The sequence below is a fragment of the Sphaerisporangium sp. NPDC051011 genome, from assembly GCF_040653595.1.
Lineage (GTDB): Bacteria > Actinomycetota > Actinomycetes > Streptosporangiales > Streptosporangiaceae > Sphaerisporangium.
Genome location: NZ_JBFAGG010000012.1, coordinates 1 through 55,731, shown reverse-complemented (window position 1 = coordinate 55,731; position 55,731 = coordinate 1). Strand labels below are relative to the sequence as shown.

Genomic DNA, 55,731 nt, shown 5'->3' with positions numbered 1-55,731 from the left:
CTCCGACAGCGTCTTGGGCGGCTGGGCGCCCTTCATCAGCTTCTTGTTGTAGTAGAGGCCGTAGGTGTCGGCGAGCATGGGCATCACGCACCGCTTGCCGTCGTACTCGGTGTACTCGGCGATCACCTTGGGGAAGATCGACTCGTCGATCTTGGCCGCCGCGAGGTACGGCTCCAGGTTCTGGAACAGGCCCGTCTTGCAGAAGGTGGCCACGCTGTCGGTGGTGAAGGACAGCGCCACGTCCGGCGGATTGCCGCCGCGCACGGACTGGATGATCTGGTCGTCCTGGACCGCCTTGGTGGTGTTGACGGTGATCCAGGGGAACTTCTGCCTGAAGCCGGCCAGGGCGTCCTCGAACGCCTTGATCTCGTTGTCGGCGGAGAAGCCGTGCCACATGGTGATGGTCACCGGCTCCTTGTCAGGGGTGCTTCCCGCGGACGGCACGCCGGGCGCGCTCTCGGTTCCGGCCGTGCAGGCGGTCGACGCGAGTAGGGCCAGACCTGCCGCCGCGGCGAGCAGCAGAGGTGATTTCACGGAATTCCTCCTACGGGTGGTCGGTGATCAGGAGGTCGCACGAGGGGCGGCGGGAGCGCGCGGGTCCGGGGAATCCGGGGGAAGGCGGCAGGAGGGGTCAGGAGGGGTCGGGAAGGGCGGACGGGACGGTGGAGCTGAAGATCTCGTCGCGGGTCGTGGCGAGGGCGAGGCCGAGCGCACCGGTCAGCACGGGGTTGCCGTCGACGCTGGAGACCCGTACCGGCGGCCGGGGGAAGGTGAGCAGGTGCAGTTCCTGCTCGACCAGTTCGGCCAGGAGGTCGCCGCCGGCGAGCAGCATGCCGCCGGTGAGCACGACGATCTCGGGGTCGACCACGGCCGTGATGGGGGCGAGGCCCATGGCCAGGCGGGCGGCGACCTCGCGCAGCGCCTCCCGGGCGCGTTCCGCGCGGCCGCTTCCGACGGCGGCGTCGCGCACGGCGTTGCGGACGGCCTGGGCCGGCTCGGTGCCGCGGACGCCGTGCGAGCGCAGGAGCTTCAGCACGGCGGGGCCGCCGACGAGGGCCTGGAAGCCGTGGTCGCCGCGCTTGCCGGTCTCGCGGGAGGTCGGCGCGCCGACGGTGGGCATGTAGCCGACCTCGCCGGCACCGCCGGTCGCGCCGCGGTGCAGCCGGCCGCCGAGCACGAGCGCGGCTCCTATGCCCGCGTCCGCCCACAGCAGGATGAAGTCGGCGTGGCCGCGGGCGATGCCGTGGGCCTGCTCGGTCAGCGCGACGAGGTTCACGTCGTTCTCGATGTCGACCGGCACGCCGAGCCCGTCGCGCAGGGTTCCGACGAGGTCGGGGATGTGCCAGCCGGGGATGTGGGCGGCGTAGCCGAGGCGGGCGGTCGCGGGGTTGACGGCGCCCTGGATGCCGATCACGATGCGATGGAGGGCGGCGGGGTCGATGCCGGCCTGCAGGCACGCCCCGTTGACGGAGGCGCGCACCCGTTCGACGACGTTGCCGGCGCTACGGCCGGGGGTGGGCAGGATATGGTCGGCCAGGACGGCGCCGGTGATGTCGGCGGCGCGGGCGGCGATGCGCGCGGGCGTCACGTCCAGTGCGACGACGTGCGCGGCGACGGGGTTGATCCGGTACAGCTCGGCCGTGCGCCCGGGAAGTCCTTCGCGGATGCCGTCCAGCACGACGAGGCCGGCCTCCTGGAGGCGTATGAGCAGCTGCGAGGCCGTGGGTTTGGACAGGCCGGTGAGGACGCCGAGCTCGGGGCGGGTCAGGGGCCCGCGTTCCAGCAGCACCTGCAGCGCGGCGCGGTCGTTGATCGCGCGCAGCAGGCTGGGCGTTCCCGGCTGCGAATTCGTGTTCATACCGCCCAATACTCCTCACCACACGGACAGTCCCCGGCGCAAGTTAGGAAAGGTTACTAACTCACTAGGACCGTACCGCCACGCCCCCGACCAGGGTCAATAGGCTCTACCAAGCTGTGACCAGGTTGTTGACGCGCTCCCCGGGCTGAAGCCCGGGGATTCCGCCTGTGCCGCGCATGCTCACGCGGCGGCACGTCGGTGGCTTCCTGCTTCCTTGACCGTGCCCTTCTCACCGCGCCGGGGCGCGGGGGCGGGGGTCTTACGGGTCTCCACAGGCGTTTTGGGTCTCCGCTTCCCGCCCATCTCAGGCACGGGTTTCCGTCCAGCGGCGACCTGCCGCCTCCCGGCGGCCAATATGTTACGTGCGGCGTTGACGTCCCGGTCGTGGACCGCCCCGCACAGGCAGGTCCACTCCCGGACGTGCAATGGCATCTTGCCGGCGATGGCCCCGCAGTCCGAGCACAGCTTGGAGGAGGGGAACCACCGGTCGATCCGATGAAAGACCCGCCTGTACAGGGCGGCTTTGTACTCCAGCATGCCGACGAACGCCGACCAGCCCGCGTCATGCACGCTCTTGGCCAGCCGGGTGCGCGCCAGTCCCCCCACGGCCAGGTCTTCCACGATCACCGCTTGGTTCTCGCGGATGATCTTTGTGGAGAGCTGGTGGTGGAACTCGCGGCGCGCGTCGGCGACCTTGGCGTGCTGCCGGGCGACCTTCCGCCGGGCCTTGGCCCGGTTGCTCGACCCTTCAGCCTTGCGGGACAGCGCTTGCTGGAGCTTCTTGAGTTTCTTCTCCGCGCGGCGAAGGAAACGCGGGGCGTCTATTTTCCGCCCGTCGGACAGGACCGCGAAGTGCCCCAGTCCCAGATCGATCCCTGTCTCGGACTCGACCGGCGCAAGGGGCCGCTGTTCGACGTCGACGACGAACGAGGCGAAGTACCGTCCGGCCGCGTCCTGGACCACCGTCACGCTGGACGGTCCGGCGGGCAGGGAGCGGGACCAGCGGACGTCCACGTCCCCGATCTTCGGCAGGCGCAACCTCCCGCCCGTGGTGATGGAGAACCGGGCGTTCCTGGTGAAGCGGATCGCCTGCCGGTTGTCCTTGCGGGACCGGAACCGGGGCGGGCCCACCTTCGGCCCCTTCCGCTTCCCGCTGATCGAGTCGAAGAAGTTCCGGAACGCCTGGTTCAGGTCCGCCAGCGCCTGCTGCAACACCACAGCCGACACCTCACCCAGCCAGCAGCGCTCCGGCGTCTTCTTCGCCTCGGAAATGACCCGCTTGGACAACTCCCCGTCCGAAACGTACGGCAGCCCGGCCGCATGGGCGTCCGTCCGTGCGCGCAGACCGTCGTTGAACACCACCCGCGCGCACCCGAACGCCCGCGCCAGCGCGACGCGCTGACCAGCGGTCGGGTAGAGGCGGAAGTCGTACCTGAGCTGCACGGCGCCAAGAGTAACCTGGTACCGGACCGAACGAATGAGTGTTCGAGAAATCCGCGACACCTGGGGCGCCTACTTCACTGGTAAGCCGGCCACCGCCGAACGTCACCGCGAACCCCGCGGCCCTGGTCTGCCACCCGCCCGGCGGATCGAACGGCACAACCAGCTCGACTCCGCCGGGTAACGCCGATCGGCCGTTGGCGGCGGATCGGCTTTCCCTGCCCCGCTACGCGGGACAGTCCGCTTCACCCCGGGCCCGAAGGCCGGAGCACTGCGGACGAACTCGGTAGCACCTCGCTGATGTGCGGCGATCATCGGCCAGAGGGCCCCGACCCCGGTGAAGGGCGTGCGCGAGGGTGAACGGAGCGCGATCGGGGGATCAGACGGGGAATGGAGAAAAGGGCCCGTACAAGAGAAAAGCCGCCTCGGAGGGCGGCGACGAAAACCCGAGCGCGAGGGCCGATCTGCTATTCTGAGCCCTTGTTATCACAATGGACACAAATAGCAACATACGCCCGGAGTTTCACATTACTATCAATGATAATGAAGCAGGGACTACCCGTCAAATCGAGCTCGCCAGGGAGCAGCGTTACGTCGCCGGCCTGTACGAGCGGCTCGACCTGCTCCGGGCGCGCACACGAAAGCAGCTCGACGGCGTGCTCGCCCAGGGCGGCGGAGGAACCCACCAGAACCGCTCCGAGCGCGACACCTTCGCCGTCATGTACTCCGAGCGCCTCGCGCGGCTGTGGGCCGTCGAGAACGGCCTGTGCTTCGGCCGCCTCGACCTGGCCGAGGAGAAACCCCTCTACATAGGCCGCCTCGGCCTGTCGGACGACGAGCAGACCCGGCTTCTCATCGACTGGCGCGCCCCCGTCGCCCAGCCGTTCTACCGGGCGACCCCGGCCGAGCCCATGGGCGTCACCCGCAGGCGCCACCTGCAGACCCGGGGACGGCGCGTCATCGGCGTCGACGACGACCTGCTCGACCTCGACCGGCTCAGCGACGACGACCGGGCCACCCTCAACGGAGAGGCCGCCCTGCTGGCCTCCCTGGGCGAGAAGCGCACCGGGCGCATGCGCGACATCGTCGCCACCATCCAGGCCGAGCAGGACCGCGTGATCCGCTCCGACCTGAACGGCGTCCTGGTCGTGCAGGGCGGGCCCGGCACCGGCAAGACCGTCGTGGCCCTGCACCGCGCCGCCTACCTTCTCTACACCCACCGCGAGCGGCTGGCCCGCCGCGGCGTGCTCATCGTCGGCCCGAACCTCACCTTCCTGCGCTACATCGAGCAGGTCCTGCCCTCGCTCGGTGAGACCGACGTCCTGCTGTCCACCGTCGGCGAGCTGTTCCCCGGCGTCACCGCGACCGACCGCGAGCCCGACGACATCGCCGCCGTCAAGGGCGACGCCCGCATGGCCCAGGTGATCGCCCGCGCCGTCCAGGACCGCCAGCGGATGCCCCGCAGGCCCATCGACATCGACCTCGGCCGGTACACCCTGCGCCTCGACCAGCGCGTCTGCGAGACGGCGCGAAGCCGCGCGCTGCGCAGCAGGCGCCCGCACAACCAGGCAAGGTCGGTCTTCGTCCGCCAGGTCCTCGGCGCGCTCGCCAAGCAGGCCGCCAAGGTGCTCGGCCGGGGCATGCTCGACGAGTCCGACCTCGCCGACCTGCGCGAGGAACTGCGCACCGAGCCCGCCGTCAAGTCCGCGCTCAACCGCCTGTGGCCCTACCTCACGCCGCAGCAGCTCCTGCTCGGCCTGTACGGCTCCCGTGAGCGCATGGAGTACGCCGGGCTCGGCACGGCCGAGCGCGACCTGCTGTTCCGCGCGCCGCGCCCGGGCCGGGTCCAGTGGACCGAGGCGGACGTGCCGCTGCTGGACGAGGCCGCCGAACTGCTCGGCGACATCGACCCGATGGTGGTGCGCGCCGCCGCGATGCAGGCCGAGGAGGAGCTCGCCGCCGCCCGCCGCGCCGAGGAGGCCGAGCGCGACGCCGAGCTGACCTACGCCCGCGAGGTCCTCGAACTGACCGGCATGTCGGACATCCTGGACGCCGAGCGGTTCGCCGCCCGGCACCGCGACGACGAGATCCACCTCACGACCGCCGAGCGTGCCGCCGCCGACCGCACCTGGGCCTACGGGCACATCATCGTCGACGAGGCGCAGGAGCTGTCGCCCATGGCCTGGCGCATGCTCATGCGCCACAGCCCCAACCGCTCGATGACCATCGTCGGGGACATCGCCCAGACCGGGTCGGCCGCCGGCGCCACCTCCTGGAAGCAGGTCCTGGACCCGTACGCCGCCGGCCGCTGGCGCGCGGAGACGCTGAGCGTCAACTACCGCACCCCGGTCGAGCTGATGGCCGTGGCCGCCGACGTCCTCACACTGGTCGGGCCCTCCCTGCGGGCGCCGGATTCGGTGCGCGAGACCGGCACCCGGCCGTGGTCGCGCCGCGTCGGCGACCTCGGCGAGCTCGGGCCGATCGTCTCGGGGGAGGTCGTCGAGGGCGGGCGCCTGGTCGTGATCGTCCCCGCCGGCCGGGCCGCCGAGCTCGGGGAGGCCGTCACCTCCTCGGTGCCCGAAGCGGTGGCCGGGCAGGGCGCGGACGCGCTGGAGGCCCCCGTCGCCGTCCTGACCGTCGCCGAGGCCAAGGGGCTGGAGTTCGACGCGGTGATCGTCGCCGAGCCCGGGGAGATCCTCGCCGAGTCCCGGCACGGCGCCGGTGATCTGTACGTCGCCCTCACCCGCGCCACCCAGCGGCTCGGCGTCGTCCACACCGGCCCGCTGCCCGGGATCCTCTCCCGCTGCGAGCCCGTCCCGGCCCCCTGACCGCCGTGGCGTGCGCCCGATGGTCGCGCCGCCCCGGGCGGATGGTGTAGGCAGGTCGGGCAACGAAACGCACGGACGTTCAGGTGGTGATCTTTTGACCCGCGACACGCGGCGCGTCCTGGTGACCGGCGCGGCGGGCAGGCTGGGGCGCCCGACGCTCGACCTGCTCGCCGGGCACGGGGTCCCGGTGACCGCGCTCGACCTCCACGACCCCGGTGACCTCCCCGCCGACCGAGTGGTCACCGGCGAGGCCGGCGACTTTGAGACCGTCAGGGCCGCCATGGACGGCGTGGACACCGTGATCCACCTGGCCGCCATCCCGGCCCCGACCCTCGGCACGCCGGAGGAGGTGTTCCTGGGCAACACCCGGGCCACCTTCGCCGTCTTCCAGGAGGCCGCCAGGGCCGGTGTGCGGCGGGTCGTGTTCGCCAGCAGCCTCTCGGTCCTCGGCCTGCCGTTCTCGCCGCGCGCGCTGCACCCCGCCTACGTGCCGATCGACGAGGCGCTGCCCCTGCAGGTGGAGGACCCGTACGCGCTGTCCAAGCAGACCGACGAGGCCATCGCCGTCATGATGGCCCGCCGTCACGGCGTCGACTCGGTCGCCATGCGCTTCCCGCTGCTCGGCGGCCCCGGCGACAAGCTGCCCGACCGCGCGGCCATGTACGCGCGGGACCCCGCCGAGGGGGCCCGCGAGCTGTGGTCCTACCTGGACCTCAGGGACGCCGCCCGGGCCAACCGGCTCGCGGCGACGCGCCCGCTGACCGGCGCGAACGTCGTCTTCCTCGCCGCGCCGACCACCCTGTGCGCGCTGCCCACCGAGGAACTGCTCGACCGCTACCACCCGGGGGCCGAACGGCGGGCGCCGCTGCCCGGGCGCGCCGTCCCCATCGACCTGAGCGCCGCCTCCCGGCTGCTGGGCTTCCAGGCCGAGCACCTGTACCCCGTCGAGGCCCACACCGGTGAGGTGACACCATGATCGCCCGTGAGGACGCGGCCCCGGCGCCGCGCGAGGCCGTCGTGATGCCGCAGACCCAGGCTCCCTGGCCGGCCCGCGACCGCCTGCGGATCACCGGCGTGCGGGCGATCGTCACCGCGCCCGAGGGCGTCCCGCTGGTCGTGGTCCGCGTCGACACCAGCGACCCCGGGCTGTACGGCCTCGGCTGCGCCACCTTCACCCAGCGTTTCCACTCCGTCGTCACCACCGTCGAGCGGCACGTCGCCCCGATGCTGATCGGCCGCCACCCGGCCGACATCGAGGACATCACCCGCATGGTGCACCTCACGTCCTACTGGCGGGGCGGCCCGGTGCTCAACAGCGCGCTGTCCGGCGTCGACCAGGCGTTGTGGGACATCGCGGGCAAACGCGCGGGCATGCCGGTCTACGAACTGCTCGGCGGGCGGGTGCGCGCGGCGGCGGCGCTGTACCTGCACGCGGGCGGCGCGACTCTCTCCGAGACCCTAGGCCAGGCCCGCGAGATCATCGCCGCCGGGTTCCGGCACGTGCGCGTCCAGGTCGGGCAGCCGGGACTCGGCAGCTACGGCGCGCCGGGCAGGGGCGGCGCCTACCCCAGCCACCCCAACCCCGACGGATGGGACGTCCTGCACTACCTGCGCACCACGCCGGACGTCCTGGCCACGGCCCGGGCCGAGCTGGGCGACGAGATCGAACTGCTGCACGACGTCCACCACCGGCTCACCGTCAAGCAGGCCATCGGCATGGCCCGCGCCCTGGAGCCCGCCCGGCTGTTCTTCCTGGAGGACCCGATCCCGCTGGAGCTGTACGACCGGCTCCCCGAGCTGCGGGAGGCGGCCCCCATGCCGATCGCCGTGGGGGAGCAGGTCGCCTCGGTCCCCGACGCGGCCCGGCTGGTCACCGGCGGCGGCGTGGACATCCTGCGGTGCCACGTCTCGGCCGTCGGCGGGCTCACCCCCGCCCGCAAGCTCGTGGCGCTGTGCGAGCTCACCGGGGTCGGCACGGCCTGGCACGCGCCCGCCGACGTCTCGCCGGTCGGCGCGGCGGCCAACGTGGCGCTGGACGTCACCTCGCCCGCGTTCGCGATCCAGGAGGGGCACATCTACAACGACGCCACCCTGGAGGTCTTCCCCGGCACGCTCGTCCCGCGCGGCGGTCATCTGTACCCCAACGACGCGCCGGGCTGGGGCATCGGCCTGGACGAGACCGCCGCGGCCGCCTTCCCGCCGTCCACCCACCTGTTCGAGCGGTGGGCCGCCGGCGTGCGGCGCCCGGACGGAGGCATCGAGGCCCCCTGACGGTGTGCCGGGCTCGTCCGGAGATCACGAGGTGCATGCGCATGAGCTGCATAAACACCCCCATCGGCGCACATGGCGGCACTCACGTCTCCTGTCCTAGCTGCGAAAACTTAGGTTTCCGCTGATCGGGACACGGTTGACATCTGAGCTGAGGTCGGTAGTTTGCTGGACAGTCCAGCACGGGACTACCGGTTGGCCGTCTTCAGACATCGTCGGATTCTGCGTCATGACGGAGCACGACTCCGTCTGCTCAGCCAGGCGCAGCGCTGGCGTTCCGTCGAGTCGGGGCACCCCAGCCGGGTGGGGGGTTGGACCCGGGAGGGGCCTGGACACCCAGTAGACAACGGAACTCCGCGCTCGCCGCCGACGGGACGGATCCGGTCCGAAGGGTCGTCCGGGCCCTCTTCCCGTCCCGTGCCGCAACGCAGCGTGGTTCCTGGGCGTGACCCGTGCCCAGGGATCACCATGCGCGATCCTCCGCCGCGCCGCCCCTGCGGTTGGAGCGGTGCCCGCCGGGCGATAGCGTTCGGGGGTCACCGAAGGATCCGCGAGAAGAGACACCGCACCTGTGGCCCAGCGAACGGTGCAGCAGCACGAACGGACGCCGGCCGTCGCCGGCGGCCCGCCGCCCCCGCGCGTCCTGGCGCGGATCGCCGCCTCCCTCGCCGGGGGAGTCCTCCTTTACCTCGCCTTTCCGCCGATCGGGCTGTGGTTCCTCGCCCCGATCGGCATCGCGTCCCTCACGCTGGCGGTGCGCGGCCTCCCCGCGCGCCGGGCCGCGTGGGTCGGTTACCTCGGCGCCGTCGCGTTCCTGCTGCCCACGCTGGCGTGGGTGCGGCCGATCGGTGACGACGCGTGGCTGGCGCTGGTGGCGATCGAGAGCCTGTTCTGGGGGGCTCTGGCCGCCGGCGCGGCCCTGGTCACGCGGCTGCGCGGCTGGCCGCTGTGGGTCGCCGCCCTGTGGATCGCCCAGGAATGGCTGCGCGGCCGGTTCCCCGTCGGCGGGTTCCCCTGGGCACGCGTCGCGTTCAGCCAGGGCGACACGCCCTTCACCCCGTACGCGGCCCTGGGCGGCGCCCCGCTGGTGACCTTCGCGGTCGTGCTGTGCGGCACGCTGCTCGCGGCCCTGCTCACCGCCCTTGCCCCGCGCCTGCCCGCCCTCGCGCGGCGCGCGCGCCCGGCCGGGGGGACGCCGCCCTGGCCGGCCGCCTGCCTGTCGGCGGGCGTGGTCGCGCTGCCCTTGGTGGGGTCCGCGGTGGGGTACGCGCTCCCGCGGCAGCAGGGCGCGCCATCCGGCACCGTGCGCGTCGGCGTGATCCAAGGCGACGTGCCGGGCCGGGGCATGGGCTTCCTCGGCGACCAGCCCGCCGTCGTCCTGCGCAACCACGCGGACGAGACCCACGAGCTGGCCCGGGCCGTGCGCGAGGGCAGGATCGCCAGGCCGGACATCGTGATCTGGCCGGAGAATTCCACCGACATCGACCCCTACCGCGACGCCTACGCCCGCGAGGTGATCGACGCGGCCGTGCGCGACATCGGGGTCCCGGTGCTGGTCGGCGCGGTGGTGCGCCACCCCGACGGCGAGCACCGCATGACCCGGGGCATCGTCTGGGATCCGGCGAGCGGCCCCGGGGCGTTCTACGACAAGCGCAGGCTCGTCCCGTTCGGAGAGTTCGTCCCCTTCAAGGATCTGCTGTCCAAGTTCATCGCGCGCGTCAACCTCGTGGGCCTGCAGTCGCTGGCCGGCACCCGCGACGGCGACCTGAAGATGGGCCCGGTGACGGTGGGCGCGGTGGAGTGCTACGAGGTCGCCTTCGATGACACCGTCCGCTCGACCGTGCTCACAGGGGCCACGCCGATCGTCGTGCAGACCAACAACGCGACCTACGCCCTGACCAACCTGCCGCCGCAGCAGCTCGCCATGTCACAGCTCCGCGCCGTCGAGCACGCCCGCCCGGTGGTCATCGCCGCCACGACCGGCATATCCGCCTACATCGACCCGGCCGGCCGGGTGCGCTGGCGCACCGCCGAGCGCGTCAAGGACATGGCCGTGATCACCGTGCCGCTCCAGACCGGCCGCACCCTCGCCACGCGGGTGGGCGCGCTGCCGGAATGGGTACTGTCGCTCATCGGGGCCGGCGCCGTGGCCCTCGCCCTCGCGCGGCGGCGCGCCCCGGGCGCGGAAGGCGGACAGGGCACACGAGGCCCACAGGACCCGGAGGAACCGGAAGAAGAGGACAGGTGATGGAGGAGCGCACCCTCGGACGGGTGCTCGTCATCGTCCCCACCTACAACGAGCGCGAGAACCTTCCGATGATCGCGGCGCGGCTGCGGGCCGCCGTGCCGGACGTCCACCTCCTGGTCGCCGACGACAACAGCCCCGACGGCACGGGCGACGTCGCCGACGAGCTGGCCGCCGCCGACGATCATGTCCACGTCCTGCACCGCCCCGGCAAGCAGGGGCTCGGCGCCGCCTACATCGCCGGGTTCCGGTGGGGGCTGGCCGAGGGCTACGACGTCATGGTCGAGATGGACGCCGACGGATCCCACCGGCCCGAGGAGCTCCCCAAGCTGCTGGAGGCCCTGGCGGGCGGCGCCGACCTGGTGATCGGGTCGCGCTGGGTGCCCGGCGGCGAGACGGTCAACTGGCCGGTCGGCCGCGAGTTGCTGTCCCGGGGCGCCAACACCTACGCCCGCCTGATGCTCGGCGTGCCCGTGCGCGACACCACGGCGGGCTTCCGGGCCTACCGCGCCTCGGCGCTGGAGAAGATCGGGCTCGACGACGTGCGGTCGGAGGGCTACTGCTTCCAGGTGGACCTGACCCTGCGCACCGTGCGGGGCGGCTTACGCGTGGCCGAGGTGCCGATCACCTTCGTCGAGCGGACGGCCGGGGCTAGCAAGATGAGCCGCGCGATCGTCGCCGAGGCGTTGTGGCGGGTCACCGTGTGGGGCGTCTCCGGCCTGCCGGGCCGTGTCCGCGGGACGCGCTGACCCCGCTGGCCCTCGCCGGTGCGGGCCCGTCCGGGCGGCGCGGGGAACCATCCCGGCCGTTTCGGGCGTTGTACGTCCCGAGGTGCACGAGGTGCCCCGAGATGATGGTGGAGCCATGCTGCGTGTCGCGTTGTTCATCGCGTTCCTGGTCGTGCCGGTGCTGGAGATCTGGGCGCTCATCCAGATCGGCGAGGTCATCGGCGGCTGGCAGACGGTCGGCCTGCTGATCCTCGACAGCATTCTCGGGGCGTGGCTGGTGCGGCGGGAGGGCCGCCGCGCGTGGCGGGCGCTGAACCAGGCCCTGCAGTCCGGCCGCATGCCCGACCGTGAGCTCGCCGACGGCGCGTTGTTGGTCACGGGCGGCGCGCTGCTGCTCGCCCCGGGCTTCCTGACCGACGTCGCCGGGTTCGCCCTCGTCCTGCCGTTCACCCGCCCGGCGGCGCGCCGGGCGCTGGCCTGGTTCCTGGGGCGGCGGGTGCGGGCGATGGCGGCGAGGTCGCCGTACGGCGCGGTGTTCGGGGGCGGGGGATTCGGGGGCCCGGGGCCCGACGGGGCCGCGCACGGCTCGTCCCGGGTCGTCCGCGGGCAGGTCTTGGAGGAGGAGGGCGCGGACGGCCGGGCATGAGCACGGGCGGGCTCGAGAGCCATGAGTACGGCCGGGAAGGAAAGGCCGGACATGACGAACGGCGCCCCCGGTCACCCGTGCGGGTGAACCGGAGACGCCGTGCCGGCCTCTATCGTGCCTGTTTCGAGAGGTCAGGCGCTCCTGCGCCGCTGTGCCCGGAGGATCGCCAGGCGCTCGTTGAGCACCTCTTCGAGGTCTTCGATCGTGCGGCGCTCCAGCAGCATGTCCCAGTGGGTGCGCGGCGGCTTGGCCTTCTTCTGCTGGGGCTGCTCGGCGTCGACTCTCAGGGCCGTGGCGCCGCAGTTGCGGCACTCCCAGGTCGCCGGGATCTCCGCCTCGGCGGCAAGGGGAACGTCGAAGTGATGGCCCTTCGGGCAGGTGTAAGGCACCTCCTGACGCGGGGCCAGATCGGTGTTGCGGTCGTTCTCGTAGCTGGTGGCTCCGAGCCGGGTTCCGCGAAGTGCACGCTCGCCCATATTTCAATGCCTCCTGAGGGCCCCGTTCTGAGGGGTGGGTCTCCACGGCTTACAACGCTTGATACCGTGGATGGATTCCCACCCTGGGGGTGATCCAATCGCGCTTTCCGTATGCCGCAAAGGTGATCTTTCGGCATCTCCCCGACGGCGGCGCCCCCAGGCGGGCCGGCGCTAGAGGTGCGCGGGCGCCTCGTTGCCCGCCTCGCGCACGGCCCTCGGCAGGTTGACGGCCACCAGCAGCGCGAATCCCAGCACGAAGAAGATCATCAGCGACAGGATCGCCACGCGGTAGCTGTCGGTGATCTGCAGGGCCACCGTCAGCGTGAGCGATCCGAGCAGGGCCGACCCCTTGTCGCTCACCTCGAACAGGCTGAAGTACTCCGCCTCCCGGCCCGGGGGGATCACCAGCGAGTACAGCGACCGCGACAGCGCCTGCGTCCCGCCGAGGACGATCGCGATCAGGAAGGCGATGGCGTAGAACTGCACGGCCGCGCCCTTCTCCAGGAAGTACGCGACGCCGACGACGCCCGTCCACACCACCAGGCTGGCCAGCACCGTGCGCTTGGTGCCGAACCGCGAGCCGAGCCATCCGAGCAGCAGGGCCCCGCCGAACGCCACGAACTGCACCATGAGGATCGCGGTGATCTGCACGTCCTTGCCCAGATCGAGCTCCTGGTCGGCGTAGGTCGCCGAGAACGAGATCACCGTCTGCACGCCGTCGTTGTAGATCAGGTAGGCGAGCAGGAAGTGCAGCGTGCGCGGGTAGTGGCGCAGCCCGGCGACGGTGCGGCCGAGCTGGCGGAAGCTGCCGCCGACGGCCTGGGCCACCGTGGCGTCGTGGCCCTCCACCGGGCGGTTGCGCAGGCGCAGCATCGGGATCACCGTGAACAGGGCCCACCACAGGCCCGCCGAGGCCAGGCTGATGCGCACCGCGAGGCCCTCCTCGATGCCACTGCGCTGGTACAGGTACAGGTTCACGGCCAGCAGCAGGAACCCGCCGAGGTACCCGAACCCCCAGCCGCGCGAGGACACGGCGTCGCGCTCGTCGGCTCCGGCGATCTGCGGCAGGAACGAGTTGTAGACGACCATGGCCGCGCCGAACGCCACGTTGGCCGTCACGAACAGCGCCCCGCCGAGCACGTAGGCGTCGCCCGCGACGAAGTAGAAGCAGAGCGTCGCCGCCGCGCCGAGGTAGGCGAACAGGCCCAGCAGCTCCTTCTTGCGGCCCGTGTGGTCGGCCAGCGCCCCGGCGACCGGCATGACGATGATCTGCAGGACCACCGAGATGGTCACGATCGCCGAGAAGTACGCCTTGGCGCGCATGTCGAAGCCGAGGAAGGCGACGAAGCCGTTCTCGCCGCCCGCAGCCTTCTCGGCCAGCGCGGTGAGGTACGGGCCGAGGAAGACCGTGATCACCGTGGTCTGGAACCCCGAGTTGGCGAAGTCGTACCAGTACCAGCCCCACTGCTCGCGCTTGCGCGCCTTCGGGGTGTCCTCGGCGACGATGGACGTGGTCATCGGGGGTCTCCTGGCCTCGAAACGGGGGTGAGGGGGGCCGGTGGAAGGCGTCAGGCCCGCGCGGCGGGCCGCCGGGGGTGCCACTGGCCCCGGGCGCCGAGGACGTCCCTCAGGCCCGAGATGTTGTCGGTCATGATGCCGTCCACCCCGAGGTCCAGCAGGCTCTCCATCTGGCGGGGCTCGTCGACCGTCCACACGTGCACCTGCATGCCGAGCGCGTGGGCGGTGCGCACCAGGGCGCGCGTCGTCACCCGCATGCCGCGAAAGCCCACCGGCACCTGCGCGCAGGGGACGCCGAGCCGGGCCAGCCCGCCGAGCAGGCGGCCGTACCCCGAGCCCATGGCCGCGGCGCGCAGCCTGGCGACCCCACGCGGGCCGAGCGCCGAGCAGACCGGGCGGCCCACCGCCATGCGCGCCCTGGCCAGGCGCATGTCCGAGAACGACGTCAGGCACACCCGGTCGTAGGCGTCGGTGCGGCGGATCGCCTCGGCGAGCGGGCCGATCGCCGGGGCCTCCTTGACGTCGACGTTGACCCGCACGTCGGGCCAGGTGCCGAGCACGTCCTCCAGCAGGGGGATCTCCTCGACGCCGCCGATGCGCGCCCGGCGCACCTCGCGGTAGGGCAGCGCGGCCAGGCGGCCGTGGCGGTCGGTCACGCGGTCCAGAGTGTGGTCGTGGAAGGCGAGCAGCACGCCGTCGGACGTGGCGTGGGCGTCGGTCTCCAGGTAGGTGTACCCCAGATCGACGGCCCGGGAGAACGCGGCCATGGTGTTCTCGCGGCCCTCGGCGGCCCCGCCGCGGTGGGCGAAGGCGAGCGGGCCCGGGTGGTCCAAGAACGGGAAGCGGCGCTGCACGACCAGGAGTATCCCCTGTGTAAGGCTGTCAGGTCAGCGTACCGAATGAACATTTGGGTTACGAACGGACACGAAACGTGCGGGGCGGCGGGCCCGGCGGGAGGCTCAGCCGGCGGACGGGGCCCCGGCGGCGGCCCATTCCTGGCGGCGGGCCTCGGCGAGCACGATGGCCCCGGCGACGCCGACGTTGAAGGAGCCCACCCGGCCGACCTGCGGGATGTAGACGACCTCGTCGACGGCCGCGAGCACGGCGGGGGAGCAGCCGTGGTCCTCGCTGCCGAGCACCAGGCACACGTCCCGGTCCAGGCGGGCCTGGTGCAGGGGCACGGCGTCCTCGGTCAGCTCGACGGCGATCAGGGTGTAGCCGTCGTCCTTGGCGGCCCGCACGGCCTCCAGGGCGGGGACGGCCTCGTGCCAGGAGACCAGCCTGTCGGTGCCGAGCGCGGTCTTCTGCACCTTGGGGTTGGTGGGCGGGGTGGCGTTGCCGGCCAGCCACAGCTCGTCGGCGCCGAACGCCGCGGCGGTGCGGAACAGCGAGCCGACGTTGTACGGGCCCGTCACCGACTCCAGGATCAGCGAGAGCCGGTTCGCGGTGCCGCGCCGGTAGGAGCGGTTGAGCCGCTTGACGTCGGTGGGGCGCAACTGCCTGCGGGTGCCTGCGCTCATCGGGCGTTCATCGCTCCTCGTCGGTCGCGGTGTCGGTGGTGGTGTCGGTGGTGTCGGTGGTGTCGGTGGTGGCGCCGGTCGCGGGGCCGGTGGCGGCGTCGCGGGGGCCCGGCCGGGCGTCGACCTTGAGCACGCGGTAGGCCGACCGGGACGCCACCCGCGTGACCGGGTGGCCCTGGTCGCCGAGCCAGCGCTGCAGGGAGTCGGAGCCCAGGTGCTTTTGCACGACCAGGTAGGCCGAGCCGCCGGGGATCAGCCGGTCGAGCCAGCGGGTCAGCATGGCGTGCAGGGCGGGCTTGCCGATGCGGATCGCCGGGTTGGACCAGATGGCCGAGAACCGCACCTGCGGCGGCACCTCGTCCACGTGCACCGACCTTACTTTGTCAAGGCCGGCGGCCCGGGCGTTGCGCGCGCACAGCTCCACCGAGCGCCGGTTGACGTCCACCGCCCACACGGTCGCCTCCGGGGCGCGCGAGGCCATGGTCAGCGCGATCGGCCCGTACCCGCAGCCGAGGTCGAGCAGGTCGCCGCGGGCGGGCGGTGGCGGGACCGTCTCCAGCAGCACGCGCGTGCCCGGGTCGAGACGGCCGGGGGAGAAGACGCCGCTGTCGGTGGCCAGGCGCAGATGCAGGTCGGGCAGGACGACCTCGACCGTGCCCGGCCGGGCGGCCGCGCCGGGCCGCTCCTCGAAGTAATGTGCCCCCGTGGACTTGGACGTCACGTGCAGAGACGTTACCAACCGCGGGGGCCTGGTCGATCCCGCGGCGCCGGCGGGCCCGCGCGCCGGTCAGGGCAGGCGCGTCCCGAGCAGCATCGCGGCCCCGGCGACGAGCAGGCCGGCGAACACGCCCGCGATGGTGAAGTACTGGCCGATCTCCTTGTTGACCACCCGGTAGCCCAGCGAGGTGCCGATCTGGCTGTAGACGTCCCGCAGCTCGTCCCCGGACTCGGCGCTGTAGGCGCGCCCGCTGGTGCCGTCGGCCAGGGACTGCAGGGTGGCCTTGTTCACCGGCACCTGCACGTCGCGGCCGTCGATGGCGACCGTGCCGTCCGGGGTGCCGTAGGCGATGGTGGAGACGGGCACGTGGGCCGTCACGGCGGCCTGGACGGCCTCGTTGACCGACCGGCCGGAGGTGTTGTCGCCGTCGGACAGCAGCACGATCGCCGCGGGCGGCGGGTCGGTGACGGCGCGCTGGTCGAAGGAGCGGACCGAGTCCAGCGAGTTGAACACCGCCTCGCCGATGGCCGTGCCGGGGCGCGTGGTGAGGTTGCCGATCCCGGTGATCACCGCCTGGTGGTCGGTCGTGGGCGAGATGACCACCACGGCCGAGCGGGCGAAGGACACCAGGCCCACGTTGAACCGCTCGGGCAGGTCTTTGACGAACTGCTGCGCCGCCTGCTTGGCGGCCACCAGGCGGGTGGGGGTGACGTCGGCGGCCTCCATGGACAGGGAGATGTCGACGGCGACGATGATCGTCGCGCGGTCCCTGGGCACGCGCGTGGCGTCCGCCGGGCGGGCCGCGCCCAGCACCAGCAGGCTCATCATCACCAGGAACAGCGCGGCGGGCACGTGGCGGCGCCAGCCGGGCCGCTCGGGGGCGACCAGGCTCAGCAGGGCGAGGTTGGTGAACCGGACGGCGTACCGGCGCCGGGCGAGCTGCGTGAGCACGTACGCCCCCGCCATGAGGGCCACCGCCGCGAACAGCCACAGCCAGCCGGGAGACAGAAAGATCACGCGCCTGCCCTCCTGACGGCGTGCCGCCCGGCCAGGTGCGCGGTGCGGCGGTATCTCAGGACGTACTGGACGATGTCGTACACCCAGTCGCGGTCGGTGCGCAGCACCAGGTGACCGGCCCCGCAGCGGCGCAGCGCGCGCCGGGTGGCCTCGCGGTGGGCGTGGGCGGCCTCGGCGTAGGCGCGGCGGACCTTCGCGGTGAGGTGGACGTCGCGCGTCCGCCCGGTCTCGGGGTCGGTGAGCACGACCAGGCCGACGTCGGGGAGCTCGAGCTCGCGGGGGTCGATGACCTCCACGGCGAGCACCTGGTGGCGGGCGGCGAGCCGGCGCAGGGGCCGCTCCCACGGGCGCTCGGTGGCGACGTCGCCGCCCTCGCCGAGCTCCAGGAAGTCCGACACGACCACGCGCAGGCCCCGTTTGCGGTGCGCCCTGCCGAGCCCCTCCACGGCCTCGGCCAGCGTCGTCGCGGGAAGGGGGGACGGCGTGCCGCGCGGGGCGTCCATCAGCGTCTGGAGCAGGGCGTACATCGCGGCGCGGCCGGTCCGCGCCGGCAGGCGGTGGACGTGCCCGTCGTGCAGGACGTGCGCGCCGAACCGGTCGCCGACCCGGCTGCTGAGGAAGCCCAGCGCCCCCACGGCGGCGACGACCAGGTCGCGCTTCTCCATCGCGGCGGTGCCGAAGTCCATGCTGGGCGACATGTCGGCCAGGGCCCAGGTCTCCAGCTCCCGGTCGGCCACCAGGTCGCGGACGTGCGGGACCGTCGTGCGGGCGGTGACCGCCCAGTCCATGCGCCGCACGTCGTCCTCCCCCGGGACGTACACGCGGCTGTCGCCGAGCTCGCTGCCCGCGCCCGGCAGCAGGCCCTGGTGCTGGCCGTGCAGCAGGCCGTCCAGGCGGCGCACGACGGTCAGCTCCAGGCGCCGCAGGGCGTGCTCGGGGTCGCGTCCCGATTCGCCGGGCGGCCGGGCGTCCTCGGATGCCTGCGGGGCCGTCACCGCTGGGCCTGGTTCCAGACGACGAGCGGGGGCGGCACGGCCGAGAGGATCTGCCGGACGACGGACTCGGGGTCGACGCCGTCGGCCAGGGCGTCGAAGGTGAGCATCAGGCGGTGCCCCATGACGTCCGCGGCGACGTCGCGCACGTCGTCGGGCAGCAGGTAGTCGCGCCCGCGCAGCAGGGCCAGCGCGCGCCCGGCGGCGACCAGGCCGAGGGTGGCGCGGGGGCTGACGCCGACCTCGATCGCCTCGGCCAGCTCGCGCAGCCCGTACTCGGCGGGGGCGCGCGTCGCCATGACCAGGCGGACGACGTAGTCGGCGACGAGCTGATGGACCGACACCTGGTCGGCCAGCTTCTGCAGGGACATCAGCCGCGACGGGTCGAGCACCCGGCCGGGCAGCGGCGGGGAGACGCTCATGCGGTGGAGGATCTCCAGCTCCTCGGTCGCGGTCGGGTGCGGGACCCGCACCCGGAACAGGAACCGGTCGCGCTGGACCTCCGGCAGCGGGTAGACGCCCTCGGACTCGACGGGGTTCTGGGTGGCGAGCACGATGAACGGCCGGGGCAGCGGGTGGGTGCGCCCGGCCAGCGTGACCTGCCGCTCGGCCATGACCTCCAGCAGCGCCGACTGCACCTTGGCCGGGGCCCGGTTGACCTCGTCGGCCAGCAGGAAGTTGACGAACACGGGGCCGAGCTCGACGTCGAAGCTCTCGCTGGAGGGGTGGTACACGCGGGTGCCGACGATGTCGCTCGGCACCAGGTCGGGTGTGAACTGGATGCGGGCGAAGGTGCCGCCGACCACCGTGGCCAGGGTCGAGGCCGCGAGGGTCTTGGCGACGCCGGGCACGCCCTCCAGAAGGCAGTGACCGCGGGCCAGCAGCGCCACCAGCAGCCTCTCGATCATGTGCTCCTGGCCGACGATCACGCGCCGGACCTCCGCGATGGACTGCTGGAGCAGACGGAGGTCCGCGTCGGCGCCGTCGTCCGGTCCGGATCCGTCACTGCGTTCTTCCGCAACGGTCATGCGGCCATTCCATCAAACACGGCCCAAAGGTGCACGGCACCGTCACGGTGAGCCGGGTGTCTTGGTGTGCTTTCATGTCAACCGTGGCCACTCCGCTGCAGTACGGTGACCCGCCCCGGCTGGGGGCGTACGTCGTGCAGGCGCGGCTGCAGGCCCTGCCCACCGGGTTCGTCTACCTCGGGCAGGACTCCGACGGCCGCGTGGCGTCGATCGCGCTGCTGACCCGCGGCGCCGCGCTGGACGCCGCGGCGCGCGAGCGGTTCCTCATGGCGGTACGCCAGGCCTCGCCCGCGCGGGGCGGCGTGCGCGGCTGGCTGGGCCGTGCCCGCGGCCGGGGGTCCGCGGGCGCGCCCCGGGTGATCGCGATGGACGGCGGCGCCGCGCCGTGGGTGGCCGTGCCGTACGTCCCCGGCGGCCCGGGCGCGGCGTGGTTCCTGGAGTCGGTGCTGGTCACCGGCACGCTGATCGGCGAGACGCACGGGCCCGACTTCGTGCCGTACTGGCTGGGCGACCGCGCGCCGGCGCTGCCGGTGCCGCCGCCGCCCGCGCCGCCGCCGACCGAGACCCGGCGGGCGGTGGTGGTCGCGCTGTCGGCGCTGGTCGCGCTGCTGACGCTGAGCGGGGCCATCCTCTGGCTGATGCTCGGCCGCCAGGACGAGACCATGCCGCCCTCCCGGCCGCTGCCGAACACCTACTTCCAGCCCACGCCGCCGCCGGTGCCCTCGCCGAACGACACCCTCAAGCCGTGGCCCTCCCCGTCCCCGGACGATTCCGGCACGACGCCCCCGGAGCCCGGCGAGCCGCAGCAGGACATCTGACCGCACCCCGCTCCTCGGACGCGCGGTCCGTCACATGGCGAACGCCGGTACCCGCCGGTTCATCGACCTCGGCACCGGCCTGCCCACCCAGGAGAGCGTCCACCACGTGGCGCAGCGGGTGGACGCCGGCCGGCGGTCTCCGGCCGCTCCGTCCCGGGACCGTCTCGCGGTCCCGGGAGGTCCGCCCCTACCGGCGGGCCGCGCGGGCGTCGCGCACGGCTGGGGCCGCCAGGGCCACGAACACGGCGAGGACCGCCGGGATCGCCAGGGCGCGCGGCAGCCCGATCGCCTCGGAGGCGCCGCCGATCAGCACGGGCCCGGTGAGCAGGCCCGCGTACCCGAGGCCGGCCACCCGGGCGAGCGCACGTCCCGCCCGCGCGGGGTCGCGGTTGCCCGCGGCCGAGAACACCTGGGGCACGATGCAGGAGAGACCGGCGCCGAAGCAGCCGAACCCGATGATCCCGGCCACGGGATGGCCCACGAGCAGCGCCGCCGCGAAGCCGGTGCCGGCGAGCAGCCCGCAGGAGCGCACCAGCGCGACCGGGCCGAACCGCGCCGCGAGCCGGTCCCCGGCCAGCCGCCCGGCGGTCATCATGATCGAGAAGGTCGCGTAGGCCGCGGCGGCGAGGCCCGCGGAGCTGCCGAGGTCCTCGCGCAGGTAGACCGAGCCCCAGTCGGCGGAGGCGCCCTCGCCGACCATGCAGCAGAACGCGAGCAGGCCGAGGAACAGCACGCTCAGCGCTCCGCTGCCGGCCCGTGCCTTCCCGGCCGTCCCCGGCGTTCCAGACGGGCCGGGTACGGCGGCGAGCGGGGTCTCGGCGGCCGTGGCGGTCTCCGGTGATTCCGCGGGTCCGGGTGGCGCGACGGGGCCGGGCGGCGCGTCCTGACCGGCCTCGGCGGCGCGCACGGCGGGCATGGCGCGCAGGATCGGGCGGGACCAGATGGCGGCCAGGACCGCGAGCAGGGCGGCGGTGGCGGCGAACGTCGGCCACGGTCCCACGCCCGCGTGGGCGAACAGGCCGCCGATCGCCGCGCCCGTGAACCCGCCGACGCTGAAGACGGCGTGGAAGGAGGACATCAGCGGCCGTCTCCAGGCGCGCTCGACCTCGACGGCGACCGCGTTCATCGCGATGTCCACCATGCCGTGCACGACGCCGAACAAGGCGAGCGAGGCCGCCAGGCCGATCAGATTCGGCATGAGGGCCGGCGGCAGCAGCACCGCCGCCTGGGCGAAGGCGAGCGGCACCATCACGTTCGCGCCGCCGTGGCGGTCGACCAGCCGTCCGATGACCTGCATGCCGGCGAGCGCGCCGGCGGCGACGGCCAGCAGGGCCAGGCTGAGCTGCCCGTCCCCGAGCGCGAGCCGTTCCTTGATGGCGGGGATGCGCGCGGTCCACACGCCGAGGGCGACGCCCGGGATCGCGAAGGTGACGTACACGGCCAGGCGGGCGCGGCGCAGCGCGGCGTCGGCGTCGGACCGGGCGCCGGTGAGGGTTCGTGTCACGGCGTTCACGCGGCGACGCGGACGGTCACGCCGGCGGCGGTGAGGGCGTCGTGCTGGTCGCGGGGGATCCCGGAGTCGGTGACGAGCACGTCGAGGCGGGAGGCGGGGCAGACGGCGGCGAACGCGGTCTGGCGGAACTTGGTGGAGTCGGCGACGGCGATGACGCGCCGCGCGGAGCCGATCGCGGCCTGCTTGACCGCGACCTCGGCGAGGTCGTGGGCGGTCATCCCGTGCTCGGCGGACAGGCCGCAGCAGCCGATGACCGCGGTGTCGAAGCGCAGCCCGCCGATGGTGCCGACCGTGAGCGGCCCGGTGACGTTCAGCTCGCCGCGGCGGACCTCGCCGCCGGGCAGCACCAGCCGCACGCGGGGGGCGTCCGCTAGGGCCTGGATCGACTGCAGCGACAGTGGGAGCACGGTGACCCTGCGGTCGTGGAGGGCGCGGGCGACCTCCAGGGCCGTGGTGCCTCCGTCCAGCACGACCGCCTCGCCGTCGGCGATCAGTGCGGTCACCTCGGCGGCGATGCGGCGCTTGGCGTCGATCGACTCGTGCTCGCGCACGCCGAAGGGGGGCTCCTCGCCGCGCAGCAGCAGGCTCTGCGCCCCGCCGCGAACCCGCCGGGCGACCCCCTGCTGGGCCAGTTCGTCGAGGTCCCGCCGGATGGTCATCTCCGACACGCCGTGCTCGGCGGCGAGCTCGGCGACGGACACGCTGTCCGAGGTCATGAGGGTTTCCATGATGGCACGCAAACGATCCATGCGTTCATATGAACATCTGTCATGTGAGGTTGGCAAATCGTGGAGACTGTGGCCTATGCGTGCGAGCCGGCTGCTGTCCCTGCTGTTGCTCCTCCAGACGCGCGGCCGGATGACCGCCGCCGAGATCTCCCAGGAGCTGGAGGTGTCGATCCGCACGGTCTACCGGGACGTGGAGGCGCTGTCGTCGGCCGGCGTCCCCGTCTACGCCGACCGCGGGCCCGCCGGCGGCTACCGGTTGCTGGACGGGTACCGCACCCGGCTCAACGGGCTCAGCGCCGAGGAGGCGTCCTCGCTCTTCCTGGCGGGGCTGCCCGGGCCCGCCGCCGAGCTGGGCCTGGCGGACGTGGCCGCCGCCGCCGAGCTCAAGCTGCTGGCCGCGCTGCCGCCCGAGCCGCGCTCGCACGCCTCCCGCATGCGCGAGCGGTTCCTGCTCGACGTCCCCGGGTGGTACCGCGACGCCGACGACGTCCCGCTGCTGGGCCTGGTCGCCGACGCCGTCTGGGAGGGTCGCGAGATCCGCATGCTGTACCGCCGCTGGGGTCCCGCCGAGGTCACCCGGCAGGTCCGGCCGTACGGGCTGGTGTTGAAGGGCGGGTCCTGGTACATGATCGCCGCCCCGCAAGACGCCGGGCCGCGCACCTACCGGGTCTCGCGCATCATCTCCGCCGAGGCCCTGTCCGCCCGTTTCACCCGCCCCGAGGGCTTCGACCTGGCGGAGTTCTGGCAGGACTACTCCGAGGACTTCCGTGAGCGCATGTACCCGTACGAGGCCACCGTGCGCCTCGCCCCCGGCGCCGAGGAGATGCTGCGCTTCACGGCGGGCACGCGTCCCGTCGAGGCGGCCCTGGCGACGGCCGGGCCGCCGGGAGAGGACGGCTGGAGGGTGCTGCGGCTGCCGATCGAGTCGGTCCGGCACGCCCCCTGGTTGCTGCTGCGCATGGGCGCGAGCTTGGAGGTGCTCGGCCCGCCCGAGCTGCGCGAGCTCATGGTCTCGGCGATCCGGGAGATGGCCGCCCTGTACGAGGCGGGCTCACCGCGCGAGCCCGAGCCGCTGGACCACGGCCGCTGAGGCCGCCCGGCCCCGGCGCGCCGCCGTCGCGCCGGGGCCCGAGCGTGTCCGGGGTGAGCCCACGGTAGGCGCGAACCGTGCGGCTGAGAAGTGCCCGGCGGTGTCCAGAAGTGGTCGTTCACCCACAAGCCATGACAGGAGGGGCGCAGTCGCCGCGTCAGCGGGTGGGGGCGCCGCTCAGCGTCACGCGGCGGGGGTCGAACTCCGGAGCGGGGGCCATCTCGGTGGACACCACGACCACCGGGCAGCGTGCGCCCATGACGCAGGCGGCCAGCACGGGCGTCGCCGAGGCGGGCGCGCCCGGCGACGGGCTGCGGATTCCGAGGACGAGCAGGTCGGCGTCCTCGGCGTGGGCGAGCAGCACCTGGGCGGGCGGGCCGTGCGCCACGACGGGCTCGGTGGACGGCAGCACCTCCGCGACGATGCGCCGCGTCCGCTCGCGCGCCGCCTGGTACTCCTCGTCGTGGGAACGCCAGGTTCCCATCGGCGCGTACGACGCCCGGTGCTGGCCCGACCACTGCCAGGCGTGGACGGCCTCGATCACCGCGCCCCGCAGCCTGGCCTCGCCGAGGGCCCAGCGCAGCGCGGCGGTCGCGGCGGGGGAGTGGTTCACGCCCACGACGATGCGTGGCGGGGTCGTCTTCTGGCTCACGGGAACCTCCTCCCCACCGAGCATCGCCCCCGCGAAGTGACGTCCCGCCAAAGGCCCGGGAAAAACAGCATTAAATCCGACATCACCGGACACACGGTACGCCTCTATCCCCCGCGACACGCCCCCGCGCGCCCGTCCGGCGCGCGGGGAGCTGTGCCTATGGCGCGCGCCTCCGGCACGGCGGTTCGAGGCGCCCCGGAGGCGGCGTTCTTCCGTCGTCACTCGGAAGGGGCTCGTCCCTCACCCCTTCCTCCTTCCTCCTCCAGAACACAGCCGCGCCCGGAACAGGTCAGGAGGTGATCCGGGGGAGGGCGGCGGTGGGGTAGCGCTCGCCGGCGACCGCGCCGCGCGGGGCGGCCTCCTCCAGGCCGGCCAGCTCCTGGGCGGTGAGGGCGATGTCCAGGGCGGCGACGTTCTGCTCCAGGTAGGCACGCCGCTTGGTGCCCGGGATCGGCACGACGTCCTCGCCTTGCGCCAGTACCCACGCGAGCGCGAGCTGCGCGGGCGTGACGCCCTTGGCCTCGGCGATCCGCTCGATCCGGACGACCAGCTCCCGGTTGGCGGCGAAGTTCTCGCCCTGGAAGCGGGGGTTGGCCGCGCGGAAGTCCCCGGCCTGGAACTGGTCGGCGCTGGTGATCGCGCCGGTGAGGAACCCGCGGCCGAGCGGGCTGTAGGCGACCAGCCCGATGCCGAGCTCCCGGAAGGTGGCGATGATCTCGTCCTCGGGGTCGCGGGTGAACAGCGAGTACTCGTACTGCCCCGCGGTGATCGGGTGGACGGCGTGCGCGCGGCGCACCACGGCGGGCGCGGCCTCGGAGATGCCGAGGTGGCGCACCTTGCCCTGGGCGACCAGCTCGGCGAGGGCGCCCCAGGTCTCCTCGACCGGGACGGCCGGGTCGACGCGGTGCTGGTAGTACAGGTCGATGTGGTCGACGCCGAGCCGCTGGAGGGAGGCGTCGCAGGCCCGCCGCACGTAGTCGGGCCGGCCGTTGATCCCGCGCATGGAGCCGTCCGGGCCGCGCTCGACGCCGAACTTCGTGGCCAGCACGACCTCGTCCCTGCGCCCGGCGATCGCCTTCCCGACGAGTCGCTCGTTGGTGAAGGGGCCGTACATGTCGGCGGTGTCCAGGAAGGTGACGCCGAGGTCGAGGGCGCGGTGCAGGGTCGCGAGGGATTCCGCCTCGTCGCCGGCCCCGTAGAACTCGCTCATTCCCATGCAACCGAGGCCGAGAGGGGAGACGGTGAGGCCCTGGCCGAGGGTTCTCTGCTTCATACGTGGTTCTCCTTGATGCTCTCGCTTGTGACCGAAGTCTTCGTGCTGGAGTGCGCTCCAGGTCAAATACGTCAATGATCTACGTTGTAAAGGGCCCGGGGGGGCAGCCCCTCCTCTACCCCACAGAAGCGCACGACAGGCGGCGGTGAACAGGGCGTCAGTACACCGAGAAGCCGCCGTCGACGTACAGGATCTGGCCGGTGATGTAGGCGGCCCCGTCCCCGGCGAGCAGCACCGCGGCGCCCGCGAAGTCGGACGGAAGGCCGTTGCGGCCGGTCATCGAGCGGGCGGCCAGCGCCTCCACGCGGCCGGGGACGGCCTGGGCGGGCGCGGTGAGCGGGGTGAGGACGAACCCGGGGACGACGGTGTTCACCGACACGCCGTGCCGCGACCAGGCCTCGGCCTGCGAGCGGGTCAGCCCGGCGATGGCGGCCTTGCTCACCCCGTACACGCCGCTGTCGCCGAACGCGCTGATCGACTGCTGGGAGCCGACGTTGATGATGCGGCCCCACCCGCGGGCCGCCATGCGCGGCCCGAAGTGCTGGCCGAGCATGTAGGGGGCGGTGACGTTGACCCGCATGGTGAGGTCGTGGTCGGCGGGGGTGAGCTCGGCCATGGGGCGGCGGATGTTGTTGGCGGCGACGTTGGCGAGGATGTCGATCTCGCCGAAGAAGGAGGCGGCCCGCGCGCAGACGTCCTGGACGGCGCCGGCGTCCGCGAGGTCGGCGGAGATGGAGTCGGCGCGCACGCCGTGGCCGCGCAGGGTGGCGACGGCTTGGGCGAGCTCGGCGTGCCTGCGCGCGACGATGACCACGGCGGCTCCGGCGCGCCCGATCGCCTCTGCCATGGCGAGGCCGATGCCCGAGCTGCCGCCGGTGATCAGGGCGGTGCGCCCGGAGAGGGAGAAGAGCCGGTCGAGATAGGAGCCGGCCGGGGCCGCCGGGTCGTCGGGCGCGCTCATGGAGCGGAAGGTATCACCCGGTGTCGATCAGACCGGTGGCGGCCTCCCGGAGCTTTCCCATGACGTGTTCGAGCTGGCGCAGGGTGTCGAGGTCGAGGGCGTCGAGCAGGCGGCGGTAGCCGGCGGGCCCGGCGTCGGCGAGCTCCTCGGTCATGCGGACGCCCGCGTCGGTGAGGCGGATCCGCCGGACGCGGCGGTCGTTGGGGTCCTCGTGGCGGGAGACCAGGCCCTGGGCGACGAGGCGGTCCACGATGCCGGTGACGGTGCCGAGGCCGGTGCCGAGGGCGTGGGCGAGCTCCTGGCCGGAGGCCGAGCCGCGGCCGGCGAGGATGAGGACGACCTTGAGCTGCTGCATCGTGAGGTTCAGCGTGAGCAGCGGCATGGACCTGTCGTGGGTGAAGAGGCGCCCGAGGGCGTGCTGGTCCTCTTCGATGCGAGCGATGAGCTCTTCTCTCTCGTCCACGTTCACCTTCCGGCGTCGCGAGCGCAGGTTACCAGGTGTTCACAGTCCTGCTAAATATTCGTATATCGCGAAGTGTTAGGGTTGTCCAAACTTACCGTGCCATGGTGACGCCTTTGACCTGCGTCCACCCACGCCTCGACCGATACGGGGTCCACGTCATGGGCCCGGCCGCCACGCGGCGGCCCTGTGCGCGGCCGGGGCCGCCGGTCCCCATAGACTGAGGCAACGTGACCGTCAAGCCGCGCATCCCGAACGTCCTGGCCGCCCGCTACGCCTCGCCCGAGCTGGCCCAGGTGTGGTCTCCCGAGCACAAGGTGGTGGCCGAGCGGCGGCTGTGGCTGGCCGTCCTGCGCGCGCAGGCCGACCTGGGCGTGCCCGTGCCGCCCGGCGTGGCGGATGACTACGAGGCCGTGCTCGGGAAGGTCGACCTGGCCTCGATCGCCGAGCGCGAGCGGGTGACCCGTCACGACGTGAAGGCCCGCATCGAGGAGTTCAACGACCTGGCCGGGCACGAGCACGTGCACAAGGGCATGACCTCCCGCGACCTGACCGAGAACGTCGAGCAGCTGCAGATCCGCGACAGCCTGCTCCTCGTGCGCGACCGGTGCGTGGCGCTGCTCGCCGGGCTCGCGGACCTGGCCGCCGCCCATTCCGGCACGGTCATGGCCGGGCGCTCACACAACGTGGCGGCGCAGGCGACGACGCTGGGCAAGCGGTTCGCCACCGCCGCCGACGAGCTGCTGGTGGCGTTCACGCGGCTGGAGGAGCTGATCGCCCGCTACCCGCTGCGCGGCGTCAAGGGCCCCGTCGGCACCGCGCAGGACATGCTGGACCTGCTCGGCGGCGACGCGGGCAAGCTGGCGGAGCTCGAGGGCCGCGTCGCCCGCCACCTGGGCTTCTCCGCCGGGCTGACCAGCGTGGGGCAGGTGTACCCGCGCTCGCTCGACTACGAGGTGCTGACGACGCTGGTCCAGCTCGCGGCGGCGCCGTCGAGCCTGGCCAAGACCATCCGGCTGATGGCGGGGCACGAGCTGGTCACCGAGGGGTTCCGCGCGGGCCAGGTCGGCTCCAGCGCGATGCCGCACAAGATGAACACCCGCTCCTGCGAGCGCGTGAACGGCCTGACGGTGATCCTGCGCGGGTACGCCTCGATGGCGGGCGAGCTCGCCGGGGGCCAGTGGAACGAAGGGGACGTCTCCTGCTCGGTGGTGCGCCGGGTGGCGCTGCCCGACGCGTTCTTCGCCTTCGACGGGCTGGTCGAGACGATGCTGACGGTCCTCTCCGAGTTCGGCGCGTTCCCGGCCGTGATCGAGGCCGAGCTGGAGCGCTACCTGCCGTTCCTGGCGACGACGAAGATGCTGATGGCGGCCGTGCGCGCCGGGGTCGGGCGGGAGACCGCGCACGAGCTGATCAAGGAGCACGCGGTGGCGGCGGCGCTGGCGATGCGTGAGACCGGCGCGGACAACACGCTGCTGGACCGGCTGGCCGCAGACGAGCGGTTCCCGCTGGACCTCCCCGCGCTGCGGGCGCTGCTGGCCGACCCGGCGCCGTTCACCGGCGCGGCGGCCGCGCAGGTCGCCGAGGTCGTGTCCCGGGTGGGCGCGGTCGTGGCGCGGCATCCGGAGGCGGCGGCCTACCGTCCGGGCGCCATTCTGTGATCCGCGAGCTGTACCGGGCGGGCGACGTCGTCTCGGCGTCCGGGGACGACCTCCCCATGGTGTGGGCGGCGCAGGGCATGGCCGCCGGGGTGCGATCTTCGTGTCCGGCGCTGCGACGGCCCCGGCCGAGCAGGGCAAGGGGCACGCGGCGGCGGTGTGCCGGTTCCTCATCGGCGTCCTGCCGACCGAGCAGGGGCGGGTGGCCCTGATGGTCCACTCGTGGAACCACGCGGCGATCCGCCTGTACGAACGCCTCGGCCTGCGCCACCGGCCGATGGCCGCCGCCCACGTCGCCTGATCCGGCGATCGCGCTCACGTCGCGCGCGGGCGTCGGATACGCGCCGGTCGCCGTCGCCCGGAAAACCAGGTGAACGCCGCAGATCCGCGATGCACAGTTATTGAGTGATGTCCGATTTCGCTTCTGGTTTCGTGCCCGGCCGCGAGTTGTCGCGTGCCTATTACACGGAGGTGGTCAGGCCGCTCCTCGGCGAGGTGCCCCACGGCGCCGCCCTCATCGGCCCCGGCTCGGAGGTGCTCGCCTTCGACACCGAACGTTCCGCCGACCACGACTGGGGGCCACGGGTCCTGGTCTTCGTGGAACCCTCCCTCGCCGATGGCATCGCCGCGCGGCTGCCGGAGGCGCTGCCCGAGCGGTTCCGCGGATATCCCACCATGTTCGGATCCGACCGCAACCCGGCGCGGCACGGGGTCGTCGTCACCGGCTTCGGATCCTGGGCGCGGTCCCGGCTCGGCTTCGACCCGCGCGGCGAGATCACCACCGCCGACTGGCTGGGCGTCTCGTGGCAGCGCCTGGCCGAGACGACCAGCGGCGAGGTGTTCCACGACGGCCTGGGCGAACTCGGCCGCGCCCGCGCCAACCTGCGCTGGTACCCGCCGGAACTGTGGCGGTACGTGCTGGCGTGCCAGTGGCGGCGCGTCGCCAGGATCGAGAGCTTCCCCGGCCGCTGCGGCGAGGTGGGCGACGACCTCGGCTCGGTGATCGTCACGGCCCGCCTGGTCGAGGACCTGATGCGGCTGTGCCTGCTGATGCGCCGCCGCTACCCGCCGTACGCCAAGTGGCTGGGCAGCGCGTTCGCCCGGCTGCCCGGCTCGGCGGAGCTCGGGGAGACGTTCGCGGCGGCGCTGTCCGCGCGCGGCTGGCGCGCCCGCGAGGAGCACCTGTGCCGCGCGTACGAGCGGGTGGCCGGCCTGCACAACCGGCTGGCGCTCACCGAGCCACTCGACCCGTCTGTGCGCCCCTACTTCGACCGGCCGTTCCGCGTGATCGGCGCCGAGCGGTTCGCCGACGCGCTGCTGGCCGGCGCCGGCCCGGAGGTCGGCTCGCTGGCTCCGGTGGGGACGGTCGACCAGTTCTGCGACAGCACCGACGTCCTGTCCGACTCCACCGGCTCGCTGAGGCTCGCCCGCGCCGTCCACGCCCCGGAGTGACCCGCCGCCGGGGGGCGACGAGGGCCGGCCCGCCGCGCACGCGTGCGGGCGGCCGGAGAACGTGGACGGACGGACTACCAGCGATCGTGGACGAGCGGGCGGATCAGCTCGTCGTCCACGCCGGCGACTCCGGCGTGGACGTCATCGCTCATTCGTCGGTGATGGCCACGGTGTGCTCCACGTGCGCCGCGCGGCTGCCGTCGATGGTGCGCAGCGCCCACCCGTCGGGGCCAATAGAAATACCGGTATTGTTATCGCGGTACTATGAGGGGCATGGTGCGAATCCCGCTGACCGGCCCTGAACGCGAGCGCGGCGAACTGCTCGGCTCCCTGCTGCGGCAGGCGCGCGGCGACCGCAGCATGGCCGAGGTGGCGACCGCCGCCGGAATCTCCGCCGAGACCCTGCGCAAGATCGAGACCGGGCGCATCCCCACGCCCGCCTTCTTCACCGTCTCGGCCCTGGCCGAGGCCCTCGGCATCTCCCTGGACGCGCTCGCCGCCGTCTGCGCCGACCACTCCGCCCGCCACGGCCGCCTGGCCGGCTGAGCGGGCCGCGGCCTCGCGCGGCGCCTGGAGACAACGGCGTGGCGGCCGGGACGCTACCGGCGCGACAGGGCCAGGCGCAGGCCGAAGCCGACGAGCACGGTGCCGGTCAGGCCGTCCATGGCGCGGCGCACCGCCGGCCTGGAGAGCACACGCCGCGCCAGCCCGGTGACCAGGATGAGCACGGTGAACCACGCCATGCCCTCCAGGTTGTGCACCAGCGCCAGCAGGACGCCCGCCGCGAGGTGCGGCACGCCCTCGGGCATGAACTGGGGCAGCAGCGCCGCGTAGAAGACCCCGACCTTGGGGTTCAGCAGGTTGGTCGCCAGGCCGCGCATCCAGGCCCGTCCGGCCCCGCCCTCCCGATTGTCCGTGCCGTCCGGCCGCGCGTGACCCTGGCCTCCGCCGCGCAGGGCCCGCCACAGCATCGCCCCGCCCAGCCACACCATGTACGCCGCGCCCGCGTACCGGAGCGCGGAGTAGGCCAGCTCGGAGGCGGTCAGCAGCGCCGAGACGCCCACGGCCGCCGCGGCGCCCCACACCAGCACGCCGGTGTTGACGCCGAGCGCCGTCGCGAAGGCGTGCCGCCTGCCCGCGGTCACCGCCGACCGCAGCACCAAGGCCGTGTCCAGCCCGGGAACGATGGTCATCAGACCTGCAACAACCGCGAAGGACACGAGCATCGACCACACGCCCCCATCATCCCGTCTCGTGGGCCCCATGTAACCGGATATGCAGTGAGGCAAAGGAGTAAATCCCGACATTTCCCGCTCAAGGCCCCTGTCAAGGCCACGACCACGACCACGACTGCGGCCACGACCGTGTGACCACCACCGTGTGACCACCACCGGCCCGCGACAGCGGACCCATGGCGACGTCGGCGGCACCCCGAGCCGCGCCGCCGTCGTCACCCGGCGGCGGGCGGGCGGCGCAGCAGGGGATGGGTGCGCATCGCGACCTCCAGCTCGCCGGGCAGCTCGTCGCGGTAGCGGCCCAGCGTCGCCAGGTCGCTGTGCCCGAGCACGCGGCGCACCGCGTCCATGTCCACGGCGTCGGCCAGCAGGTGGGTGGCGGTGGTGTGCCGCAGGCCGTGCGGCGTCACCGAGCGCCGCTGGGAGGGGTCCACGTGCCGCTGGACGCGGTCGATGACCGCCTGGACGTCCCCCCGCGCCAGCCGCCTGCCCCGCCACGACAGCAGCAGCGCCTTCTCGGCCGTCGCCGGGCGGCCGCGCGACAGGTACGCATCCAGCGCCTCGGCGACGTCGGCCGGGAGCGGCACGTCGCGGGTGCGGCCGCCCTTGCCGAAGATGCGCCAGTAGCGCACGCCGTCGTTGGTGTAGAAGTCCTCGACGTTGGCCCGCACGAGCTCCGACACGCGCGGGCCGAGGGTGGACAGCAGCAGGACGATCAGCGCGTCGCGCGCCTCCATGCGCTGGTCGCGCCGCCCGCGCGGCTCGGGCTCGGACGACGACAGCGACCGCGCCGCCCCCACCAGGCCCTGCGCCTGCTCACGGGTCAGCGCGCGGCGCTCGGCGCGCAGCCCGCCGCGCTCCTTGGCCGTCACCGTCACCGCCGTCATCGGGTTGACCTGCACCCACCCCGACAACGTGGCGTGCTTGAAGAACGCCGACACCGAGCGCCGGAACCGTGACTGCGAGGAGGCGCTCTGCGACTCGCCGCCGGGGGAGGTGCGGCGGCCGTCCGGCTTGCGGGCGAACGCCAGCAGCACTGCGTCGACGTCCTCGCCCGTCAGGTCGTCCAGCACCTGGCCGGGGCCCGCCAGCGCCGAGAACGTCGCGACGTCGCGCGCGTAGACCTCCGCCGTCGCCGGGGACAGCGCCCCGGTCACGGTCTTGGCGCGGACCAGCTCCACATATCGGTCGGTGGACTCCTCGACGGTGATTCGCGTCAGCTCGGCGGGGCGCATCGATCAGCTCCGGTCCTTTCCGATCCCTTTCCCGGTATGGATCACGCCGACCGTACCCCCTCGCACCGACAATCCCGTGCCCCACGCGCGAACCGGCCGCCGGATCGCGGTCGCGGGATCGCCGGGGGCCGGAACGAGGGCGGAAAAACCGGATGACACCCGCCGCGCGTCCCGGACATCATGGGCCCTCCGTGCCCATGCCCGCCCCGGTGGCGGGCCCCGCCGCCCGCGTGGAGGACCGTCATGACGCTTCGCACCATCGTCCCCGGCCTGCTGCCGCCTCCGGGGTACGCGCACGCCGCCGTGGTCGAGACGGGGGAGCGTCTGGCGTTCATGGCCGGGGCCGTGCCGATGGACGCCGAGGGCAGGCTCGTCGGCCCAGGCGACCCGGCCGCCCAGACCCGCCAGGTGCTCGGCAACCTGGAGACCGCCCTGCGCGCCGTCGGCAGCGACCTGTCCCACGTCGTCGCCAGCACCATCTACGTCGCCACCACCCGGCACGAGGACCTGCTGAGCGTCTGGGAGGTCGTCCAGGCGTCCGAGCTGTCGGCGGGCCCGCACACCTCGACCCTGCTCGGCGTCTCGTTCCTCGGTTACTCCGGCCAGATGGTGGAGATCACCGCCACAGCCGTCATCCCCTGACCACCGAGCCCGCGACGGGAGCGTCCGAAGCACTAGGATCCAGGCATGTTTGGCATCGGATGGCTGGAGATCTTGGTTCTCCTCGTCGTCGCGGGCGGTTTGCTGGGAGTGATGTTCGGTCTCGCGCGCCGGGGCACGAGCAGCTCCGGCCCGTCGTACATCTCCGCGTGGGACGAGCGCTCCGCGCCGCCGAACCTGGACGACCTTGGGCGCCAGGCCTACGCCCTGACCGCGCAGGGGAAGAAGATCCACGCGATCAAGCTGGTCCGGCAGCGCACGGGCATCGGGCTCAAGGACGCCAAGGACTACGTCGAGGCCGTGGCGGAGGGGCGTCCCGTGCCGCCGGCCGTCGCCCGCCTGCTCCGCATGCCCGCTCGGCCTCCGATCGCCGACGCGCCCGCGGGGCCTCCGCGGGGCGACCTGGCCACGCGGGCGCGCGGCCTGAAGGCCGACGGTCGCACCGATCAGGCCGTCTTCCTCGTGCGCGGCGAGACCGGCATGGGCCAGGAGGAAGCCGAGGCGTTCGTCCGGCAGCTCTGACCCCCGTCACGGGCGGTCCTGGCACCCCAGAACTTCGTCACGGGCGGCCGGGCGGCTCCGCGTCGTCGTCACGGGCGGTCGCCGGACGGCCGCAGGCCCTCCAGTACCCCGTACGCCGGGTTCGCGCGCGCCGCGCCGCGCACCTCGCGCGCCGTCGAGGCGACGTACGCCTGCCCTGTCACGATCGACGAGTGGCCGAGCAGCTCCATCAGCTCGTGCGCCGAGGCGCCCCGCTCGGCCAGTCGCGTGGCGAACTCGTGCCGCAGCGCGTGCACCAGCGTCCCCTTCTGCACCCGGTCGTGGATCCCGGCGTACCGGTAGCACTGGCGCACCAGATACTGCAGCCCGCCGCGCCGCAGCGGCTCGTTGCGGGTGTCGACGAGCAGCGCGGCCGACCGGGGGAGCGTCGTCAGCCCGAACCGGCCGAGCCTGCTGCTCAGGTAGGCGTCGATGAGGTGCTCGATGGGCGGTTCGATCGGAAGCGAGCGGGTCTTGCCTCCCTTGCCGACCACCTGGATCCGCCGGTCGCCCTCGGCCCCGCCGATCGACCCCAGCGTGAGGCTCAGCAGCTCGGCCGAGCGCATGCCGGTCACCAGCGCCAGTGCCAGCACGACCAGATCGCGTTCCACCCACGGGTCGCGGGACTCGCGGGCGCCGGCCGCGATCCGCTCCAGGAGCGTCGCCGACGCCGAGCCGTCGCCCAGCAGCGGCTTGGGCGCCTTGGCGGGCTGCTTGGGCCGGGGCACCGCCGCCATCGGGTTGCCCTCCAGCATCCCCTCGGCCACGCAGAACGTCAGGAACTGGTTCCAGGCACTCCACGCCCGGTTGACGCTCGCCGCGGAGCGCGGTTCGGCGAACTCGGCGAACGCCGCCCGCACCAGGCGCCCGCCCAGCGCGCGCACCTCCAGGTCCTCCACCGGCACGCCCGCCACGTCCGCGGCGGCCCCCGCCACCAGGCGCAGATCGCGTTCGTACCCGGCGAGGGTGTGCGGCGAGAGCTTCTTGGCCCGAAGGGACGACAGGAACTCGGCCGCGGCCTCCGGCAGCCGCATCAGCACCAGGGGGACGTGATCATCCACGGCGCCTCCGGTTCTCGGACCTCGTTAGAAGTGCTGCGATTATGCATCAAACCCGTGCGAGCGGGCCGAAGACACGCCGCCGGAAGGCGTCGCAGGTGGGAGGATCTCGTCCTCCACGAGGGGAAGTCTCGGGACGAACCGGGCGCCGCGCGGGGAGTCCTCGATGACGAGGGTGCCGTCGTGCGACTCGGCGATCTCGCGGGAGATGCCGAGGCCGAGGCCGCTGCCGGAGGGGTCGCGGCGCCGGGCCTCCTCCAAACGGGTGAAGCGGCACTCTTTCACCGTGGACTCGACTTGATCAACGGGGGCTCGGAGGTCAGGCTGGGGGCATGGGTGGCGATCGCGCGTTCGACGACATGGTGGCCGAGGCCGCGGCGGTTTCGGTCGACGGGTGGGATTTCTCCTGGCTGGACGGGCGGGCGACCGAGGAGCGGCCGTCGTGGGGGTACGCGCGGCTGCTGGCGGAGCGGATGGCGCGCGCGTCCGCGGCGCTCGATCTGGACACCGGTGGAGGCGAGGTGCTCGCGGGGGTCCCGCTGCTGCCGCCGCTGACCGTGGCCACCGAGTCCTGGCCGCCGAACCTGGCCCGCGCGACCGAGAGCCTGCGCCCGCGCGGGGTGGCGGTCGTGGACGCCCACGGCGAGCGGCTGCCGTTCGCCGACGGGGTCTTCGACCTGGTGACCAGCCGTCACCCGGTGTCCACCTGGTGGGAGGAGATCGCGCGGGTCCTGCGCCCGGGCGGCGCCTACTTCTCGCAGCAGGTCGGGCCGGCGTCGGCGGGGGAGCTGACCGAGTGGTTCCTCGGGCCGCGGCCCGGCCCGCACGCCCGTGACCCCGAGGCCGCGCGGGCGTCGGCCGAGGCGGCGGGCCTCAGGGTGGCGGACCTGCGGTTCCAGCGCCTGCGGATGGTGTTCCACGACGTCGGGGCCGTGGTCTACTTCCTGCGGAAGGTCATCTGGATCGTCCCCGGCTTCACGGCCGAGGAGCACCTCACCCGCCTGCGGGCGCTGCACGAAAGGATCGCGGCCGACGGCCCCTTCGTCGCGCACTCGACCCGCTTCCTCATCGACGCCCGCAAACCCGCCTGACCGCTACGACTCCGGCGCGCCGCGCTGGTCGATCAGGTGCGCGATGCCGTCGAGTACGCGCTGGAGGCCGAACTCGAAGGCGTGGGCCGGGTCGGACGCGGCGCCGTACGCCTCGCCGGCGGCCGCGCCCACGCGCGCGGACAGCGGATAACGACCGGCGTCCATGACCGTGCCCAGGTAGGGCGCGTGGGCGTACCACCACTGCTCGTCGGAGATGCCGGTGCGCTGCTCGACCTGGGCCGCCTCGACCGCGCCGCGCGCGGCGCCGTGGACGTACCCGCCGATGAGGGTGACGACCGAGTCCATCTCCAGGTCGGTCAGGCCGACGCCGTCCACGGCGGACAGATCGTACTCGTAGGCGGCGGTCACGTTGGGGCCGAGCGGCGGCCGGGAGGTGGCGACGTACAGGAGCCAGGGGTGTCGCTGGTAGAGGGCCCACTTCTCGCGCGCGATCAGCTCCAGCCTGGCGCGCCAGCCGCCCTCGACTCCGATGGGCCGGGCGACCTCGCCGATCACCGTGTCCAGCATGAGGTCGAGGAGCTCGGCCTTGCCAGGCACGTAGGTGTACAGCGACATGGTGCCGACCCCGAGCCGTTCGGCGACGCGGCGCATGGTCAGGGCGGCCAGGCCGTCGGCGTCGGCGAGCTCGATCGCCGCGCCGACGATGCGGTCGACGCCGAGATCCGGCCGTCCCTTCCTGCCGGACTTCTCGCGGGTGCGCCACAGCAGGGCCAGGCTGCGCGCGGGGTCGCCCGCGCCGGTGTACTCGGTGGTCATCGTGGCTCGAATCCTATCCCCGTGCCGCTCGCCGCCCTCCCGCAGGATGTACCGTACGCATTCCCGTAGGCTGTACGGTACGACGTACGGAGACATCGAACCGAGGAGGACGCCAGTGGATTCCACGCGACACGCGATCGTCGCCGAGGGGCTGCGCAAGCGGTACGGCGACACGGAGGCCCTGGCGGGGTTCGACCTCGCCGTGCCCGAGGGCATCGTCTGCGGGCTGCTCGGACCCAACGGCGCCGGCAAGACGACGGCCGTCCGGGTGCTGACCACGCTGCTGCGGCCCGACGCCGGCCGGGCAGAGGTCGCCGGGGTCGACGTCGTGCGCCAGGCCGCGAAGGCGCGCCACCGCGTCGGGCTAGTGGGCCAGCACGCCGCGCTGGACGAGGTGCTGAGCGGCCGGCAGAACCTCGTCATGTTCGGCCGGCTCTACCACCTGGGCCTGGCGCGGGCCCGCCGCCGGGCCGACGAGTTGCTGGAGCGGTTCGGGCTGGCAGACACCGGCGCCAAGCCCGTCAAGCAGTACTCCGGCGGCATGCGCCGCAGGCTGGACCTCGCGGCCGGGCTGATCCTCGCCCCCTCCGTGCTGTTCCTGGACGAGCCGACCACCGGGCTGGACCCGCGCGGGCGCAACGAGGTCTGGGAGGCGGTCGGCTCGCTCGTCGCCGCCGGCACCACGGTGCTGCTCACCACGCAGTACCTGGAGGAGGCCGACCGGCTCGCCGCCAAGATCTGCGTGGTCGACTCCGGGCGCGTGATCGCCGAGGGCACTCCCGGCGAGCTGAAGAGCGCGATCGGCGGCGACCGCCTCGACGTCGTGCTGCGCGCCGACGACGAGATCCCCGCCGCGATGGCGATCGTCGGGCGGGTCACCGGCGGCGAGCCGGAGTCCGACCCGGACACGCGCCGGGTCGGCGCGCCGGTCCGCGAGCGGGTGGCCGCCCTGACCGAGGTCGTGCGGGCCCTGGACGAGGCGGGCATCGTGGCCGAGGACATCACGCTGCGCCGCCCGTCCCTCGACGAGGTGTTCCTGCGGCTGACCGGGCACCCCGCCGAGGAGCGCGCCGGGCGGCAGGAGGTGGCCGCGTGACGATCGCCTCCTCGGCGGCGGCCGATCTCGCCCCGCGCGGCGGGCCGGGCCGGCTGCGGTGGGCCCTGTCCGACGCCTGGGTGATCACCCACCGCGACCTGTCCCACTGGGCCCGTCAGCCCGCCCAGCTCGTCGTCGGGCTGCTGTTCCCGGTGATGATGGTGCTGATGTTCGCCTACCTGTTCGGCGGCGGCATGGTGATCCCCGGCGGCGGGGACTACCGCGAGTTCCTCATGCCCGGCATGTTCGCCATGACCATGGTCTTCGGCATCGAGGCCACGTTCACGGCCGTCAGCACCGACGTGAGCAGAGGCGTCACCGACCGGTTCCGGTCGCTGCCCATGGCCCCCTCGGCGGTGGTGGCCGGGCGCAGCGCCGCCGACATGCTGAACTCCGTCGCCGGGCTGGCCGTCATGATCGCCTGCGGGCTGGCGATCGGCTGGCGCTGGCACGACGGGCCGGGCGCGGCGCTGGCTGCCGTCGGCCTGCTGTTGCTGCTGCGCTTCGCCCTGCTGTGGATCGGCATCTACCTCGGGCTGGTCATCAGGAGCCCCGAGGCGGTGATGGCGGTGCAGATCCTGGTGTGGCCGCTCGGCTTCCTGTCCAACACCTTCGCCTCGCCCGCCACCATGCCCGGCTGGCTGGGCGCGATCGCCGAGTGGAACCCCCTGTCGGCCACGGTCGCGGCGACCCGCCACCTGTTCGGCAACCCGGGCTGGGGCGGCGACTCCTGGGCCGCGCAGCACGCGTCGCTGATGGCGCTCGTCTGGCCGCTGCTCATCCTGGTGATCTTCTTCCCGCTGTCGGTGCGGCGCTACCAGCGCCTTAGCCGCTGACCGGGGCAGTGGTACGCGCCCGCTCACCTACGGCGTGATCGACCTAACGGCCCTCGCGCTCGGAGGCGCGCTGGTCGATGAGGACGCCGAGCCCGTCAAGGACGCGGAGCAGTCCGAACTCGTAGCCGTGGTCGGGGCTGGCGGGGGCGTTGTGCGTCGCGCCCGCCGCCGCGCCCACTCGGGTGGCGGTGGGGTAGCGGGCGCCGTCGAACACGCGGGCCAGCAGCGGCCCGCTGACCTCCCACCACTGCTCGTCGGTGAGCACGCTCTCGCGCTGGGCGGCGCGCAGGTCGGCCGCGGCGCGGGCCGAGGTATGGACGAAGCCCAGCAGGTAGGTCAGGGCGTCGTCCATTTCGACGTCGTCCAGGCCGAGGCCCTCGAACGCGCGCAGCTCGTGCTCGTACTTGGCCAGCACCCCAGGCCCGAGCGGCGGGCGGCCGGTGGACACGGCGAGCATCCACGGATGTCGTTCGTACAGGTCCCGGTTGTGACGCGCCACCGTCTCCAGCCGGGCACGCCAGGGGAGATGGGACAACTCCGGGCGCGCCACGCGCCCGAGGACGGTGTCGACCATGAGGTCGAGCAACTCGGCCTTGCCGGGGACGTAGGTGTAGAGGGACATCGCCCCGACGCCGAGCGCCTGGGCGACGCGGCGCATGGTCAGGGCCTCCAGCCCCTCGGAGTCGGCGAGGGCGATGGCGGCCGCGACCACCTCGTCGAGGGTCAGGCCCTGGCGGGGCCCGCGCTGCGAGGGACGGGCGCCCGGCTCCCTCCAGAGCAATTCCAGGGTGCGAGCCGGGTCACCGGCTCCACTCCGGTGGATCGTGGGTGGCACGCGCATATCTTCTCACCTGCAATAACTCCGGACGTTGTACGGAGTGCATTCGCGCGCGTTCGGTCAGTTCCGGCGGGCTCATCATCCCGCCACGTGCAGGATCTCCCTGGATCCGCGACCTCCCGGACGGGCCGCGGAGTCCCGGTTTCGTCACCTTCAGGTGAGGCGATTGCGTGGAGGTAGCGCTGCTGGGGGAGGCCGGTCGTCCGGGCGGCCGCCTCGCGGTAGGCGTCGCGGGCCGCCGGGTGGTCCCCCGACATCTCCAGCAGGTGGGCGCGCACACGGGCCGCCGGTACCCGTGAGGGTACGGCGGGCGGCGTCCCCGTGGCGAACGCGCAGGCTCAGGGGCGGGGCGGGGCCGTCACCAGCCCGCTCTCGTACGCCACGACGACGAGCTGGGCGCGGTCGCGGGCGTTCAGCTTGGCCAGCAGCCGGCCGACGTGGCTCTTCACCGTGGCCAGGCTGAGGTGCAGACGCTCGGCGATCTCCCCGTTGGACAGCCCGCACGCGATGTGGAGCAGCACCTCGCGCTCGCGTCCGGTGACGCCGTCCAGCTCGCGCGGCAGCGCGCGGTCCGGCTCGGGGCGGCGCGTGAACTCGGCGATCAGCCGCCGGGTCACGGTCGGCGCGAGCAGCGCCTCGCCGGACGCGACGATCCCGATGGCGGCCAGCAGGTCGGCCGGACGGGTGTCCTTGAGCAGGAAACCGGCGGCGCCCGCCCGCAGCGCCGCGTAGACGTAGGCGTCGAGGTCGAAGGTGGTGAGGATCAGCACCCGGACCCCGGCCGTCTCGGGGGAGCCGCAGATGCGGCGGGTCGCCTCGATGCCGTCCATCTCCGGCATCCGCACGTCCATGAGCACGACGTCCGGCCGCTCCCGGCGGGCCACCTCGACGGCCTCCGCGCCCGTCCCCGCCTCGCCGACCACCGTCAGCCCCGGGGCGGTGTCGATCAGGAGCCGGAAGCTGCCGCGCAGCAGGGCCTGGTCGTCGGCGACCACCACGCGGACCGGGTCGCCGGCGCCCTCCCCGTACCCGGCGCCGCCGCTCACAGCGCCCGTCCTCGCGGCTCGTACGGCAGGCTGGCCGCCACGGCGAAGCCGCCCTCCGGGCGGGGCCCCGCGCCGAACTCCCCGCCGTACATCGCCACGCGCTCCCGCATCCCGACCAGGCCGTGGCCGGGCGGGGCCAGGTCGGGGACCGGCAGCACCCGCGTGCCCGGCCCGTCGTCGGTCACCTCGATGCGCACCGCGCCCTCCGAACCGCGGACGACGACGCGGCACCGCGCCGGGGCGGCGTGCCGTACCACGTTGGTCAGCGCCTCCTGGACGATCCGGTACGCCGACAGCTCCACGCCTTCCGGCAGCCCTTCCACATCCCGGACGTCGAGCTCGACGCGAACCCCGGCCGCCGCCGCCCGCTCGGCCAGCTCCGGCAGCCGCGCCAGGCCGGGCGCGGGGTGCAGGTCGTCCCGGTCCCGGTCCGTGACGGCCTCCGCGCGCAGGACGCCCAGCATGTGCCGCATCTCGGTGAGCGCGCCGCGGCTCACGGACTCGATCTCGCGCAGCGCCGCGCGGGCCTCCTGGGGGTGCTCCCCGGCGACGTGGTCGGCGATGCCCGCCTTCACCGTGATCAAGGTCATGCTGTGGGCGACGACGTCGTGCAGCTCGCGGGCGATGCGCAGCCGCTCCTCGGTGACCGCCCGCCGCGCGGCGTCCTCGGCGGTGCGCGCGACGTAGGTGCGGCGCTCGCGCACGGCCCGGCCGATGGTCCACGAGCCGCCCATGAGCGTCGCGCCGAACAGCAGCACCGGGTACGGGAAGCCGCGCATGAAGCCCGCCGCGGGCCCCGCGATGGTCGACCCGACGACCATCATCGCGCTGACCAGGCCGATCGTCCGCGTCGGCACCCAGCGGACCCTCGGCGTCGTGAGCGCGACCGCGTAGAGGGCGAAGGCCGCGCCGGCGAACGGGTCGCGCACCGCGTCCAGCATGGCCGACACCACGCTGAGCACCAGCACCGTGCCGAAGACCGGCACCGGCCACAGCCGCCGCACCGCCAGCGGCAGGCCCATGCCGGCGAGCAGCAGCCCCCACGCCACGGCCGTCCCCGCCTCGCCGTCCGGCACCCGCGCGAACGTCGAGGCCGAGAACAGCGCGACGTACCCTGCGGCCACGAGCCCGTCCAGGACCACCAGCCGGTGCCGGCCGGGGGAGAACGACGGGCGGCGCGTGACGGAGATCGGCCACCGGGTCCGCGGCGGATCGTACGCATCGTGCACCCGACGACCGTACCCGTGCGGGCCCGCCCGGCGCCTCCTCCCCGGGAACGTCATCCTCCGGGCCCATACGCGGCGGATGTCCCGCTCGCCGTCCGCCCTGGGTGGTACGCGCGGATCGGGGCCCCGGTCCGATGCGGACGCGCGGGCGCCTGCGGCACCGTTGCGGCGTGATCGAAGTCAGAGAGCTGACCAAACGCTACGGCGGAACCCTCGCCGTCGACCGGCTGTCGTTCGAGGTCGGGCCCGGACGGGTCACCGGATTCCTCGGACCGAACGGCGCGGGAAAGACCACCACCATGCGGGCCCTGCTCGGCCTGAGCGCCCCGACCTCCGGCCGCGCGCTGATCGGCGGGCGGCCGTACGCATCCCTGCACCGGCCGATGCGCCACGTCGGCGCCCTGCTCGACGCCGCCGCGGTGCACGGCGGACGCCGGGCCCTCGACCACCTCGGCGGGCTCGCCCGCGCCAACGGCATCGCCCGCGAACGGGTGCCGGAGGTGCTGGAGCAGGTCGGCCTCGCCGGGGTCGCCCGGCAGCGGGTCGGGCGCTTCTCCCTTGGCATGCGCCAGCGCCTCGGCATCGCCGCCGCCCTGCTCGGCGACCCCGCCGTGCTGATGTTCGACGAGCCGGTCAACGGCCTCGACGCCGACGGCGTCCGGTGGATCCGCGGGCTCATGCGCGACCTCGCCGCCGGTGGGCGCACCGTGCTGCTGTCCAGCCACCTCATGAGCGAGATGGAGCTCACCGCCGACCGGCTCGTCGTCATCGGCCGCGGCCGCCTCATCGCCGACACCACCGTGCGCGAGCTGGCCGAGCGGTACGGGCGCGGCGTGCTGGTGCGCTCTCCCCGCGCCGGCGACCTGGCCGCCGTGCTCACCGAGGCCGGGGCCGAGGTGACCGGCGACCCCGGCGGCGGGCTGTCGGTGAGCGGCATGGAGGTCGCCGGGATCGGCGACCTGGCCGCCCGGCACGGGATCTCGCTGCACGAGGTCACCCCGCGCGGCGCGTCCCTGGAGGAGGCGTACCTGGCGCTGACCTCCGGCGCGACGGAGTACCGGCCGGGCACGGGAGGCGGACGATGAGCGGAGCGGGACCGGTGGACGCCATGGACGTGGCCCCGGCCAGGGAGCGCGCGGGACGCGCGGTGGCCGACGTCATCGCGTCGGAGTGGCTCAAGCTGCGGTCGGTGCGCTCGACGTACTACGTCCTCGGCGCCGCCGCGCTGATCGTGGTGCTGACCGCCCTGCTCACCTGGCAGGCGGTGAGCGCGTGGGACGGACTCCCGGCGGCGACCCGCGCCCGGTGGAAGGGCATCGCGGTCGAGGAGTACTTCCTGCCGTTCGTCCAGCTCGTGATCGGGGTGCTCGGCGTGATCGCGATCACGGGGGAGTACTCCACCGGCATGATCAGGACCAGCCTCGTCGCCGTTCCCCGGCGGGGACGGCTGCTCGCCGGCAAGGCCGTCGCCCTTGCGGCCGTCACGCTCGCCGCGGGCACGGCGGTGCTGTTCGCCGTCGTCGCCGTCGAGGCGTGGGTCGTCGGGGACCGGCCGTTCCCCGGGCACCCGGTGTCCCTGGCCGAGAAGACGCCCCTCCTGGCGTGCATGGGACTGTCGGTGATGGTGATGGCCTTGGTCGCCTTCGGCCTGGCCACGCTGACGCGGTCCACCGCGGCGGCGATCGTGGCGGTCGTGGGCCTGACGTTCGTCCTGCCGACCCTCGCCCTCAACGTGCTGCCGCACCCCTGGGACCGGCGGGTGGCCATGTTCATGCCGACCAACCTGCCGGACCAGCTCGCCGGATGGACCCCACCCCAGGACATCCTGCAGGGCCCCTTCGCGCGAAGCGCCGGGCTCCCTCCGCTCGCCGCGCTGGCCGTGCTCGCGGCCTATGTCGTCGTGTTCGTGGGCGCGGCGGCGCTCCGGTTCTCGCGCTCGGACCCCTGACCCTCCGGCCCGGCGAGGACCCGACCCCTGACCAGTACGGCGCGGACCTCGGCCTGGCGCCGGCGTGCGGCGTCCTCGCGGCGCTGCTGCCGGGCCACGAGCTGGACGAGCCCGAGGTCGCCTGGGAGCCCTCGGTGAACCTGCGCGTCCCGTCCCGTCTGATGCTCCGCGCCCGCTGACCAGGGGAGACCTCTCCCCGCGATGTCGAGTGGCGACGCCGGCCCGGTCGATGGGCATCCGCTGCCGCAGAGCCCCGAGCCACCGCCGGTCAGGGTCTCCCTGGTGTGGAGGCCGGTCAGGTGTCGTGGCGGGGGATTCCCGACACCTCGTGGTCGGCGTGGAAGAGGGCTTCGGCGATCAGACGGCGGACGTGCGCGTCGCGGGCGCGGTACAGGACGCGGCGGCCCTGCCTGCGGGTCTCGACCAGCCCGGCCAGCCGGAGCTTGGCGAGGTGCTGGGAGACCGAGGGCCTGGCGGTGCCGATGGCCTCGGCCAGCGAGGTCACGTCGTACTCGCCCGAGGCGAGCAGCCACATCAGCCGCAGCCGGGTGGCGTCGCCGAGCATGCGGAAAGCGTCGACGGCGGTCTCGACCTGGGCGGCACTGGGTTGCTCCTGCAACAGATGCGCACCTGATTCGTTGTCGCGTGCGTACATGGCTACATATAATGCGCGCGAAGGCCGATCCCCGCAAACGGCCGCGGAAGGGGTGACCATGTCCGACCGGCTCAGGCACGGCTCTCCGCCCACCGACGGCCCTCCGCCCCCGATCCACGATCACGCGGCCGGGCCCGGAGACGGACATGAGCACGGCCACGGCCATGAACACGGTCATGGGCACGAGCACGGACACGGACACGGGCATGCACACGGGCATGGACGCGGCGAGGGAGAAGCTGCGAAAGGGGTGCGCGGGCTGAGGACGAAGGCGGCGACGGCCCTGCACGCCGTGCTGCACGTCTTCGCGCCGCACAGTCACGACAGCGCCGCCAGGACCGACGCCGCTATGGAGTCGAGCCGCCGCGGCATGCGCGTCCTAGTCCTGTCGTTCGCCGTCCTGGTCGCGACCGCCCTGGTCCAGGCGGTGATCGTGGCCTACTCCGGCTCGGTGGCGCTGCTCGGCGACACCCTGCACAACTTCGCCGACGCGCTGACCTCCGTCCCGCTGGCCATCGCCTTCTCGTTGGGACGGCGCGCGGCGACCCGCCGCTTCACCTACGGGTACGGCAGGGCCGAGGACCTGGCGGGCCTGGCGATCGTCGCCGTGATCACCGCCTCGGCCGTGATGGCCGGTTACGAGGCAGTGCGGCGGCTGCTCGCGCCCGAGGACGTCCACGCGCTCGGCTGGGTCGCCGTCGCGGGCGTGGCCGGGTTCCTCGGCAACGAGTGGGTGGCCCGCTACCGCATCCGGGTGGGCCGCGAGATCGGCTCGGCGGCGCTGGTCGCCGACGGCCTGCACGCGCGCGCCGACGGCCTGACGTCCTTGGCGGTGCTGATGGGCGCGGGCGGTTCCGCGCTCGGGTTCCGCGCGGCCGACCCGCTGGTGGGCCTGCTGATCACCGTCGCGATATGCGTGGTGCTCCGGGACGCCGCGCGGCAGATCTACCACCGGCTGATGGACGCCGTGGACCCCGCCCTGCTCGACACGGCCGAGCAGGTCCTCGCCGCCACCCCGGGCGTCCGGAGCGTCGGGTCCGTCCGCATGCGCTGGATCGGCCACGCCCTGCACGCCGAGGTCGAGATCACCGTGGACCACCGCGTGTCGCTGGTCGAGGCGCACGCCGTGGCCGTGGAGGCCGAGCACCGGCTCATCCACCGCGTGCCCCGCCTGCGCGCGGCCACCGTCCACGCCGACCCCGGCGGCCCTCATGCCGCCGACCACCACGCCGCCCTCCTCGACCACCGCGTCCCGAACCCCCGCCGCCCCGGGAGCTCCGGGCCGCTCGACGAGACCCGCCGCTCGGCGCGGCGCCGTGCGACCACGCGCCCCTGAGCGCGACCGGTGCGTCAGCCCGTCGCGGGAGCCGGAGCATGTGCGAAACCCTATGACCTTCACCGACGAACAGCAGGCGGCCTCGGGCCGGGAGACCGGGTGAGCTCGGTGCTCACGGTGATCCTGGCCGTGTGCGCGGCGGCCTGCAACGCCCTCTCCTCCGTACTGCAGCGCCGGGCGGCGCGAGGGCACTTCAGGCATGTCAGCCATGTCAGGTGCACTGCCTCGGTACTACCAGCCTGAGCGAGCGGTGGCCGCGCTCAATCCTTGGCTCCGTCCGTCGGCGCTGCCGACCGGGTGCGGGGCGGACGTCCCTCGCGCCCGGCAATCCCCGCTCGACCGGGGCGCTTCCGTGGCGGGACACCCGGTCTGCTGTTCCTCGGTCTCCAACGTCGCCAGCCGGAACCCCATCGTCTCGCGCGCCTGCGCCGACAGCGGGCCGTACCGCGGCGGAGGCAAGGGCAGCGAAGCTCTGTGATGGCTGATCCCTCATTGTGTGATGAAACGATGACAACGCGGTTGACCACCGAATTCGTCTGATTGCCTACGGACCATGCAACCGACGACCCCCTCCTCTCCTGACTCCCCGTCCCCCCAAGGATCCGCTGGCCGCCGTCGTGCCGGAGTGATGGCGGCCGTGGCCGTCGCGGTCGGGGCCACGCTGGCGGCCTGCGGCGCACTCACCGCAGCCCCCGGCGACGGACCGGCCGCGGCGGACGCGACGGCCCAGCACGCCAGTCAGGCGGCGGCCGGCGTCAGGGTGTTGTGGATGGGCGACTCCATCGCGGGCGCGGAGGCCCCGGCCGTGGAGGCCGCGCTGAAGGCCAGCGGTGTGCAGTTCAAGAACGCCACCTCTGACGGCGGCGGCAACGTCGTCGCCGGTGATCACCCGGTGACGGCCGTGGCGGCCGAGGACACCTGGAAGAGGCTGAAGGAGGACCTCACCTCCTTCCGGCCAACGGTGATCGCGTACCAGATCACCACCTACGACTGGGGCACGCCCCGCCAGCAGCTGGCGGCCTACCAGAAGCTCTCCCAGACGGCGAAGGACGCCGGTGCCCGGCTCGTCCTGGTGTCCGCCCCGCCGTTCAAGATCGACGACTTCTACAAGCCCCACGCGGACGCGATCAAGAGCGCGCCCGCGATGGCCGCCAAGGTCGCTGACGCTCGCTACCTGGATGCCTCTGAGCTGTGGGGGGACGACTACGCCGCCGACGAGGCCCAGCGTGCCAAGGACGGGATCCACTCCTGTCAACAAGGGTCGGCGGCCTTCGCCACCTGGTTCGCCAGGCAGCTCGGCAAGCTGGCCGGCTTCACTGCGGCCGCCCCCGGCACCTGGGCCACCGGGCCATGGACCGGCGACGAGCGCTTCGTCAAACTCGGCTGCGGCTGATGGCTTCAACCTCCCGCCGCGCGCATATCGGCGCGCTCGATGGGCTGCGCGGGCTTGCCGTCGCCGCGGTCCTGCTGTTCCACGCCGGGCACCTGCGCGGCGGGTTCCTGGGCGTCGACCTGTTCTTCGTCCTGTCCGGCTTCCTGATCAGCGGTCTGCTGCTGGAGGAGCTCGCCGGGCGCGGCCGTATCAACCTGGTGGCCTTCTGGGCTCGCAGGGCCCGTAGACTCCTGCCCGCGCTGGCCGTCATGGTCGCGGCAACGTTGCTGCTGGCCTGGGCATTCGCCCGGCCGGACATGCTAGGGTCCGCCCTGCGGGACGCGCCATGGGCGGCCGCCCAGAGCCTGAACTGGCATTTCATCGGCGAGCAGATCGGATACTGGAACGCCTCCGGCACCCGTCTGTTCGCCCACCTGTGGAGCATCAGCGTCGAGTGGCAGTTCTACCTGGCCTGGCCCCTGGTGGTGGCGCTGGCCGGGAAGGGGAACGGCGGGCAGCGGCGGGTCGCGCTCGTCGCGGTCGCCGGCGCGTTCATCTCACTCCTGCTCATGATCAGGCTCGGGGCGGCCGTGGACACCACCCGCGCCTACGAGGGCACCGACACCCGGGCCTGCTCCCTGCTCCTCGGCGCGGCCGCGGCCACCGCGCCCGTCCGCCACGCCGTGGCCGGCCTGTCACGCACGGCCGTGGACGCGATCTGCGTCCCGCTCCTGGGCGGGCTGCTCGCGTCATGGGCGCTGACCAGCGGGGAAACGACCTCCGGCCTGTTCCAGGGCGGGATGTTCGCGCACGCCCTGGCCGGCGCCGCGCTGATCGCGCTCCTCGCCCACGCGCCGGACGGTCTGGCGGGCCGGGCAGTGGGCAGCGCCGTACCGCGCCGACTGGGCGAGCTGTCCTACAGCCTGTACCTGTGGCACTGGCCGGTCTATCTGCTGCTGCCACGGCCGGTGGCCGGGCTCGCCGGCTGGGGCTGGACGCTCACCGCGATCGGCCTGTCGCTGCTGGCTGCGGTAGTGTCGAAGGTCGCCGTCGAGGACCCGGTACGACTGCGCGCCCGATGGGCCACCGGACGCCGTGGATGGGTGGCGCTGGCCGTCGCGGGAGTGATGGCGGCGGGACTGTGGGCGGCGATACCGCGGCCGCAGCCCGGTGCCGGGACGGTCGATGTGAGCAGGCTCGGCCGGCTCTAGCCAGGTCACACCGGTGACATCGCGTCGAAGAGGAGGAACAACACATGCCGGGGGTGCTGTGCCGCGTGGCGACCGTCCTGGTCGCGGCGGCGGCGCTGGCGGGCTGCGGGATCACCGACACCGATGCGCTGCCCGCCGGTCAGCCAGTCCAGGGCGGCCTGACCGAGAACAGCAACCGGCTACTGCGGGTGTACTTCGTCACGCAAGAGGGTATCTGGCCGGTCTCGCGGCCGGACCCGGCCGGAAACCGGCTGCAACGGGCCATGAACGCGTTGCTCGCCGGCCCCACGGCGGAGGAGCGGGCCCGAGGTCTGATCACACAGCTTCCCTCGTCAACCCAGCCGGTCCGGGCCACGACGAACAGGGGCCGGGTGGAACTACGTCTGCCCTGGCTGGTAGCCAACCTGCGGCCGGTGGCGGTGAGCCAGCTCGTGTGCACGGCCGCCGCCGCGGACGTCGTCGACGACCCCGTCGTCGAAGTGGTCGAGCCCGCCATGGACCGGCCCTGGCCGGTCAGATGCGACGAGAACGGATCGGCCGTCCCAGCCGACCAAGGAGCCTCCTCATGACCCGCGTGCTCGTGATAGAAGACGATCCGGCCGTGCGCCGGGGCGTGAGCGTCGGCCTGCGCCACAGGGGCCACGAAACCGTGCTGGTCGCGACCGGTGAAGACGGGCTGGCCGAACTCGTCGCGAGCGCCCCCGAGGTCGTGCTGCTCGACCTGATGCTGCCCGGCATGAGCGGCCTGGAGACCTGCCGCCGCATCCGCGCCTTCAGCCAGGTGCCCATCGTGATCCTTTCCGCGCGCGACGATGACGTGGACATCGTGGTCGGTCTGGAGGCCGGCGCCGACGACTACGTGATCAAGCCTGCCAGCAGCGAGGTCATCGAGGCACGCATGCGCGCGGTGCTGCGCCGTACCCCGCCGCCCGCCTCCTCCGACCAGACACGCATCACCCACGGCGACCTGCTCATCGACCGCGTCGCCCTGCGCGCGCTCAAGCACGGCACGCAACTTGCGCTGGCGCCGACGGAGCTGAAGCTGCTGCTGTTCCTGTCGGCCGCGCCCGAACAGACCTTCAGCCGCCAGCAACTCCTGGAACAGGTGTGGGAGCACACCTTCCACGGCGACTACCGGCTGGTCGACGCGTGCGTGATGCGGCTGCGGGCCAAAATCGAGGACGACCCGCGCAACCCCCGCTACATCCAAACCGTACGCGGCTTCGGCTACCGCTTCGGGCCGCTGTGATCCAACCGTCCCTCGCTCGCGGCCTGCGAGCTCAGCTGGTCCTAGTGTTCCTGCTGGTCTCCGTGCTCAGCGCGCTGATCGTCGCCACCATCACCTTCCGTCAGGGCCGCACCGCGATCGTGGAGCGCGCCCAGGCCGACGCCCTGCAGGACCTGCGTGCCCACCTCGCCTCCCGGACGCCTGACCTGCCCGCCGACCCCACGGAGACGGACCTGCGTATGCTGGCGCTGCAACTGGACCGCGCGGCAGGCATCCGCCGCTGGCGCACCGCCCTGTCCTATCGCGGTGGCCCGCTCATCGCCACCGGCGCGCAGCCGCCACTGCCCGCGCGGTTGCGCACTCAAGCGGCCACCGCGACCACCGCACTGGCCCAGCGCTTCCATCGCGGCCAGGCGCCCTGGCTGGCCGTGGCCCTTCCGGTCACCGCCGCCGCCCGCCCACACGGCCCCCCGCCCCTCGTCATCTACGCCTCCTTCTCCCTGGCTTCCCAGCAGCAGGATGTGGACACCCTGGCGGCCGCCGCCCGCGCCGGAGCCCTGCCCGTCGCCCTGGTCTCCATCGTCCCCGCACTGCTAGCCGCGCGCAGACTGCTGCGACCGGTACGGCGGCTGCGGACGGCCGCCGAGCGGATGGCGGGCGGCAGTCTCGACACCCGCGTACGCGTCACCGGTAACGACGAACTCGCCGACCTCGGCAGTACCTTCAACACCATGGCGGCCAAGCTCCAGTCCGACGCGGCCGCGCTGCGTGACATGGAAGCGCGGGCACGCCGGTTCGCCGCCGACGTCTCCCACGAGTTGCGCACCCCGCTGGCGGCCATGTCCGCCGTGACCGAAGTCCTCGACGCCGACGCCGCCTCCGGCCGCCTCGCGCCACTCGCCGCCGAGGCGCTGCAACTCGTCTCCGACGAGACACGCAAGCTCAGCCGTCTGGTAGAGGACCTGATCGAGGTGTCCCGCTTCGACGCCGGCGTCGCCGTACTGAACCTTGACGAAGTCGATGCGGGCGAGCTCATCGGCAAGACGCTAGCGCTGCGGCACTGGCGCGACCGGGTCCGCACCGATATTCCCCCCGGGCTGCGCGCCCGGCTCGACCCGCGCCGCGTCGATGTCATCCTGGCCAACCTCGTCGGCAACGCGCTGCGGCACGGCGGCACGGAGGTATCGGTGCTCGTCCAGGTTCGGGCCGATACCGATCAGATCGCCGTCATCGTTTCCGACGACGGGCCCGGCATCCCCGCCGACCTGCTGCCCCACGTCTTCGACCGCTTCACCAAAGGTGACGCCGCCCGTACCCGTACCGACGGCAGCGGCCTGGGCCTGGCCATCGCCACCGAGAACGCGCGCCTGCATGGCGGCACTCTCACCGCGACCAACGCTCCCCGAGGCGGAACCATCCTGACCCTCACCCTGCCACGAAATCCACCATGAGGAACGCCCGTCACGCCGATTCGCCGAACTTGATCTGCCGGGCACGCGCGGTTCCGCGCGTGCCCGGGGCCGAGGGGGGCGGATGCTGCCGGGCACGAAGCGCCTCGGTCGGCCCCGCGCCGTGGGGCCGGCCGAACTCGCCGCGCTGCGACGCATGGTCACGAAGGCGTGAGCGGTGACCGAGGCCGACCCGCTCCTTGAGCGGGAAGACCCGGGCCCGATCGAACAACGCCCTCGGGCCCTCCGTCGAGGACCACACCCGGGCCGCGAGGAATCGCCGCACCTCGGCTTCCGCGTCGGAGAAGTCCCGGTAACCCAGCAGCTCCCGGATCTCCCACGCGTGCTGATACACCGTCTGGGGCCGTCGGCCGTAGTCAGCGAAGCAGGCCGCATCGACGTCGAGTTGCTCGGCGACGAACGCGACCACACCATCCGGCACCGCCGTCGGGTTCTCGGTCAAGAACACCCCGAGCATCCGCACGGTGCCCCACTGCACCGCCCACCCCAACTTCATCGCCGGACGCCGCCGTATGGCCACCCGCTCCAGCGCGACCTGGTCCAACCGGAAGAACTGCTCCAGCTCCGCCACCGACGGCTCCTGAGGGAACCGGCCGTAGCGAGCAACCTGCTCATCAGAGAGAAATTCGAAGGGCATGACCCAGGAATGTATGCGCCCTGACCAGGTCAAACCCTGCCCGAATCCGAACCGAAACCAAGATCGGCTCCCTGCCGCCAATTCTTGTACGCAGCCTCCTCGAGGGCCGTATCGGCGTCCTGTACCGGGGGTCAGGCGATGTGCGCTCCCAGTCCGGTCAGGCCCGGTGCCACGTCCGGTCGCAGCACGAGGTTTTGGTCGTAGTCTCCGCCGTTCTGCGTTCGGTACGCGATCGGCTCGGTCGTCGGGATCGCGAGCAGGCGCTCGCGCAGCTCCTTGGCCGCTGCCTCGCCTTCCTCGGGCGCGAACCTGTCGGCACCCGAAATCAGCACCGGGGGCAGCACCTCTGCGCCCGCGTAGAACAGGGTGCCGTGCTGCAACCCGAACAGCAGCTCGTCGACGGCTCCGTGGATGCCCCGCTCGCCGTAGAACCACGCCGGCCCACCCATGGTCACAACCGCCATCGCACGCTTGCCCGCAAGGAACCCGTCTCCGTAGCCGATCCACTCGCCGTTCGGGCCGCGCAACCCGTACGCGAAGCCCTGGTGCCAGACCCGGTCGAACCAGCCCTTGAGGATGGCGGGCATTCCGAACCACCACATCGGGAACTGGATGACGATGGTGTCTGCCCGGTTGATCTTTTCCTGCTCGGCTCGGATATCGGCGCTCAGCGCGCCGCTCTCATACGCCCGCTTCGCGGCAGCAGCGACCTGGAACCGCTCCGCCGGGTGGTGGGCGTAGCCGGCGGCATCAACGACGGGGTTCCAGCCCATCGCGTACAGGTCCGACACCTCAACGCGGTGACCTTCGGCACGGAGCGCGCGCTGCCCCTCCGCGGCAAGGTAGCCGTTGAGAGAGCGGGGTTCGGGGTGGGCAAGAATCCAAAGAACATTCATGACGTCGATGGTGACCGTGCGGCACCGCCACGACGACTGGCCTGATGGACAACATGTGCGAAGATCGGGCCATGGCTGCTTTTGCTGGTGACGCGCGCCACCGAGTGGCGGTCCTGATTCGTGACAAGGTTCTGTCATTCGAGCTCAGCATCGTTCACCGGATCTTCGGCCAGGCGCGCTCGGCCGACGGTGCCGCGCTCTACGAGGTCGTGACCTGCGCACCCGAGCCCGGGAAAATACACACGGACGCCGACTTCACCGTCACCGTCGATCACGGCCCCGAGGCGCTGGCCGAGGCCGACACCGTCATCGTCCCAGCCTCCGAAGACGACTTCGAGCCCCGAAGCGAGCCGCTCGAACCCGCGCTCACCGCCGCGCTGGCGCGGATTCAACCCGGCACACGGATCGCCTCGATCTGCACAGGATCGTTCGTGCTGGCCGCGGCCGGCCTGCTCGCCGGTCGGCGAGCGACCACGCACTGGCGCTCATCCGCCCGGTTCCGGGAGCGATTCCCGGACGTCGTATTCGACCTGGATGTCCTCTACACCGACGACGATGGTGTCCTCACTTCTGCCGGAGGGGCGTCGGGCATTGACCTGTGCCTGCATATGATTCGCACCGACTACGGCGCAGCAGTCGCCAACGACGTGGCGCGCGGCTCCGTCGTCCCGCCACACCGCGAGGGCGGGCAAGCGCAATACGTGCAGCGACCGATGCCGGACCCGAGGATCTCCTCGACCGGCAAGGCACGCCGATGGGCACTCGCAAACCTGCACCGGCCCGTCACGCTCCGGGAACTGGCAGCCCAGGAATCGACAAGCACGCGAACATTCACCCGACGCTTCCGTGACGAAATCGGCACCTCGCCGGGACGGTGGCTCACCCAACAGCGCATCGAGCGAGCCTGCTCCCTCCTGGAACGCACCGACCTGCCCATCGACGAGGTCGCCGCCACCGCAGGCTTCGGCACCGCCGGCTCAATGCGATTGCATCTACAAGCCGAACTAGGGGTCTCACCCAGCGCCTACCGCGCCACATTCCGCGGCCCCTGACCCGCCACATTCCAAGGTCATGACGGCCCGTTTCTGCCGTATTCCGGAACCACCGCATATCGCATCTGATGCGAATTGGCGACGCCTCATGCGCCATGCTTTCAAGGGAGCAGGAAAGCCTGCGACAGGGAGAGTTCCAGCCGATCGCACTCTACCTAGCCGATGCCTCCATAGGCTGGCGAGACGCACGAGACACACATGCTGACCTGTGGCGCTAGACAGGCCTTCGCGTTGGATGCGAATATTTCGCATCCAACGCGAACAGCGGAGAGTGGCAGCGTGAGCACTGACGATCGCCTCCCGGGTGCCGCTCGGCTCCAGTTGGCCGAAGGCGTGGCGTTGCTGCACCCGCAAGAGCAGGTGTTCGAGGCGATGGTGGACGGCTGGCGCAATCAGCAGCTGGCCAGGAACCTGGCGTTATCAACGATCGACAAGCGGATCGGGCGCCTTCGCACCTTTCTCCGGCATGCTGAGGCCTTCCCCTGGGAGTGGACGGCCCAGCACGCCGACGAGTGGTTCGGTGACCTGCGCTCGGTCCACGGCTGCGCGCACTCGACCTTGCGGTCTTACCAGGATGCGCTGCGCTCGTTCTGCCAGTACGTGGTCGACCCGGCCTACGACTGGGCGACGGTCTGCGAGGAACGGTTCGGCACGCACCCGATCCAGATCGTGCACGAGGGCAACTCCGCAGCCCACGTCCAAGAAGTCGAGTCCCGACCCGACAAGCGGGCCTTCACCATCGATGAGCTGCAAGGCTTTTTCGACTATGCCGACGAGCAGGTGACCAAGGCGCGAGACCGCGGTCGCAAGGGCTGGCTGCCGGCCTTCCGGGACGCCACGTTGTTCAAGGTCGCCTACAGCTATGGTCTGCGCCGCAACGAGACCCGGATGCTGGACGTCGCCGATATCGGCCGCAATCCGCACGGACCCGAGTTCGGCGACTATGGCCTGCTCCACATCCGTTACGGCAAGGCCAAGAAGGGGTCGCCGCCCAAACGGCGCAGCGTGGTGACGGTCTGGACCTGGACCGCAGAGATCCTGGATGAGTGGATCATCGAGTTCAGGCCTGTGCCGGCGGCCCCCGGCACGACAGCTTTGTGGCCGTCCGAACGCGGCAGCCGGATCGGGCTGCAGCGGATCAACTCCCGCTTCGCCGCCTACCGCGATGCCCTCGGCCTGCATCCTGGGCTGGACTTCCACGGGCTGCGCCGTTCCTATGTCACCCACCTCATCGAGGCGGGCCGCGATCCGATGTTCGTCCAGTTCCAGTGCGGTCACGAGCACGCCGGCACCACGTCTCTCCACACCTGCGTGTCCTCCGACTTCCGCACCCGCACCCTGCGCCGGGCCTTGGATGAGACCCTGGCTGCCGCTCTCGAACCGCCCAGGAGGAAGACACGATGAGACGCCAGGTCAGCTACCAATGGCGGCTGCGCGAGGTCATGGCAGCCCACGGCATATTCACCATCAGCGACCTGGTCCCGCTGCTGGTCGAGCGCGGCATTGACCTGTCGGTCTCCCAGGTTCACAGGCTGGCCACCGGCGTCCCGGAGCGGCTCTCGCTGCCCGTGCTCGCCGTGCTCTGCGACATCTTCACCTGCACTCCGGCCGACCTGATCGCCACCAAAGCCGAGAACGCGGTCGTCGGCAAGACCGCGACCGACGACGGGCCGGTCAACCTCAACGCCCGGCGGCCCAAGCGCGCTCGCCTCCGGCCCGAGGAGTGAGCAGACCTGGCCTGACCTGCGATATCTGCGGGAAGGAAGGGCGCAGATATCGGCGTGGTCTCTGCGGCCAGTGCGCCTTGACCCAAGATCTGGAAGCCGTTCTGAACAGCGGAGACGGCAGTATCCGGGCCGAGCTGCTGCCCTTCTTCGACGGATTTCGCGCGATGGGCAACCCGCGAGCGGGCATCCAGTGGATCCGTCATCCCCATGTTCATCAGATGCTCCGAACCCTGGCCGACCCGGCCACACCCCTCACGCACGAAACGCTCGACGAGATGTCGCCCTGGCGTTCGGTCGCCTACCTGCGCGACCTTCTGATGCTGCACGGCGTCCTCCCGCCCGCTGACCGGCACCTGATGCTGTTCCAGCGGTGGCTGCGCGACACCCTCAACCAGATCACCGAACCTGATCGCCGGCAGCTGGTGGCCAGATTCGCCACCTGGCACTGTCTCCACCGGCTCCGGCGGTTCGCCGAAAACAAACCAATCACCGAGAAGCAAACCCAGCAGGCCCGAGGCGAGATCCTGCAGGCCATGGCATTCCTGAGCCGGCTGGACCGGCACGGCCGCGCCCTCGACAGCTGCGGCCAGAGCGACATCGACGGCTGGTATGCGGGCGCCTACACCGCCCGACGCCTCACCCACGCCTTCCTCAGGTGGGCCATGCGGACCAAGC

57 protein-coding genes and 1 pseudogene (1 of these 58 only partly in view) are annotated in these 55,731 nt (G+C 72.7%); 30 read left to right on the top strand and 28 right to left on the bottom strand.

Annotation, left to right across the window (positions count from 1 at the left end):
- The 3 genes from AB0H21_RS26560 to AB0H21_RS26550 all read right to left on the bottom strand — a co-directional run.
- On the bottom strand, positions 1–534 hold the beginning of the coding sequence (locus AB0H21_RS26560; protein WP_358521506.1) for an extracellular solute-binding protein. 798 nt of this gene lie to the left of the window's left edge; the window shows 534 of its 1,332 coding nt (coding positions 1–534); it begins with the start codon at positions 532–534; its stop codon lies beyond the left edge, outside the window.
- 97 nt (positions 535–631) lie between these two features.
- Complete coding sequence (locus AB0H21_RS26555) at positions 632–1,858, bottom strand: ROK family transcriptional regulator (RefSeq protein ID WP_358521504.1); 1,227 nt, start codon at positions 1,856–1,858, stop codon at positions 632–634.
- Between the two features lie 180 nt (positions 1,859–2,038).
- Positions 2,039–3,301: a transposase gene (locus AB0H21_RS26550; RefSeq protein WP_358521503.1), complete on the bottom strand. Its 1,263-nt coding sequence runs from the start codon at positions 3,299–3,301 to the stop codon at positions 2,039–2,041.
- A 34-nt stretch (positions 3,302–3,335) separates the two neighbouring features.
- Here AB0H21_RS26550 and AB0H21_RS26545 point away from each other — a divergent pair, with 34 nt between their 5' ends.
- From AB0H21_RS26545 to AB0H21_RS26515, 7 genes are all read left to right on the top strand, one after another.
- Complete coding sequence (locus AB0H21_RS26545) at positions 3,336–3,482, top strand: hypothetical protein (RefSeq protein WP_358521502.1); 147 nt, start codon at positions 3,336–3,338, stop codon at positions 3,480–3,482.
- Between the two features lie 307 nt (positions 3,483–3,789).
- A complete protein-coding gene (locus AB0H21_RS26540) occupies positions 3,790–6,126 on the top strand; it encodes an ATP-binding domain-containing protein (protein WP_358521501.1) in 2,337 nt (778 codons plus the stop codon).
- 94 nt (positions 6,127–6,220) lie between these two features.
- Complete coding sequence (locus AB0H21_RS26535; protein WP_358521499.1) at positions 6,221–7,102, top strand: NAD(P)-dependent oxidoreductase; 882 nt, start codon at positions 6,221–6,223, stop codon at positions 7,100–7,102.
- On the top strand, positions 7,099–8,397 hold the full coding sequence (locus AB0H21_RS26530; RefSeq protein ID WP_358521498.1) for an enolase C-terminal domain-like protein: 1,299 nt from the start codon (positions 7,099–7,101) through the stop codon (positions 8,395–8,397). Before AB0H21_RS26535 ends, AB0H21_RS26530 begins: the two co-directional genes overlap by 4 nt.
- Before the next feature lie 568 nt (positions 8,398–8,965).
- Positions 8,966–10,642 carry an apolipoprotein N-acyltransferase gene (lnt, locus tag AB0H21_RS26525; RefSeq protein ID WP_358521496.1) on the top strand — a complete coding sequence of 559 codons (1,677 nt, stop codon included), beginning with the start codon at positions 8,966–8,968 and terminating at the stop codon, positions 10,640–10,642.
- Complete coding sequence (locus tag AB0H21_RS26520; protein ID WP_358521493.1) at positions 10,642–11,388, top strand: polyprenol monophosphomannose synthase; 747 nt, start codon at positions 10,642–10,644, stop codon at positions 11,386–11,388. The genes lnt and AB0H21_RS26520 overlap by 1 nt, the downstream gene beginning before the upstream one ends.
- A 115-nt stretch (positions 11,389–11,503) precedes the next feature.
- Positions 11,504–12,013 (top strand): FxsA family protein, encoded by a 510-nt coding sequence (locus AB0H21_RS26515; RefSeq protein WP_358521490.1) that lies wholly within the window; start codon positions 11,504–11,506, stop codon positions 12,011–12,013.
- Positions 12,014–12,144: 131 nt separating this feature from the next.
- On the opposite strand, the gene AB0H21_RS26510 is transcribed toward AB0H21_RS26515, so the two are convergent.
- From AB0H21_RS26510 to AB0H21_RS26475, 8 genes and pseudogenes are all read right to left on the bottom strand, one after another.
- Positions 12,145–12,489, bottom strand: coding sequence for an RNA polymerase-binding protein RbpA (locus tag AB0H21_RS26510; protein ID WP_358521487.1), 345 nt, complete (start codon positions 12,487–12,489; stop codon positions 12,145–12,147).
- 171 nt (positions 12,490–12,660) lie between these two features.
- The gene (locus AB0H21_RS26505) at positions 12,661–14,007 is read right to left on the bottom strand and encodes an MFS transporter (RefSeq protein ID WP_358521484.1); all 1,347 of its coding nucleotides are present in this window, start codon (positions 14,005–14,007) and stop codon (positions 12,661–12,663) included.
- Positions 14,008–14,057: 50 nt separating this feature from the next.
- Positions 14,058–14,861 (bottom strand): glycerophosphodiester phosphodiesterase, encoded by an 804-nt coding sequence (locus tag AB0H21_RS26500; RefSeq protein WP_358521481.1) that lies wholly within the window; start codon positions 14,859–14,861, stop codon positions 14,058–14,060.
- Between the two features lie 105 nt (positions 14,862–14,966).
- The gene (locus AB0H21_RS26495; protein WP_358521478.1) at positions 14,967–15,527 is read right to left on the bottom strand and encodes an RNA methyltransferase; all 561 of its coding nucleotides are present in this window, start codon (positions 15,525–15,527) and stop codon (positions 14,967–14,969) included.
- Between the two features lie 109 nt (positions 15,528–15,636).
- A pseudogene (locus tag AB0H21_RS26490) lies at positions 15,637–16,248 on the bottom strand (methyltransferase); the annotation flags it as partial.
- Between the two features lie 66 nt (positions 16,249–16,314).
- On the bottom strand, positions 16,315–17,262 hold the full coding sequence (locus AB0H21_RS26485; RefSeq protein ID WP_358521475.1) for a VWA domain-containing protein: 948 nt from the start codon (positions 17,260–17,262) through the stop codon (positions 16,315–16,317).
- On the bottom strand, positions 17,259–18,257 hold the full coding sequence (locus AB0H21_RS26480) for a DUF58 domain-containing protein (protein ID WP_358521473.1): 999 nt from the start codon (positions 18,255–18,257) through the stop codon (positions 17,259–17,261). Before AB0H21_RS26480 ends, AB0H21_RS26485 begins: the two co-directional genes overlap by 4 nt.
- The gene (locus AB0H21_RS26475) at positions 18,254–19,282 is read right to left on the bottom strand and encodes a MoxR family ATPase (protein WP_358521470.1); all 1,029 of its coding nucleotides are present in this window, start codon (positions 19,280–19,282) and stop codon (positions 18,254–18,256) included. Before AB0H21_RS26475 ends, AB0H21_RS26480 begins: the two co-directional genes overlap by 4 nt.
- Before the next feature lie 74 nt (positions 19,283–19,356).
- On the opposite strand from AB0H21_RS26475, the gene AB0H21_RS26470 reads away from it, so the two are divergent.
- Positions 19,357–20,100 carry a hypothetical protein gene (locus AB0H21_RS26470; protein WP_358521468.1) on the top strand — a complete coding sequence of 248 codons (744 nt, stop codon included), beginning with the start codon at positions 19,357–19,359 and terminating at the stop codon, positions 20,098–20,100.
- Between the two features lie 187 nt (positions 20,101–20,287).
- Here the strand turns inward: AB0H21_RS26470 and AB0H21_RS26465 are convergent, their stop codons facing one another.
- Together AB0H21_RS26465 and AB0H21_RS26460 are read right to left on the bottom strand one after the other, a co-directional pair.
- Positions 20,288–21,604 (bottom strand): MFS transporter, encoded by a 1,317-nt coding sequence (locus AB0H21_RS26465; protein WP_358521465.1) that lies wholly within the window; start codon positions 21,602–21,604, stop codon positions 20,288–20,290.
- Between the two features lie 5 nt (positions 21,605–21,609).
- Entirely contained in the window at positions 21,610–22,362 is a 753-nt protein-coding gene (locus tag AB0H21_RS26460) for a DeoR/GlpR family DNA-binding transcription regulator (RefSeq protein ID WP_358521463.1), read from the bottom strand.
- Positions 22,363–22,417: 55 nt separating this feature from the next.
- Here AB0H21_RS26460 and AB0H21_RS26455 point away from each other — a divergent pair, with 55 nt between their 5' ends.
- The gene (locus AB0H21_RS26455; RefSeq protein WP_358521460.1) at positions 22,418–23,431 is read left to right on the top strand and encodes a WYL domain-containing protein; all 1,014 of its coding nucleotides are present in this window, start codon (positions 22,418–22,420) and stop codon (positions 23,429–23,431) included.
- Positions 23,432–23,588: 157 nt separating this feature from the next.
- Here the strand turns inward: AB0H21_RS26455 and AB0H21_RS26450 are convergent, their stop codons facing one another.
- The 4 genes from AB0H21_RS26450 to AB0H21_RS26435 form a co-directional block, all read right to left on the bottom strand.
- Complete coding sequence (locus AB0H21_RS26450) at positions 23,589–24,083, bottom strand: universal stress protein (protein ID WP_358521457.1); 495 nt, start codon at positions 24,081–24,083, stop codon at positions 23,589–23,591.
- Positions 24,084–24,372: 289 nt separating this feature from the next.
- A complete protein-coding gene (locus AB0H21_RS26445) occupies positions 24,373–25,356 on the bottom strand; it encodes an aldo/keto reductase (RefSeq protein WP_358521454.1) in 984 nt (327 codons plus the stop codon).
- 157 nt (positions 25,357–25,513) lie between these two features.
- On the bottom strand, positions 25,514–26,317 hold the full coding sequence (locus tag AB0H21_RS26440; protein ID WP_358521452.1) for an SDR family oxidoreductase: 804 nt from the start codon (positions 26,315–26,317) through the stop codon (positions 25,514–25,516).
- 13 nt (positions 26,318–26,330) lie between these two features.
- Positions 26,331–26,780 carry a MarR family transcriptional regulator gene (locus tag AB0H21_RS26435; RefSeq protein WP_358521449.1) on the bottom strand — a complete coding sequence of 150 codons (450 nt, stop codon included), beginning with the start codon at positions 26,778–26,780 and terminating at the stop codon, positions 26,331–26,333.
- A gap of 227 nt (positions 26,781–27,007) precedes the next feature.
- Here AB0H21_RS26435 and purB point away from each other — a divergent pair, with 227 nt between their 5' ends.
- The 4 genes from purB (at position 27,008) to AB0H21_RS26415 (ending at position 30,433) form a co-directional block, all read left to right on the top strand.
- Positions 27,008–28,438 (top strand): adenylosuccinate lyase, encoded by a 1,431-nt coding sequence (gene purB / locus AB0H21_RS26430; protein WP_358521446.1) that lies wholly within the window; start codon positions 27,008–27,010, stop codon positions 28,436–28,438.
- A gap of 61 nt (positions 28,439–28,499) precedes the next feature.
- Entirely contained in the window at positions 28,500–28,736 is a 237-nt protein-coding gene (locus AB0H21_RS26425) for a GNAT family protein (protein WP_358521444.1), read from the top strand.
- Positions 28,737–28,843: 107 nt separating this feature from the next.
- On the top strand, positions 28,844–29,887 hold the full coding sequence (locus AB0H21_RS26420) for a DUF4037 domain-containing protein (RefSeq protein WP_358522020.1): 1,044 nt from the start codon (positions 28,844–28,846) through the stop codon (positions 29,885–29,887).
- 273 nt (positions 29,888–30,160) lie between these two features.
- Positions 30,161–30,433 (top strand): helix-turn-helix transcriptional regulator, encoded by a 273-nt coding sequence (locus AB0H21_RS26415; protein WP_358521441.1) that lies wholly within the window; start codon positions 30,161–30,163, stop codon positions 30,431–30,433.
- Between the two features lie 53 nt (positions 30,434–30,486).
- Here the strand turns inward: AB0H21_RS26415 and AB0H21_RS26410 are convergent, their stop codons facing one another.
- On the bottom strand, positions 30,487–31,080 hold the full coding sequence (locus AB0H21_RS26410) for a LysE family translocator (protein ID WP_358521438.1): 594 nt from the start codon (positions 31,078–31,080) through the stop codon (positions 30,487–30,489).
- A 257-nt stretch (positions 31,081–31,337) separates the two neighbouring features.
- Positions 31,338–32,357: a tyrosine-type recombinase/integrase gene (locus AB0H21_RS26405; RefSeq protein WP_358521436.1), complete on the bottom strand. Its 1,020-nt coding sequence runs from the start codon at positions 32,355–32,357 to the stop codon at positions 31,338–31,340.
- A gap of 243 nt (positions 32,358–32,600) precedes the next feature.
- Here AB0H21_RS26405 and AB0H21_RS26400 point away from each other — a divergent pair, with 243 nt between their 5' ends.
- Both AB0H21_RS26400 and AB0H21_RS26395 read left to right on the top strand, forming a co-directional pair.
- Entirely contained in the window at positions 32,601–32,999 is a 399-nt protein-coding gene (locus tag AB0H21_RS26400; RefSeq protein WP_358521434.1) for a RidA family protein, read from the top strand.
- Positions 33,000–33,044: 45 nt separating this feature from the next.
- A complete protein-coding gene (locus AB0H21_RS26395) occupies positions 33,045–33,539 on the top strand; it encodes a ribosomal protein L7/L12 (RefSeq protein ID WP_358521431.1) in 495 nt (164 codons plus the stop codon).
- Positions 33,540–33,607: 68 nt separating this feature from the next.
- Here AB0H21_RS26395 and AB0H21_RS26390 read toward each other — a convergent pair whose 3' ends face one another.
- Together AB0H21_RS26390 and AB0H21_RS26385 are read right to left on the bottom strand one after the other, a co-directional pair.
- The gene (locus tag AB0H21_RS26390; RefSeq protein WP_358522017.1) at positions 33,608–34,591 is read right to left on the bottom strand and encodes a tyrosine-type recombinase/integrase; all 984 of its coding nucleotides are present in this window, start codon (positions 34,589–34,591) and stop codon (positions 33,608–33,610) included.
- Positions 34,592–34,657: 66 nt separating this feature from the next.
- On the bottom strand, positions 34,658–34,900 hold the full coding sequence (locus tag AB0H21_RS26385; protein WP_358521428.1) for an ATP-binding protein: 243 nt from the start codon (positions 34,898–34,900) through the stop codon (positions 34,658–34,660).
- 47 nt (positions 34,901–34,947) lie between these two features.
- Here AB0H21_RS26385 and AB0H21_RS26380 point away from each other — a divergent pair, with 47 nt between their 5' ends.
- Positions 34,948–35,706, top strand: coding sequence for a class I SAM-dependent methyltransferase (locus AB0H21_RS26380; protein ID WP_358521425.1), 759 nt, complete (start codon positions 34,948–34,950; stop codon positions 35,704–35,706).
- Positions 35,707–35,709: 3 nt separating this feature from the next.
- On the opposite strand, the gene AB0H21_RS26375 is transcribed toward AB0H21_RS26380, so the two are convergent.
- Positions 35,710–36,483 carry a TetR/AcrR family transcriptional regulator gene (locus AB0H21_RS26375; RefSeq protein ID WP_358521422.1) on the bottom strand — a complete coding sequence of 258 codons (774 nt, stop codon included), beginning with the start codon at positions 36,481–36,483 and terminating at the stop codon, positions 35,710–35,712.
- A gap of 115 nt (positions 36,484–36,598) precedes the next feature.
- On the opposite strand from AB0H21_RS26375, the gene AB0H21_RS26370 reads away from it, so the two are divergent.
- Positions 36,599–37,579: an ATP-binding cassette domain-containing protein gene (locus tag AB0H21_RS26370; protein ID WP_358521419.1), complete on the top strand. Its 981-nt coding sequence runs from the start codon at positions 36,599–36,601 to the stop codon at positions 37,577–37,579.
- A gap of 2 nt (positions 37,580–37,581) precedes the next feature.
- Complete coding sequence (locus tag AB0H21_RS26365; RefSeq protein ID WP_358522014.1) at positions 37,582–38,415, top strand: ABC transporter permease; 834 nt, start codon at positions 37,582–37,584, stop codon at positions 38,413–38,415.
- A 43-nt stretch (positions 38,416–38,458) separates the two neighbouring features.
- On the opposite strand, the gene AB0H21_RS26360 is transcribed toward AB0H21_RS26365, so the two are convergent.
- The 3 genes from AB0H21_RS26360 to AB0H21_RS26350 form a co-directional block, all read right to left on the bottom strand.
- Positions 38,459–39,250: a TetR/AcrR family transcriptional regulator gene (locus AB0H21_RS26360; protein WP_358521417.1), complete on the bottom strand. Its 792-nt coding sequence runs from the start codon at positions 39,248–39,250 to the stop codon at positions 38,459–38,461.
- A 341-nt stretch (positions 39,251–39,591) separates the two neighbouring features.
- Positions 39,592–40,299 carry a response regulator transcription factor gene (locus AB0H21_RS26355; protein WP_358521415.1) on the bottom strand — a complete coding sequence of 236 codons (708 nt, stop codon included), beginning with the start codon at positions 40,297–40,299 and terminating at the stop codon, positions 39,592–39,594.
- Positions 40,296–41,528, bottom strand: a complete 1,233-nt coding sequence (locus AB0H21_RS26350; RefSeq protein WP_358521413.1) for a sensor histidine kinase — start codon at positions 41,526–41,528, stop codon at positions 40,296–40,298. Before AB0H21_RS26350 ends, AB0H21_RS26355 begins: the two co-directional genes overlap by 4 nt.
- Before the next feature lie 167 nt (positions 41,529–41,695).
- On the opposite strand from AB0H21_RS26350, the gene AB0H21_RS26345 reads away from it, so the two are divergent.
- On the top strand, positions 41,696–42,610 hold the full coding sequence (locus tag AB0H21_RS26345; RefSeq protein ID WP_358521410.1) for an ATP-binding cassette domain-containing protein: 915 nt from the start codon (positions 41,696–41,698) through the stop codon (positions 42,608–42,610).
- Complete coding sequence (locus tag AB0H21_RS26340) at positions 42,607–43,473, top strand: ABC transporter permease subunit (RefSeq protein WP_358521407.1); 867 nt, start codon at positions 42,607–42,609, stop codon at positions 43,471–43,473. Before AB0H21_RS26345 ends, AB0H21_RS26340 begins: the two co-directional genes overlap by 4 nt.
- A 295-nt stretch (positions 43,474–43,768) precedes the next feature.
- Here the strand turns inward: AB0H21_RS26340 and AB0H21_RS26335 are convergent, their stop codons facing one another.
- The gene (locus AB0H21_RS26335; RefSeq protein ID WP_358521404.1) at positions 43,769–44,128 is read right to left on the bottom strand and encodes a metalloregulator ArsR/SmtB family transcription factor; all 360 of its coding nucleotides are present in this window, start codon (positions 44,126–44,128) and stop codon (positions 43,769–43,771) included.
- A gap of 250 nt (positions 44,129–44,378) precedes the next feature.
- Here AB0H21_RS26335 and AB0H21_RS26330 point away from each other — a divergent pair, with 250 nt between their 5' ends.
- From AB0H21_RS26330 to AB0H21_RS26305, 6 genes are all read left to right on the top strand, one after another.
- Positions 44,379–45,464 carry a cation diffusion facilitator family transporter gene (locus AB0H21_RS26330; RefSeq protein WP_358521401.1) on the top strand — a complete coding sequence of 362 codons (1,086 nt, stop codon included), beginning with the start codon at positions 44,379–44,381 and terminating at the stop codon, positions 45,462–45,464.
- Positions 45,465–46,092: 628 nt separating this feature from the next.
- Complete coding sequence (locus AB0H21_RS26325; protein WP_358521399.1) at positions 46,093–46,857, top strand: SGNH/GDSL hydrolase family protein; 765 nt, start codon at positions 46,093–46,095, stop codon at positions 46,855–46,857.
- Complete coding sequence (locus tag AB0H21_RS26320) at positions 46,857–48,047, top strand: acyltransferase (protein ID WP_358521396.1); 1,191 nt, start codon at positions 46,857–46,859, stop codon at positions 48,045–48,047. The genes AB0H21_RS26325 and AB0H21_RS26320 overlap by 1 nt, the downstream gene beginning before the upstream one ends.
- A gap of 44 nt (positions 48,048–48,091) precedes the next feature.
- The gene (locus AB0H21_RS26315; protein ID WP_358521393.1) at positions 48,092–48,616 is read left to right on the top strand and encodes a GerMN domain-containing protein; all 525 of its coding nucleotides are present in this window, start codon (positions 48,092–48,094) and stop codon (positions 48,614–48,616) included.
- A complete protein-coding gene (locus AB0H21_RS26310; RefSeq protein WP_358521391.1) occupies positions 48,613–49,296 on the top strand; it encodes a response regulator transcription factor in 684 nt (227 codons plus the stop codon). The genes AB0H21_RS26315 and AB0H21_RS26310 overlap by 4 nt, the downstream gene beginning before the upstream one ends.
- Before the next feature lie 44 nt (positions 49,297–49,340).
- Complete coding sequence (locus AB0H21_RS26305; RefSeq protein WP_358521389.1) at positions 49,341–50,726, top strand: HAMP domain-containing sensor histidine kinase; 1,386 nt, start codon at positions 49,341–49,343, stop codon at positions 50,724–50,726.
- 10 nt (positions 50,727–50,736) lie between these two features.
- Here the strand turns inward: AB0H21_RS26305 and AB0H21_RS26300 are convergent, their stop codons facing one another.
- Together AB0H21_RS26300 and AB0H21_RS26295 are read right to left on the bottom strand one after the other, a co-directional pair.
- Entirely contained in the window at positions 50,737–51,381 is a 645-nt protein-coding gene (locus AB0H21_RS26300; RefSeq protein ID WP_358521387.1) for a DUF4158 domain-containing protein, read from the bottom strand.
- Positions 51,382–51,512: 131 nt separating this feature from the next.
- Complete coding sequence (locus AB0H21_RS26295; protein ID WP_358521384.1) at positions 51,513–52,277, bottom strand: NAD(P)H-dependent oxidoreductase; 765 nt, start codon at positions 52,275–52,277, stop codon at positions 51,513–51,515.
- 53 nt (positions 52,278–52,330) lie between these two features.
- Here AB0H21_RS26295 and AB0H21_RS26290 point away from each other — a divergent pair, with 53 nt between their 5' ends.
- The 4 genes from AB0H21_RS26290 to AB0H21_RS26275 all read left to right on the top strand — a co-directional run.
- Positions 52,331–53,329, top strand: coding sequence for a helix-turn-helix domain-containing protein (locus AB0H21_RS26290; protein ID WP_358522011.1), 999 nt, complete (start codon positions 52,331–52,333; stop codon positions 53,327–53,329).
- 333 nt (positions 53,330–53,662) lie between these two features.
- Complete coding sequence (locus AB0H21_RS26285) at positions 53,663–54,733, top strand: site-specific integrase (RefSeq protein WP_358521382.1); 1,071 nt, start codon at positions 53,663–53,665, stop codon at positions 54,731–54,733.
- The gene (locus tag AB0H21_RS26280; RefSeq protein WP_358521380.1) at positions 54,730–55,056 is read left to right on the top strand and encodes a helix-turn-helix transcriptional regulator; all 327 of its coding nucleotides are present in this window, start codon (positions 54,730–54,732) and stop codon (positions 55,054–55,056) included. The genes AB0H21_RS26285 and AB0H21_RS26280 overlap by 4 nt, the downstream gene beginning before the upstream one ends.
- A 77-nt stretch (positions 55,057–55,133) precedes the next feature.
- Positions 55,134–55,731 (top strand): hypothetical protein (locus AB0H21_RS26275; protein ID WP_358521377.1); only part of this gene is annotated, 598 nt, incomplete at its 3' end.

Excerpts from the sequence above, each read along its gene's own strand:
- AB0H21_RS26555 (WP_358521504.1), bottom strand. The coding sequence starts at position 1,858 with ATGAACACGAATTCGCAGCCGGGAACGCCCAGCCTGCTGCGCGCGATC.
- AB0H21_RS26545 (WP_358521502.1), top strand. The coding sequence starts at position 3,336 with ATGAGTGTTCGAGAAATCCGCGACACCTGGGGCGCCTACTTCACTGGT.
- AB0H21_RS26540 (WP_358521501.1), top strand. The coding sequence starts at position 3,790 with ATGGACACAAATAGCAACATACGCCCGGAGTTTCACATTACTATCAAT.
- AB0H21_RS26530 (WP_358521498.1), top strand. The coding sequence starts at position 7,099 with ATGATCGCCCGTGAGGACGCGGCCCCGGCGCCGCGCGAGGCCGTCGTG.
- AB0H21_RS26520 (WP_358521493.1), top strand. The coding sequence starts at position 10,642 with ATGGAGGAGCGCACCCTCGGACGGGTGCTCGTCATCGTCCCCACCTAC.
- AB0H21_RS26515 (WP_358521490.1), top strand. The coding sequence starts at position 11,504 with ATGCTGCGTGTCGCGTTGTTCATCGCGTTCCTGGTCGTGCCGGTGCTG.
- AB0H21_RS26510 (WP_358521487.1), bottom strand. The coding sequence starts at position 12,489 with ATGGGCGAGCGTGCACTTCGCGGAACCCGGCTCGGAGCCACCAGCTAC.
- AB0H21_RS26505 (WP_358521484.1), bottom strand. The coding sequence starts at position 14,007 with ATGACCACGTCCATCGTCGCCGAGGACACCCCGAAGGCGCGCAAGCGC.
- AB0H21_RS26495 (WP_358521478.1), bottom strand. The coding sequence starts at position 15,527 with ATGAGCGCAGGCACCCGCAGGCAGTTGCGCCCCACCGACGTCAAGCGG.
- AB0H21_RS26475 (WP_358521470.1), bottom strand. The coding sequence starts at position 19,282 with ATGACCGTTGCGGAAGAACGCAGTGACGGATCCGGACCGGACGACGGC.
- AB0H21_RS26470 (WP_358521468.1), top strand. The coding sequence starts at position 19,357 with ATGTCAACCGTGGCCACTCCGCTGCAGTACGGTGACCCGCCCCGGCTG.
- AB0H21_RS26460 (WP_358521463.1), bottom strand. The coding sequence starts at position 22,362 with ATGGATCGTTTGCGTGCCATCATGGAAACCCTCATGACCTCGGACAGC.
- AB0H21_RS26455 (WP_358521460.1), top strand. The coding sequence starts at position 22,418 with ATGCGTGCGAGCCGGCTGCTGTCCCTGCTGTTGCTCCTCCAGACGCGC.
- AB0H21_RS26445 (WP_358521454.1), bottom strand. The coding sequence starts at position 25,356 with ATGAAGCAGAGAACCCTCGGCCAGGGCCTCACCGTCTCCCCTCTCGGC.
- AB0H21_RS26440 (WP_358521452.1), bottom strand. The coding sequence starts at position 26,317 with ATGAGCGCGCCCGACGACCCGGCGGCCCCGGCCGGCTCCTATCTCGAC.
- AB0H21_RS26420 (WP_358522020.1), top strand. The coding sequence starts at position 28,844 with ATGTCCGATTTCGCTTCTGGTTTCGTGCCCGGCCGCGAGTTGTCGCGT.
- AB0H21_RS26415 (WP_358521441.1), top strand. The coding sequence starts at position 30,161 with ATGGTGCGAATCCCGCTGACCGGCCCTGAACGCGAGCGCGGCGAACTG.
- AB0H21_RS26410 (WP_358521438.1), bottom strand. The coding sequence starts at position 31,080 with ATGACCATCGTTCCCGGGCTGGACACGGCCTTGGTGCTGCGGTCGGCG.
- AB0H21_RS26405 (WP_358521436.1), bottom strand. The coding sequence starts at position 32,357 with ATGCGCCCCGCCGAGCTGACGCGAATCACCGTCGAGGAGTCCACCGAC.
- AB0H21_RS26400 (WP_358521434.1), top strand. The coding sequence starts at position 32,601 with ATGACGCTTCGCACCATCGTCCCCGGCCTGCTGCCGCCTCCGGGGTAC.
- AB0H21_RS26395 (WP_358521431.1), top strand. The coding sequence starts at position 33,045 with ATGTTTGGCATCGGATGGCTGGAGATCTTGGTTCTCCTCGTCGTCGCG.
- AB0H21_RS26390 (WP_358522017.1), bottom strand. The coding sequence starts at position 34,591 with ATGCGGCTGCCGGAGGCCGCGGCCGAGTTCCTGTCGTCCCTTCGGGCC.
- AB0H21_RS26380 (WP_358521425.1), top strand. The coding sequence starts at position 34,948 with ATGGGTGGCGATCGCGCGTTCGACGACATGGTGGCCGAGGCCGCGGCG.
- AB0H21_RS26375 (WP_358521422.1), bottom strand. The coding sequence starts at position 36,483 with ATGACCACCGAGTACACCGGCGCGGGCGACCCCGCGCGCAGCCTGGCC.
- AB0H21_RS26340 (WP_358521407.1), top strand. The coding sequence starts at position 42,607 with ATGAGCGGAGCGGGACCGGTGGACGCCATGGACGTGGCCCCGGCCAGG.
- AB0H21_RS26335 (WP_358521404.1), bottom strand. The coding sequence starts at position 44,128 with ATGTACGCACGCGACAACGAATCAGGTGCGCATCTGTTGCAGGAGCAA.
- AB0H21_RS26325 (WP_358521399.1), top strand. The coding sequence starts at position 46,093 with ATGGCGGCCGTGGCCGTCGCGGTCGGGGCCACGCTGGCGGCCTGCGGC.
- AB0H21_RS26320 (WP_358521396.1), top strand. The coding sequence starts at position 46,857 with ATGGCTTCAACCTCCCGCCGCGCGCATATCGGCGCGCTCGATGGGCTG.
- AB0H21_RS26315 (WP_358521393.1), top strand. The coding sequence starts at position 48,092 with ATGCCGGGGGTGCTGTGCCGCGTGGCGACCGTCCTGGTCGCGGCGGCG.
- AB0H21_RS26310 (WP_358521391.1), top strand. The coding sequence starts at position 48,613 with ATGACCCGCGTGCTCGTGATAGAAGACGATCCGGCCGTGCGCCGGGGC.
- AB0H21_RS26300 (WP_358521387.1), bottom strand. The coding sequence starts at position 51,381 with ATGCCCTTCGAATTTCTCTCTGATGAGCAGGTTGCTCGCTACGGCCGG.
- AB0H21_RS26295 (WP_358521384.1), bottom strand. The coding sequence starts at position 52,277 with ATGAATGTTCTTTGGATTCTTGCCCACCCCGAACCCCGCTCTCTCAAC.
- AB0H21_RS26290 (WP_358522011.1), top strand. The coding sequence starts at position 52,331 with ATGTGCGAAGATCGGGCCATGGCTGCTTTTGCTGGTGACGCGCGCCAC.
- AB0H21_RS26280 (WP_358521380.1), top strand. The coding sequence starts at position 54,730 with ATGAGACGCCAGGTCAGCTACCAATGGCGGCTGCGCGAGGTCATGGCA.